The 57,671-nt window shown below is 60.7% G+C and carries 49 protein-coding genes (1 of these 49 running past the window's edge); 24 read left to right on the forward strand and 25 right to left on the reverse strand.

The window, feature by feature from the left end; translation table 11 throughout:
* The first annotated feature begins 15 nt into the window (after nt 1-15).
* The 3 genes from ACFFWD_RS23085 to ACFFWD_RS23095 all read left to right on the forward strand — a co-directional run bounded on the left by ACFFWD_RS23085 (nt 16) and on the right by ACFFWD_RS23095 (nt 2,007).
* The gene (locus ACFFWD_RS23085; protein ID WP_376968847.1) at nt 16-168 is read left to right on the forward strand and encodes a hypothetical protein; all 153 of its coding nucleotides are present in this window, start codon (nt 16-18) and stop codon (nt 166-168) included.
* Between the two features lie 125 nt (nt 169-293).
* Nucleotides 294-593: a hypothetical protein gene (locus ACFFWD_RS23090; protein ID WP_376968848.1), complete on the forward strand. Its 300-nt coding sequence runs from the start codon at nt 294-296 to the stop codon at nt 591-593.
* A 1,075-nt stretch (nt 594-1,668) separates the two neighbouring features.
* Nucleotides 1,669-2,007 carry a hypothetical protein gene (locus ACFFWD_RS23095; protein ID WP_376968850.1) on the forward strand — a complete coding sequence of 113 codons (339 nt, stop codon included), beginning with the start codon at nt 1,669-1,671 and terminating at the stop codon, nt 2,005-2,007.
* Nucleotides 2,008-2,133: 126 nt separating this feature from the next.
* On the opposite strand, the gene ACFFWD_RS23100 is transcribed toward ACFFWD_RS23095, so the two are convergent.
* Both ACFFWD_RS23100 and ACFFWD_RS23105 read right to left on the reverse strand, forming a co-directional pair.
* Complete coding sequence (locus ACFFWD_RS23100; RefSeq protein ID WP_376968852.1) at nt 2,134-3,153, reverse strand: glycoside hydrolase 5 family protein; 1,020 nt, start codon at nt 3,151-3,153, stop codon at nt 2,134-2,136.
* Nucleotides 3,154-3,461: 308 nt separating this feature from the next.
* Complete coding sequence (locus ACFFWD_RS23105; RefSeq protein WP_376968854.1) at nt 3,462-3,797, reverse strand: hypothetical protein; 336 nt, start codon at nt 3,795-3,797, stop codon at nt 3,462-3,464.
* A 113-nt stretch (nt 3,798-3,910) separates the two neighbouring features.
* Between ACFFWD_RS23105 and ACFFWD_RS23110 the strand changes: the two genes are divergently transcribed.
* Complete coding sequence (locus tag ACFFWD_RS23110) at nt 3,911-4,132, forward strand: ATPase, T2SS/T4P/T4SS family (RefSeq protein ID WP_446680527.1); 222 nt, start codon at nt 3,911-3,913, stop codon at nt 4,130-4,132.
* Between the two features lie 120 nt (nt 4,133-4,252).
* Here ACFFWD_RS23110 and ACFFWD_RS23115 read toward each other — a convergent pair whose 3' ends face one another.
* Nucleotides 4,253-4,675, reverse strand: a complete 423-nt coding sequence (locus ACFFWD_RS23115) for a hypothetical protein (protein WP_376968858.1) — start codon at nt 4,673-4,675, stop codon at nt 4,253-4,255.
* Nucleotides 4,676-4,685: 10 nt separating this feature from the next.
* Nucleotides 4,686-4,907 (reverse strand): hypothetical protein, encoded by a 222-nt coding sequence (locus ACFFWD_RS23120; protein WP_376968860.1) that lies wholly within the window; start codon nt 4,905-4,907, stop codon nt 4,686-4,688.
* Between the two features lie 275 nt (nt 4,908-5,182).
* On the opposite strand from ACFFWD_RS23120, the gene ACFFWD_RS23125 reads away from it, so the two are divergent.
* On the forward strand, nt 5,183-5,533 hold the full coding sequence (locus tag ACFFWD_RS23125) for an alcohol dehydrogenase catalytic domain-containing protein (RefSeq protein WP_376968862.1): 351 nt from the start codon (nt 5,183-5,185) through the stop codon (nt 5,531-5,533).
* Nucleotides 5,534-5,571: 38 nt separating this feature from the next.
* Here the strand turns inward: ACFFWD_RS23125 and ACFFWD_RS23130 are convergent, their stop codons facing one another.
* Nucleotides 5,572-5,820 carry a hypothetical protein gene (locus ACFFWD_RS23130; protein ID WP_376968937.1) on the reverse strand — a complete coding sequence of 83 codons (249 nt, stop codon included), beginning with the start codon at nt 5,818-5,820 and terminating at the stop codon, nt 5,572-5,574.
* Between ACFFWD_RS23130 and ACFFWD_RS23135 the strand changes: the two genes are divergently transcribed.
* Nucleotides 5,737-5,922, forward strand: a complete 186-nt coding sequence (locus tag ACFFWD_RS23135) for a LexA family protein (RefSeq protein ID WP_376968933.1) — start codon at nt 5,737-5,739, stop codon at nt 5,920-5,922. The genes ACFFWD_RS23130 and ACFFWD_RS23135 overlap by 84 nt on opposite strands.
* Here the strand turns inward: ACFFWD_RS23135 and ACFFWD_RS23140 are convergent.
* The 4 genes from ACFFWD_RS23140 to ACFFWD_RS23155 all read right to left on the reverse strand — a co-directional run bounded on the left by ACFFWD_RS23140 (nt 5,919) and on the right by ACFFWD_RS23155 (nt 11,039).
* A complete protein-coding gene (locus tag ACFFWD_RS23140) occupies nt 5,919-8,186 on the reverse strand; it encodes a CHASE2 domain-containing protein (protein WP_376968864.1) in 2,268 nt (755 codons plus the stop codon). The two genes, ACFFWD_RS23135 and ACFFWD_RS23140, sit on opposite strands and share 4 nt — an antisense overlap.
* Nucleotides 8,183-9,037 (reverse strand): FecR family protein, encoded by an 855-nt coding sequence (locus ACFFWD_RS23145; RefSeq protein ID WP_376968866.1) that lies wholly within the window; start codon nt 9,035-9,037, stop codon nt 8,183-8,185. Before ACFFWD_RS23145 ends, ACFFWD_RS23140 begins: the two co-directional genes overlap by 4 nt.
* Before the next feature lie 10 nt (nt 9,038-9,047).
* On the reverse strand, nt 9,048-10,391 hold the full coding sequence (locus ACFFWD_RS23150; RefSeq protein WP_376968868.1) for a tetratricopeptide repeat protein: 1,344 nt from the start codon (nt 10,389-10,391) through the stop codon (nt 9,048-9,050).
* 312 nt (nt 10,392-10,703) lie between these two features.
* Nucleotides 10,704-11,039, reverse strand: coding sequence for a hypothetical protein (locus tag ACFFWD_RS23155; RefSeq protein WP_376968870.1), 336 nt, complete (start codon nt 11,037-11,039; stop codon nt 10,704-10,706).
* Here ACFFWD_RS23155 and ACFFWD_RS23160 point away from each other — a divergent pair.
* A complete protein-coding gene (locus ACFFWD_RS23160) occupies nt 11,038-11,487 on the forward strand; it encodes a 3-keto-alpha-glucoside-1,2-lyase-like domain-containing protein (RefSeq protein WP_376968872.1) in 450 nt (149 codons plus the stop codon). The two genes, ACFFWD_RS23155 and ACFFWD_RS23160, sit on opposite strands and share 2 nt — an antisense overlap.
* Before the next feature lie 299 nt (nt 11,488-11,786).
* On the opposite strand, the gene ACFFWD_RS23165 is transcribed toward ACFFWD_RS23160, so the two are convergent.
* Nucleotides 11,787-13,061: an aminotransferase class I/II-fold pyridoxal phosphate-dependent enzyme gene (locus tag ACFFWD_RS23165; protein WP_376968874.1), complete on the reverse strand. Its 1,275-nt coding sequence runs from the start codon at nt 13,059-13,061 to the stop codon at nt 11,787-11,789.
* Nucleotides 13,062-13,881: 820 nt separating this feature from the next.
* Here ACFFWD_RS23165 and ACFFWD_RS23170 point away from each other — a divergent pair.
* Nucleotides 13,882-14,760 carry a GGDEF domain-containing protein gene (locus ACFFWD_RS23170; protein ID WP_376968876.1) on the forward strand — a complete coding sequence of 293 codons (879 nt, stop codon included), beginning with the start codon at nt 13,882-13,884 and terminating at the stop codon, nt 14,758-14,760.
* A 42-nt stretch (nt 14,761-14,802) separates the two neighbouring features.
* On the opposite strand, the gene ACFFWD_RS23175 is transcribed toward ACFFWD_RS23170, so the two are convergent.
* Entirely contained in the window at nt 14,803-15,084 is a 282-nt protein-coding gene (locus tag ACFFWD_RS23175) for a helix-turn-helix domain-containing protein (protein ID WP_376968878.1), read from the reverse strand.
* A gap of 179 nt (nt 15,085-15,263) precedes the next feature.
* Between ACFFWD_RS23175 and ACFFWD_RS23180 the strand changes: the two genes are divergently transcribed.
* The 3 genes from ACFFWD_RS23180 (at nt 15,264) to ACFFWD_RS23190 (ending at nt 17,305) form a co-directional block, all read left to right on the forward strand.
* The gene (locus tag ACFFWD_RS23180) at nt 15,264-15,509 is read left to right on the forward strand and encodes a hypothetical protein (RefSeq protein WP_376968880.1); all 246 of its coding nucleotides are present in this window, start codon (nt 15,264-15,266) and stop codon (nt 15,507-15,509) included.
* 488 nt (nt 15,510-15,997) lie between these two features.
* Nucleotides 15,998-16,327: a hypothetical protein gene (locus tag ACFFWD_RS23185; RefSeq protein WP_376968882.1), complete on the forward strand. Its 330-nt coding sequence runs from the start codon at nt 15,998-16,000 to the stop codon at nt 16,325-16,327.
* A 672-nt stretch (nt 16,328-16,999) separates the two neighbouring features.
* Nucleotides 17,000-17,305, forward strand: coding sequence for a hypothetical protein (locus ACFFWD_RS23190; protein ID WP_376968884.1), 306 nt, complete (start codon nt 17,000-17,002; stop codon nt 17,303-17,305).
* A gap of 76 nt (nt 17,306-17,381) precedes the next feature.
* Here ACFFWD_RS23190 and ACFFWD_RS23195 read toward each other — a convergent pair whose 3' ends face one another.
* Complete coding sequence (locus ACFFWD_RS23195; protein ID WP_376968886.1) at nt 17,382-17,549, reverse strand: hypothetical protein; 168 nt, start codon at nt 17,547-17,549, stop codon at nt 17,382-17,384.
* A gap of 208 nt (nt 17,550-17,757) precedes the next feature.
* On the opposite strand from ACFFWD_RS23195, the gene ACFFWD_RS23200 reads away from it, so the two are divergent.
* Nucleotides 17,758-19,374, forward strand: coding sequence for a B12-binding domain-containing radical SAM protein (locus tag ACFFWD_RS23200; protein ID WP_376968888.1), 1,617 nt, complete (start codon nt 17,758-17,760; stop codon nt 19,372-19,374).
* Here ACFFWD_RS23200 and ACFFWD_RS23205 read toward each other — a convergent pair.
* Nucleotides 19,336-19,815, reverse strand: a complete 480-nt coding sequence (locus ACFFWD_RS23205; protein ID WP_376968890.1) for a hypothetical protein — start codon at nt 19,813-19,815, stop codon at nt 19,336-19,338. The genes ACFFWD_RS23200 and ACFFWD_RS23205 overlap by 39 nt on opposite strands.
* Nucleotides 19,816-20,922: 1,107 nt before the next feature.
* Here ACFFWD_RS23205 and ACFFWD_RS23210 point away from each other — a divergent pair.
* The 6 genes from ACFFWD_RS23210 to ACFFWD_RS23235 all read left to right on the forward strand — a co-directional run bounded on the left by ACFFWD_RS23210 (nt 20,923) and on the right by ACFFWD_RS23235 (nt 35,977).
* A complete protein-coding gene (locus tag ACFFWD_RS23210) occupies nt 20,923-24,066 on the forward strand; it encodes an efflux RND transporter permease subunit (RefSeq protein WP_376968892.1) in 3,144 nt (1,047 codons plus the stop codon).
* A gap of 28 nt (nt 24,067-24,094) precedes the next feature.
* Nucleotides 24,095-27,325, forward strand: coding sequence for an efflux RND transporter permease subunit (locus ACFFWD_RS23215; RefSeq protein WP_376968894.1), 3,231 nt, complete (start codon nt 24,095-24,097; stop codon nt 27,323-27,325).
* A complete protein-coding gene (locus ACFFWD_RS23220; RefSeq protein ID WP_376968896.1) occupies nt 27,322-28,407 on the forward strand; it encodes an efflux RND transporter periplasmic adaptor subunit in 1,086 nt (361 codons plus the stop codon). The genes ACFFWD_RS23215 and ACFFWD_RS23220 overlap by 4 nt, the downstream gene beginning before the upstream one ends.
* 106 nt (nt 28,408-28,513) lie before the next feature.
* On the forward strand, nt 28,514-29,743 hold the full coding sequence (locus tag ACFFWD_RS23225; protein ID WP_376968897.1) for an efflux RND transporter periplasmic adaptor subunit: 1,230 nt from the start codon (nt 28,514-28,516) through the stop codon (nt 29,741-29,743).
* Nucleotides 29,740-32,841, forward strand: coding sequence for an efflux RND transporter permease subunit (locus tag ACFFWD_RS23230; protein WP_376968899.1), 3,102 nt, complete (start codon nt 29,740-29,742; stop codon nt 32,839-32,841). Before ACFFWD_RS23225 ends, ACFFWD_RS23230 begins: the two co-directional genes overlap by 4 nt.
* Nucleotides 32,842-32,854: 13 nt before the next feature.
* Nucleotides 32,855-35,977 (forward strand): efflux RND transporter permease subunit, encoded by a 3,123-nt coding sequence (locus tag ACFFWD_RS23235; RefSeq protein WP_376968901.1) that lies wholly within the window; start codon nt 32,855-32,857, stop codon nt 35,975-35,977.
* 1,453 nt (nt 35,978-37,430) lie between these two features.
* Here ACFFWD_RS23235 and ACFFWD_RS23240 read toward each other — a convergent pair.
* From ACFFWD_RS23240 to ACFFWD_RS23290, 11 genes are all read right to left on the reverse strand, one after another.
* Nucleotides 37,431-37,637: a hypothetical protein gene (locus tag ACFFWD_RS23240; protein ID WP_376968903.1), complete on the reverse strand. Its 207-nt coding sequence runs from the start codon at nt 37,635-37,637 to the stop codon at nt 37,431-37,433.
* A complete protein-coding gene (locus ACFFWD_RS23245) occupies nt 37,634-38,635 on the reverse strand; it encodes an ABC transporter ATP-binding protein (protein ID WP_376968905.1) in 1,002 nt (333 codons plus the stop codon). The genes ACFFWD_RS23240 and ACFFWD_RS23245 overlap by 4 nt, the downstream gene beginning before the upstream one ends.
* Before the next feature lie 179 nt (nt 38,636-38,814).
* Nucleotides 38,815-41,535, reverse strand: a complete 2,721-nt coding sequence (locus ACFFWD_RS23250) for a hypothetical protein (protein WP_376968907.1) — start codon at nt 41,533-41,535, stop codon at nt 38,815-38,817.
* Nucleotides 41,510-41,890 carry a hypothetical protein gene (locus ACFFWD_RS23255; RefSeq protein WP_376968909.1) on the reverse strand — a complete coding sequence of 127 codons (381 nt, stop codon included), beginning with the start codon at nt 41,888-41,890 and terminating at the stop codon, nt 41,510-41,512. Before ACFFWD_RS23255 ends, ACFFWD_RS23250 begins: the two co-directional genes overlap by 26 nt.
* Before the next feature lie 12 nt (nt 41,891-41,902).
* Nucleotides 41,903-43,042: a hypothetical protein gene (locus tag ACFFWD_RS23260; RefSeq protein ID WP_376968911.1), complete on the reverse strand. Its 1,140-nt coding sequence runs from the start codon at nt 43,040-43,042 to the stop codon at nt 41,903-41,905.
* 54 nt (nt 43,043-43,096) lie between these two features.
* Complete coding sequence (locus ACFFWD_RS23265; RefSeq protein WP_376968913.1) at nt 43,097-43,816, reverse strand: ABC transporter ATP-binding protein; 720 nt, start codon at nt 43,814-43,816, stop codon at nt 43,097-43,099.
* 2 nt (nt 43,817-43,818) lie between these two features.
* The gene (locus tag ACFFWD_RS23270; protein WP_376968915.1) at nt 43,819-44,592 is read right to left on the reverse strand and encodes an ABC transporter ATP-binding protein; all 774 of its coding nucleotides are present in this window, start codon (nt 44,590-44,592) and stop codon (nt 43,819-43,821) included.
* Nucleotides 44,589-45,593, reverse strand: a complete 1,005-nt coding sequence (locus ACFFWD_RS23275; RefSeq protein ID WP_376968917.1) for a branched-chain amino acid ABC transporter permease — start codon at nt 45,591-45,593, stop codon at nt 44,589-44,591. The genes ACFFWD_RS23270 and ACFFWD_RS23275 overlap by 4 nt, the downstream gene beginning before the upstream one ends.
* 2 nt (nt 45,594-45,595) lie before the next feature.
* Nucleotides 45,596-46,486 (reverse strand): branched-chain amino acid ABC transporter permease, encoded by an 891-nt coding sequence (locus ACFFWD_RS23280; protein ID WP_376968919.1) that lies wholly within the window; start codon nt 46,484-46,486, stop codon nt 45,596-45,598.
* A complete protein-coding gene (locus tag ACFFWD_RS23285) occupies nt 46,483-48,894 on the reverse strand; it encodes a hypothetical protein (protein WP_376968921.1) in 2,412 nt (803 codons plus the stop codon). The genes ACFFWD_RS23280 and ACFFWD_RS23285 overlap by 4 nt, the downstream gene beginning before the upstream one ends.
* A gap of 86 nt (nt 48,895-48,980) precedes the next feature.
* The gene (locus ACFFWD_RS23290; RefSeq protein ID WP_376968923.1) at nt 48,981-50,363 is read right to left on the reverse strand and encodes an ABC transporter substrate-binding protein; all 1,383 of its coding nucleotides are present in this window, start codon (nt 50,361-50,363) and stop codon (nt 48,981-48,983) included.
* A gap of 1,187 nt (nt 50,364-51,550) precedes the next feature.
* On the opposite strand from ACFFWD_RS23290, the gene ACFFWD_RS23295 reads away from it, so the two are divergent.
* Together ACFFWD_RS23295 and ACFFWD_RS23300 are read left to right on the forward strand one after the other, a co-directional pair.
* Nucleotides 51,551-52,498, forward strand: coding sequence for a glutamate cyclase domain-containing protein (locus ACFFWD_RS23295; RefSeq protein WP_376968925.1), 948 nt, complete (start codon nt 51,551-51,553; stop codon nt 52,496-52,498).
* A gap of 94 nt (nt 52,499-52,592) precedes the next feature.
* Complete coding sequence (locus ACFFWD_RS23300) at nt 52,593-53,669, forward strand: hypothetical protein (protein WP_376968927.1); 1,077 nt, start codon at nt 52,593-52,595, stop codon at nt 53,667-53,669.
* Nucleotides 53,670-53,727: 58 nt separating this feature from the next.
* Here ACFFWD_RS23300 and ACFFWD_RS23305 read toward each other — a convergent pair whose 3' ends face one another.
* Nucleotides 53,728-54,081: a recombinase family protein gene (locus ACFFWD_RS23305; RefSeq protein ID WP_376968929.1), complete on the reverse strand. Its 354-nt coding sequence runs from the start codon at nt 54,079-54,081 to the stop codon at nt 53,728-53,730.
* A 77-nt stretch (nt 54,082-54,158) separates the two neighbouring features.
* Here ACFFWD_RS23305 and ACFFWD_RS23310 point away from each other — a divergent pair, with 77 nt between their 5' ends.
* From ACFFWD_RS23310 to ACFFWD_RS23325, 4 genes are all read left to right on the forward strand, one after another.
* Complete coding sequence (locus tag ACFFWD_RS23310) at nt 54,159-54,437, forward strand: reverse transcriptase domain-containing protein (RefSeq protein ID WP_446680528.1); 279 nt, start codon at nt 54,159-54,161, stop codon at nt 54,435-54,437.
* Between the two features lie 518 nt (nt 54,438-54,955).
* Nucleotides 54,956-56,206, forward strand: coding sequence for a group II intron reverse transcriptase/maturase (gene ltrA, locus ACFFWD_RS23315; RefSeq protein WP_209945882.1), 1,251 nt, complete (start codon nt 54,956-54,958; stop codon nt 56,204-56,206).
* Nucleotides 56,207-56,449: 243 nt separating this feature from the next.
* Complete coding sequence (locus ACFFWD_RS23320) at nt 56,450-57,007, forward strand: reverse transcriptase domain-containing protein (protein ID WP_376968931.1); 558 nt, start codon at nt 56,450-56,452, stop codon at nt 57,005-57,007.
* 5 nt (nt 57,008-57,012) lie between these two features.
* Nucleotides 57,013-57,671: the 5' portion of a reverse transcriptase domain-containing protein gene (locus ACFFWD_RS23325; RefSeq protein WP_446680526.1), read on the forward strand. Its footprint extends 109 nt past the window's final position; only the first 659 of its 768 coding nucleotides appear in the window; its start codon is at nt 57,013-57,015; the stop codon falls past the right edge of the window.

Here is a 57,671-nt window from a genome sequence, read left to right on the forward strand (position 1 = left end):
CAGCTTTGAACTGTGATGGGCAAGGTGACGAAGCAGCGTAGCGGCCCGGATCGGCCGAAACTGCGAGAGCGCCGCGGCAAGCTGGCGGCGAGCGGTAACGCGCGGCTTCCAGAGCAGATCCGCAAGATTCTCCGCAAGCATTATGCAAGCAAATATCGAGTGCGGTGAGTACCTTTGGCGGCGCTTCGAGCGGCGGCGGCAGCAGCCTCGGCGCTTTCGCTGCGCGGAATGATGCGCCATAGTCATCAAGCCTGTCGCGGCAGGATGGATTTGTTGCTTGGAGGCGTAGGCCCATGCCTGAGCGAACCCACAGTCGAGAGAGCGAGATCGATGTCACCAAAGCAAGCGCACGTCTCCCCGGGCTCGATATCGACATCACTCACCAACAATCGCCCGGCGGCGAGTGGGAGCAGGTGTCAATAAACGTACGTGCAACGCCGTCCTTCGAAGCGCTCGGGCGCTCATTCGAGGCAGTCGATCCTTTCCTGCTTTGGGTGCAGGCCGTACGATTGATGTGGATGCCGTGGCTGCTAACGGCGCAGACGATGATGTTGCCAGGAGGCTGGCCGCGAAGGCTGCCGAACGCCGAGTGAGGATGGCACTATTGCTTCGCCGCGGCGCCTGACCAGACCGTCGTATCCTTTGCCAACACCGTGACAGGCGCATCCGGACCCAAGATACGCGCGCGACAGCGCTAACAGGAAGTGGCGCGCCACGGCCGATGAAGATGGGCACTTATATGAGGCTTCGCGAGTCAAGAGGTTGTTGCGAGAGCTTCACTTTCTTGCTTCCAAGAGGCCTGTGGCTGCATTCATGGCGTGATGGTCCCCGTTGCTTGGCCGTGCTTTCGCAGTCAAACCCCAACGCCCGCAAGGGTTGCGCCGTTGGGCGCAAGGGCTTGACGGCGAAAGCACGCGCCGAGCGATAATGGTCTGGGCCATGTCAGGCGCTCGCGGGTTTCGCAGCGAACGAGTTAATCTCTCCCTTTTGTCGTCCAGTGTTCTCCGATCGGTTGAAGGTACGTCTCTATTTGGTTCATCCAAGGCGGAGCCCTTATTGAAGGTATGCGGCGCTCGCCGCATCAACTTATATGCGGTCGGGATCGCGCCCGAACCAAGGTCCCTCATGCATCGTTGCGAGGGCAAAGGGGCTCCAAGGAGGATGGGACCCATCTATTAAGACGGCGTCTTGCAGCCATGTGCCCAAGCGGTCACACATCCACCTTGGATCGGCATGTTCCTCTTATCGGTTATCGGTCTTCAGGATTCCATCACCTCCCGTCCGTCGCGCCTGCATAGGATCTATGATGTTGCGGCGCGAGACTTGGTTTGATTCCCACTGTGTGCCGGGGGCGGCAGGTGGTTTGGGACGTTGGTTCCAGAGTTAACCTTTGCAGCGGCATCAAGCTTGATCGACGAGTCAGCTACGGACTCAATGGCGGCACGGTATCAACTTCATTCAAGCGCGGGCGGCGTCCTACCCCTTCTGATGGATGCCGATGGTCACATGAGCATTGGCGCGATGTGTGCTGACTATGGGACGTCCGGGGAATTGCGGGACCCGGAGACCAAACCAGCGCCGCGTGCGATTATATTCCGCATAGCGGCGCTGTGCGTTTTCGAGCGCGACAAGGCCAGCGCGAGGCAGCGGGATTGGCCGGATCATTGAGTGTCCCGCTTCGACACAGAAAACCCTGGCACGACGAATGCTGTCCAACAGGGCATCCGGGGGATTGTGTCCCGGGCAGCGACACGGAACCTCATGCCAGCCTTTGTGGTGGCCTTCCGCAACAAGGCCGATCAGAGCATCGTCCAGGTGCAGGTGACCGCCGATTCCATGGCGGAGGCGGCGCGCATCGCTCGCCAGAAATTGCCAGATTATGCTTTGGTGTTCATCACCCCCAGCCGCGACGCAGATAAACCCCGCGCGACCGGGGCTGACGACGGTCGGGCCCAACCAAAACGAGGTCGACGGCGGCAGCGCGACGAGGCCGGCGTCGACGAGTAGCGCGACGGCACCCGGCGGGCGCGGGAGCGATGGCGGACGGCGAGCAGAAGCCGACCGCCGGTCGGAAAAATTTGAGATACAGGCGTGTCTGTAGTATGGTGTGAAGGCCGGAAATATCCAACCATTTCAATGATTGGCTGCAGCCACGGTGGCCAGCATTGGCTTGGCCGAGCCCAGGTTAAACATCAGGCCGAACCGGTTCTCCGGCGTCGGCATCTCGCTCTGGTCGAGCAGTTCATAGATGTCGATCCATTTGATCATCTCCTGCCGGCCGAAGGTAGCGAGCATCGTCTGCAGGTTGGCGTTGCAGGCCGTCATTGATGGAGATCCGGCCGTATTGACGAACGTGGCGTCGTAGATCTCGCCGCAGTTCATCTCGTTGACGGCCACCGGCACGCCGTAGCTTACCAGCTTGGCGAAGAGATTGAAGTTCGGCTGGGTGCCGCCCCAGTAGTTGGTCGGATCCACACCCTGGTGCTCGTAATAGTGATAGCCGACCACGTTGACCTTGACGCCGCGCAAGATCATGAAGTCGATGTAGCCGAACATCGTCGAGGTGGTGCCGACGATCCGGCGCAGATGAAGGCTCTTGCTGAAGTTGATCTGGTCGATGGCATCCGACATGCCGCGCAACAAGTTGGCGAAGTCCGTCATCGACGGAAAGGCGGCGAACTCGGCGGCGGTCCAGCCCTTGCCGAACAGCGGAGCCCCGGAGGCATCGTGCACCGTGAGGTTGATCTCATTGCCGAGCTCCCAGTCACCGACCCGCGTGGCAAACTGGCTGACGAAGTTGAGCGTCCGGTTGTAGCCCTGCGCATAGATCGCGGCTGCATCACCTGCGGGATACTTCCCCCCATCGGTCTTGTCGCCCCACATCAGCGGCAGCGCGAGCACCGGCTGGAGCGTGACGCCGTACTTCTGGGCGACCGCCAGTACAGTGGCAAAGCGCGCGGCGACCCACGGATCGGTGTCGACCGTGGTCCGGTAGCGCTTCAGCCCCCAGGCGGCGAGCGTCCTGAACTCGTCATCGTCGCTGATGGTCCGGTAAGTGCCGGAGGCCCACATGGCGCCGCCGTTGACGCCGATCTGGGCGGCGTTGGCGAAGGTGGCCGAGAGCAGCAGCAGCGCCGAGAGAAAGAGCCTCATAGTGACTTAACTCCACGAAGGCGCGGCTCATCCCGGAGTCCAGTCTGGGGTGAGCCGCTACCACCGCCTTAAGCAATAACCGTATCCGTACCATCGAGTCGGGACAAGTTGTCCTAAGCGACGGTTCGCATGCTTTGGGACATTTGTCCCGGTGTCCCGGATGTCCCGTGACCGCGGCGAAGCGCATCAAGCGCGTAGCCGCTGAAGGTCACGGCCGAGGTATTTCAGCGGACGGGCCGGGACCTACGGCGTTGCGCGCGGCCTTATGGCCGTGCTCACGCGGTCCCGGGTCTGGAATCCTAACACCATCAGTGGCCCTGCGCGTCCCACGCACGCACGCCATCAGTTCCGCGCAGCACGCGGATCGCGGTAATGTCGAACAGCTTGAAGTCGATGCTGTCGAGATCAAGCGTGCCGGCGCGGAATATCGCGATCGGCATCTGGATCGGACGCGGCGTCCGTGAGACCGGCGCTGTAATGCTAAAATCCAAGCCGTGACGACGCCCGGCCGAACAGTGGCGCGGTCGATCGACGGGCCGTGAAAAAATCCCGGCGCGGGTTTGCGCGAGGTGGGCCTGCCCTCTAGCTGAGGCCAGATTTCTTACGAAATACATGATAATATTTTTGCAGCGTGTTGACTGCATCCTTCATTGCATCCCCGGTCGGCTTCTCTTTGAAGTGATGAATGAGACCGCTAGGAATATTTAGGAGACCGTCACCTCCCCACCGCTGAAATCCGATCTATCTGCCTTGGCGCCTGTCCGACTACGTCAAGGCGCAGATTGCCTCACCGCTGATGGCGAAGATGCTGACCGCCGTAGTCACTGACGCACGCAGCATCCTGATCGCCGGCGGCACCGGTTCGGGCAAGACGACGCTTGCAAATGCGCTTCTTGCGGAGACCGCTGGCCTCGAAGAGCGGGTGGTCATCATCGAAAACATCCGTGAGTTGTGCGGCCCGAATTTGCTGAGGCGCTAGTCCCTCACGGAAACAGCTGGTCGGAGTGCCATGCGGAGTTCTGCGTGCGACGCGAAGGGCCGCTCGTCCTCTGGTCGCCGCGGCGCCTCAGGGAAGTTCTCACGAACCGGTTTTCCGGAGTCAACCTAAAGGTCGAGTCTGCCTGAAATGGAAGCCGTTCGGAGTGAAGCTTCGCGCCACGGAGCGCACCTCGCCCTCGCATGTCTCCAGCGCGATCTTCTGGGCGAGCATGACGTCTCCGATCGGGAGAGCGCCGATCGGCATGAAACACAACCCGTCTCGCAGGCGGCCTCTTTGGTCGATCTCGCATACGTTCACCGAGGCCCCGGCGTGGATCCTGTACCGCTTTCCGCTGTCACTCCCGACGACCTCGAAGTAGCCCTTCCTGGCGAACTGCTCGCGCTGCGCCGGTGATAGCCATTCCCGCAATAGCCGCAGCGAACGGCCCTCCGGTGCGTTCTCGGCGCCGTGGCTGATGAAGAGGGCTCTCACCGCTTTCATGCGGGTGCGGCTGCTTGGGGGCGACGATCGAAAGCCGAACATGGCCGGCCGGTTACCCGCCGACCATCCTGGGGAAGAACAAGGTTTCCTCCGCAGTAGGGTCGAACGATCGCAGGTGCGAGGTCTGGCCGGGACCCGTCCGGACAGCCGCGGTGAAGCCGGCATTGGTGAGCTCGTAAAACCGCTGCTCCGCCTTCGCCAGTTCTTGTGCGTCATTCGGATTGAAAGGGTGCCGGCTGTCGCCGGTGCGGTCCATCACGATCTGAATCGCCATGATCGTCCTCCTCGGATTGCTGGTGGCCAAGGAACCCAGTCCAGTATCCAACTGACCTCACGGACTTTCAAGAGAAGAACATTCGAGCGGAAGACGCCGCTCGCGTACCGACCGCGCGGCCTCGCAGTCAGTCCGGTGGGCATTCGGGGCAAGTTCCCCGATGGATTCCTACCTGTCCCGCATCTCGCAGCATTAGCAGATCCGCTGGCACGAAAAATGCCTAAGGCGCCTCGGCTACCGCGAGCGCAAGGTTCGCAGGGCAGACGGAGGACAACATGAGAGCCCAAGTATTGAGAGCGTATGATGAGAAGCTGTTCAATGACCAGTGGGTCACCGAAGAAAAAGTACCTGATCTCAGGCTCACGAAATCGACGGACGTCATCGTCCGCAGCGGTGGTGCGGGCGTATGCAGGACCGATCTCCACATCATCGAAGGCGTCTGGAAGCCGCATATGGATCCGTCCGGCGACAAACTCCTACCCATCATCATGGGACACGAAAATGCTGGTTGGATCGAAGAGGTTGGCAAGGAAGTCGAGGGGCTGAAGAAGCGGGATCCCGTCATCGTTCATCGCCCTTCCCGTGGAGCACGCAGGCCCAGGTCTTCATGGTCAATCCTCGTCTGATTGTTGTTTGGCCGGCGTCATCTTCCGGCGCGCCAGCCCTATGCCGGCGTGAAAAAGTCGGGGTGTTGTGCTTCGATCGATGACAGGTCGTCCATGATCAGCCGCAAATGTTTGCGCATCTTTCGCTCGGCCTCGTCGGGCGAAGCCTTCTCAATCGCGTCGACGAAACGCGCGTGCATCGCCGCCCGCCCGCCGAATGGGAGATGCAACGCCACTTTGGCGTGACCCCGCCTTCGGTCCACCAAATGATCCTGACCCTCGAACGCGCAGGCTTCATTCGCCGCCAAGCGGGCGTGCCGCGCAGCATCGAGGTGCTCGTTCCTCCAGAGGACCTACCCGTCTTGCAAGCGCAAATCCACCCCGTCAAAACCCCTGCGACGAGGTACTAGTTGTCACCTGAAAAGTCGAAGGTGTTGTCAACCACCCGCCCGGCGAAATAATCATAAAGTCCTTGCAGCTCGTATCCACCGAGCGCGCGGCACGCCGCCAGAGCGGCTGTACTTTCTTTGACGTTGCGACTTGCAATTGAGGTCAGCAGCGACTGATGCAGCCGCGTTAATTCAATGAACTCAACTGTGGCGGCGAATTTTTCATCGCCGGCGATCGCATAAAGCTTGGTGGGCTTCGATTTGCCTTTCAGGAGAATTTCACCGGCCTCGAGCAACGCAATTCCATTTACTGCCTGAACCAACTCTTCCGATACCAGGAGGTCTGTACCAAAATTCTTGGTCGTTGATTCGATCCGGGCTGCGATGTTGACGACATCGCCCATCGCCGAATAGTTAAATCGCTTTTGCGAACCCATGTTGCCGACACAGGCGAAGCCGGTGTTGATGCCTACGCCGATCCTGACCAGCGGATCGGCAAACCCACGTGCACCAAATCCGAATGCATCGGCCTCGTTGAGCGCCTTCACGACAGCGCGCATTTTCAAGGCGGCGCGGCAGGCTCGCGCCGGATGATCGGCGACATCCACCGGGGCATTCCAAAACGCCATAATGGAATCGCCGATATATTTGTCGATGGTCCCGAGTTCATCCTGGATTGCATCCGAAAGTGGCGCGAGCAGCGTATTGATAAATTCGACAAGCTCGGTCGCTGACAAAGCTTCTGAAATCGGGGTAAAGCCACGGACGTCCATGAACATCACCGTGACGTCGCGTGACTCGCCACCAAGTCGCATTGCTCCCGGTGAATCCTCCAGGCGGGCGAGCAATTCCGGCGCAAGATATTGCCCGAAGGCCTGGCGTACGAACTTCTTTTCCTGGTCCGAGACAACATAGAGAATGCCTTCAACCGTGACAAAAGTGGTAAGCGCAGCAAGCGACGGGTAGATTGGATCGATCAAAAGCCGAAAATGCGAGAATCCAAACCACGATCCCGCGACGGCGATCGCAAACACGACGACCCCTGCATAAGAGGAAAACTGCGCGCCAAATAGCAGCACCAGCCCGGCGACAAGCGCGCCGAGCGCAAGGGTAAGGACAATTTCGAGGCCGTTCGCCCAATCGGGTCGTTCGATAAAGCCCTGCGAAATTATCTGCTCGATCAGCTGGGCGTGGATGGCGACGCCAGGGATCTGCTCGCCCAGCGGGGTAGGGCGCGCCTCCCGCAAGCCAGCCGCTGACGTTCCGACCAGGACAATGGCTCCATCGACGCGCGGGCGGACCTCAGCAGTCTTTGCGGGATCGAGAACGTCTTTTACCGAGATATAGCGCTCGGGCCGATCGTGGTCGAAATAAACCCACGCTTCACCGTCATCGGTAAGCGGCATCCTGAAATCGCCGACCCGCATATCGATCAGCGCGGCGCGCCCGGTATCGGTGTTTCCGCTCGATCCGGTCCCGCGGACAACGATGCCTTTTTGGTTTTGCGCAACGCGCAGGGCTTCGACCGCAAGTCCGGGATAAACACGGGAGCCGTCCGAGAACAGCATCGGCACGCGGCGGATGATCCCGGATCGGTCGCGTGCGCTCAGATTGATTCCACCGATTCCGGCCGCTGCGTCGCTGAGCATCGGGAGGCTGGACACGCTTCCGCGAAACGGCGCGAGGACGCCAATCGGATTGACTCCGATAAAGGCGAGCCCCGCTTTAACTGGAGGCCTCTTGTCATTGGCAGCAGCGCTGGCCGCAAACCCCAGTACGACCGGGGTCTTCTCGATTGCTTCCGCGAACAGCCGGTCATGATCCGGCAGGCTCGCCAGCAGCTTCATGGTCACGGCGCGATCGGGCAGATCGCTATTCCCGAGGTCAGCGGAGAGCTGACTCGGCGTGGTGCGGTCGGACTCGGAAAAGATCACGTCGAAAGCAACAACTCCGGCACCGAGCTCGCCGAGCCGGCGGGTCAGCGCTGCCAGCCGCGTCCGCGGCCAGGGCCACTGACCGTATGCGGCAATCGAAGCCTCATCGATATCCACGATTCGCACCGGCAATTCGGTATACGGCCGTGGCTGCAGCCGCTGGTAGGTATCGAACGTGCGCTCTTTCAATTCATTGATGATCCATGGATCGTATGCGCGCAGCAACGTCAGGAATACCAGCATCGCGGCGGCCGCGCCGACCGCGCGTCCGTTCTTGCTGCGCACCAGGCGACAAAGCCGCGCCGCTATCCCAAACGTCGGGCACCGCGCGGCCTGAGGAAGGCGCTTCATTTCCTCCCAACCACAGCGGCAGTTTGCGAAGAGGTGTGCAGGGATTGAACGATGCTATGGACAATCGAGCTATGATGGCTTGTGGAAGACCACGCGTGGGCGGTTCGCGTGGAGGTCTTGGCGTGCATGGTGCGGACTGCATGCTCGTGAGCAACCGCAACGGCAGTCCGTTTCGACGATCCTGTTGCTCTCGCCTCGGCGGCCGCGACCCGTGCTGGCGAGGCTAAGCCACGCGTCGTTCCGCCGGTTTGTTTGCCCGAACTCTGGAATTTTTGAACTAGTGCTGCGACGAAGCCAGCCGGTGGCCGTCCGGGTGGGGTCGGGGGATTTGCGCCGCCCTCTGTCTCCGTGAATTCTCCCGTCCTCAACGCTACGCGTGTTCCCCCGGAATTGACCGTTGCGAGTCCGTAGCCCGTATAAACGTGCTCTGGACTTATGAAGGCCGTGCCGCCGCGAATACCTATTACTGCGTTCGCCGTCCTAATCTCCGCATCGCCATTATGACTGATTTGGCCGCCGACGAAGCGCAATGCGCCCTTGCCGAGGGTCGCGGCTATTTTCCCGGTGTTGCCTGTCGGGTCAAAGACGTATTCGTCGATCGTAAGGTCGCTATTCGGACCAATGGTCATGGTTGTCTTGTCGAGGAACAGCAGCTGAACAGAGCCTCCGGTTGCCGTCTGAATGCGCTCCTTGTGCGCAATCGACGATCCGATTGCGATAGTTCGCAAGTTGGCGGTCGCTGCAGGATTCACGGCCGCCGCTTTTCCGACTTCTTGCGCCGATGCGGTCCCGCATAGCACCAACAACGCCAACGTCCCCCCGATGATTCGATGTTCCGTCATGGAATTCATTGCCAGCTCCTCAGAACCGAACAGTCGGCCCAAGCGCAACGGAGAAATTACTGGTGGTGTAGTTTGGTAAGGTCGAGTCGATCTTGAAATATTGAACCTCAGTCCGCACGCCGATATTGTCGACGATCTGCGCATCGAAAATGCAGCCGTAACGTTGTTCGTTGTCGTGACGAACAATCTTTCGATCAAGCAGCGGGTGGGGCGCGGCGTAGTCAGCCCTGCTGTAGCCCGCGGTCGGCGCGAACACGAATTGGTGCGGGGTCCCGAATAGCTGAAGCTCAAATGCGAAAGGAATTGCAACGTCGATCGAGTAGCGCTTGTAGCTGTTGTAGGCGAAAATCGCCCGGCTTTCGTCATACCCGACGCGCGTTGCCCAATGCAGCGGCCCAAACGCCAGATCGGATGTGATTGCCGCCGTTATGAGATCGCTCGTTTGCTGGCTCGCAATCGGGTAATTCAAAGAGTTGAAGAAGGTCCGATGACGATCCTCAATATAGGCTTCCACAATGCCGAGGCTGCCGATTGTGGTGCGGGCTGAAAGGCCACCACCGATCGCGTTGAAGTAGTTCGCGCCACCAAGCCAGACCTGGTCGCCGATACCATAATACTTGAACGACGCGTCCTGCCCTATCGCCACACGTTGGCCCACGGTAACCTCGATCAAGCCAAGATTGAATTGGTCAAGCTTGACTTGAGTGGAATTGAGTCCCTGGAAAGTCACCTCTATCGCGTCGCCGCGTAAATTCATCTTATAGGCATAATACGCTGAAACGGTCTGAAAATAATTCCAGTCCGGATGCTTACCGAATTGCTTGCCGAGAATGGCATCCTGACCAAACGCGCGGACCAACAACCCATTCGGACCGAGATTTGCGTTGGTCTGGTAGCCGATCCCGCCCTGAAGAAAGACGCTATATTCATAGCGCGAAAGCCGACGGTCGATTTCGGCAAGATAGGCTCTGACCTGCGCACGAATGTCGTCAGCAATGTCAGCGCCCTTGACTGCCTCCTGCAGATAACTGCGGGCCAATTCAAAAGAACCGAGATTGAAATACAATACGCCAAGCTCGAGCTTTACCCGTGGCAGATTGGGGTTGAAAAACAGCATCCGCTCGAGCGCGCCAATAGCCGCCTCGTAGTCGCCTCGCACGACAGCCTGTTCGACGAATTTGAAGCTGGCGTCCAGATTGGCGGGGCTTTTGTACATTCGCTGGAAAAGCGTCTCATAATCCAACTGTACAATGGAAGCTGCGCTAGGCAGCGAGACGTCAATCTGCTGCGCCGCCGCTCCAGAGCAAAGAGCGACGCTCGCTGCGATGCAAAATACGGACTTCCCCGCCGAACTGAACTTCACGCACAAGCCCCCGAATTGCCGCCGCGGCGGGCTCACCGTTCGGTCGAAGATTCGCTCAAGAGAAATGAGAATTCGATAACGATCTCAATCGAGTGCGAAACACGTCCGTGCCGGAACGGACATCAAGATATCATATAGTCTTTGATGATTCGCTAGCAGTCTGCTGAAAAACCCTGAAATGGAGAGTTTTCGTATTCTCGCCGGTCGTTGTTGGGACGGCGCGGCAGAAATGGGTGTAATTTTCTAGGCAGATGCTGGCTGGCCCCTGATGCGGGGGGCTAAGTGGCAAGCAGTTTGGGAATGCGGATCAGGTTATAGGCGATCAGATTGAGCAGGAAGTTGGCGGCGACGCGAGCGATGCCACGATGTTTGGTCTTGCGAATAGTCCCGTGCTGCTTGCCCCATCCGAAAATGCAACTCGACTATCGCCCGGCGTGATCGCGACATGCCATAGCCCTGATGCCGGGTCGTTCGTTCATCGATGGCACTGGTGCGGGTCTTGCCGGTTTTGGTGACGGCCTGGTTCTGTGTCACATGCGGCGTCACACCGATGGCGCGAAGATTGGCGAGGTGATCGGCCGTATCGTACGCCTTGTCCTCACCGGCCGTGATGCGGTGGCCTGCGGCTTTGCGTCTCGCCTTCAGCATGGCCTCCGAAGCCCGGCGTTCGGCGGTGCCATTGGCATGCGTGACCGACGGAACAGCGTTCTCCAATCCTGCATGGTCAGCCGTTTATACGGGGTTCGAGATCCAGATCGACAACGCAGGTGCCGGTCAGCCGGCACCCGGCATGCCGATCCACAGGACCGGTGCCGTCTACGCCGTCGGCTATCCGGCTAATCCGACCGAAATCTTCCCTGCAGCAACGCCTGGCGATTTCATTAGTCCGCAAGATGCGATCGTGCTCGGCTGGAACCAGTACCGCATCGAGGTAAAGAATAACGTCATCAAGGTAGCACTCAACGGCACCAACACCGCTCTACACCATACCGGATCCCGCAACGGTGCACTTCCCGCCGCCATGGGACCAGCGTCGCGGCCGCCATCCGGCAAGCGAGTCGACTTTCGTCGGTCTGCAGTCCTATTCGAACTATAGTTACACGACCGCATTCCGGAATATACGGGCGACGGTGCTTTGATCGCTACTCTCAAGATTAACATCGGCGATTCATCGTTTTTCAGGCGAGCAGAATCAGTGACAAACCGAGGGCAAGCAATCAGTGAAACTTCGCGGCAACCGCTCCGACGTCTCCTTTGGAGCCGGCGTCTTCGATAAGTGGGTTGACTGCTCACGTCGATAAGGCGACATGCGTGATGTTTCCTTCCGGTCCACCCTCGACGAGGGTTGCCACAGAAGGCTCCTCAGCCACGACGATCAAGCGATCCGATTTGCTGTCAGAGTGTGGCGTTTCCTATTCCTACAGATTCCTCGCGCTGGAAATTTATCATCCGTTTCATTGAAGTAAGGTCAGCTCCAGCTCTGTGGTGATGCGCCCGCAATGCATCGATGAGTCGATCAATATCCTGACGGGTATGCCCCGCATTAAGCTGAATCCGAAGGCGCGCCTTCCGCAGTGGCACCGCCGGGAAACGAACGGAATCGACGTGAATGTGCCCTTCGCCAAGCGACAGTGCGAGCGCGTCGGCGGCATCCTCATCTCCGACGAGAATCGGGACGATTGGCGATTCCGTCGAAACCAGCGGATACGGCAGTTCTGACATCCTTGCGACGAAGTAACGCTGATTATCCCACAACTGGCCGCGACGTTCGGGTTCGTCCACGACCATGTCCACGGCTTCACTGAGGGCGACCGCTTGATCCGGCGGTAATGTCGACGAGAATCCATACGCGGAGCAAGCCAAACGAACAATTTCGGCGATATGCGCTTCAGTTGCAATGAAGCCGCCAATTCCGCCATAGGCTTTGCTGAGCGTACCCATGTAGATCATGCGTTCGCTTGTCACGCCGAAATGCTCGGCGATCCCGCCGCCGTGTTCGCCAAAAACGCCGGTCCCATGAGCGTCGTCGACGTAAAGTGTCGCGTCATAGCGTTCAGCCAGCTGCAGCAGGTCAGGCAACTGCGCAATGTCGCCGTCCTGGCTGAAGACTCCATCGGTGACGATGATTTTGGTTGTCGCGGTTGATCTCTTGAGGAGCCCTTCAAGGTGGTTGAGATCGAGATGTCGATATGTCGCCCGCGCGGCTCCGGACATCCGAATGCCCTCGCGCAGGCTAACATGATTAAGTTCGTCGCTGAAATAAGCGTAGGTATATTCACGCGTGCCCGTAAATCCGTAAATACGCGCGTATTTCGATGTTTGCGGGAGCGTCGACAAAACGCCCAGGTTCGCCATGTATCCGGTTGCGAACAGGACAGCCGCATCCTTCTTTTTGCAGGCTGAGAGCTTGTGCTCAAGTTCGCTGTAGACCGCGAGGTTTCCGCCGAGCAGCCGCGACTCACAGTTTCCCACGCCGTAGGTCTCGAGACCTCGCTTGGCTGCGCTGATCAGACGGGCACTGGTCGCGATAGATAGGTAGTTGTTGGTGCTGAAGGAAACGAATTTTTGGCCGTTGGCCTGAAAAGTCGGATTAGGTAGGGAGTCGACGCGATCACCGCCGTGTACATTTTGGTGAAGTAGCCATTCGGCCATTTCCGTGAATTCCTGCACGCGAGCTCCTGCTCTTTACCGTCCCCCAGGACAAAGCCGCTTATTGACCATGGTTAGCAGTTAATTGACAAGAGCCGGCGCCGTGGCTTCGGTTATGCGGACGCCCCGGTCGGCTGTCCTGTGGGCAGCAACTTCGCGAACTGGTTAGAGGCATAGCCGAACAGGGCCCCGATCGCCATCGAGACGATGAGCAAGACCCGCGGGTTGGCGAAGGAGGGCGAGACCAGGTTCTGCAATGGGGCCGGTAGCCGGCGCGGCGGGTAACCGGACCACCCCGCGAAATCGGGAAGACTGCCGCCCATAAGGCGTAGCGCAAGATCGCAAGCCGTCGCAGATTATGGGGTCGAAACGCTTGTTCGGATACGGCATCATAGCGCCACCGCGAAGGAATAGTGCTTATCTTCATCGGCCGTGGCGCGCCAATAGATTCAATAAGTTGCGCAAATCTTCGAAATCGCGCGAAATCAGAACCGCAAACTCACCAGCGAAGTGGACTACATGAGCGTGCGGCGGCTGTGCCGGCTATGCTCCGTGAGTGCATTGAGACCGACGCCGGCTGAGCGCGCCTCAATGCCCGATTCGCCGGTGATGAGATGTGCCGCAGCGATAGCTGCGCGAGCACCCGCCGACCCGAAAGCCCGCATCAGCGAACAGCAAACTCCCAGGCTGGTTCACACCTGCTCATTGCTGAACAAGTTTGGACATTATGCGGCGCTGGCAGACGGATCGCGCAACTAATGGATGAGGTCGAGTTTGTTGCCTACAATTTTAAGGAGTGCCGAAACGGGCATATTAAGCGCGCCTGTCCTACGCGTTCTGCATGAACAAGTTGCGCCCATTCTTTCATTTGAAGTCCAGCCGCCACGTCTTGGTGATGCTGGCACTCATTACATCTCTTTCTGTCGCGGCTCCCGTCCTGTCGATTGCGACGGCGCTCACCTTCATGCCCAAGTTGCCGGGTCAGTTATACTGGGGAGTCATCTCGCTGTCGGCAATCATTCCACTGTTGATCGCACCGCCGATCGCGCTCGGAGGTCTGAGCATCCTCCGGCTCCTCACGATCACAATTGATCGACTCGACAACTATGTCCGTTACGATGCGCTAACCGGCGTGCTGTCGCGTGTCTACCTGCTCGGCCAAATGCGGGAGATACTCGCAAAGGGCGGCTCATTTCTGATGATCGATGCCGACCACTTCAAGTCGATCAATGATACATACGGACATGATGTCGGTGACGAGGCCCTCAAGTGCCTTTCTGAGGTTCTAAAAACGTTCGCCCCCAATCACGCCCTCGTAGGGCGACTCGGCGGCGAGGAGTTCGGCGTGTTCCTACCTGAGATGACGAGCCTTGAGGCGGGTCGCGTCGCAGACAATCTTTGCGCGGCGATGCGACGGTCGGGTGAGGTCATCGCCGGGCACAGAATCAGCCTCACAATCAGCATCGGCGTCGCCCAGCACCGACCCGACTCCACGCTGGAGCAAACCCTGAAGCTGGCCGATGAGGCGCTCTACCACGCCAAACGGACCGGTCGTGATCGCTATCATGTCGCCACGGCAAGCGCCGCACTCCAGGCCGCAAAAACCGGTTCAATCCACGGCGGTCAGGACCGCCGCAGCCGACACCCCGCCACGCAGCTAGCGCAAGTTGGCATGAGCGCGCGATCGATTCCTCACGCAACGTCCAGACTGAACGCGTAGCGCGGCAAAATGCTATGATCGCGCCGATCCTTCTTCGTTGCGTTACGGCTTTCCGCGGATCAGTTCGGTTGGCAGGATGCCGTAGGCCGCTCTGACGTATCTGCTGAATCGTCCGGCATTCGTGAAGCCCCAGCGCAGGCAATGTCCTCCACCGAAGCGGCCGGATCGCGCAAGAGATCTGCGCGCGCCTGCTCCAAGCGAATTTTGCCGCTGATAGGCCGCGATAGAGACACCGACGAACCGTCGAAAGCCAGCCTGGAGCGAGCGAAGGCTGATGCCCGACAAGGCGGCGAGCTCCGTCCCCGCTCGGAAGCGCTTTCGCATGCTCGTGGATGAAATCAACCGCGAGCTTCACGTGACGCGGCGAAATCATTTGCGGCGGCCGGTGCAGCACTCCCGAATAGCTGTTCGGCCACGTCTCGAGCACCGGGTCGACGAGTGTCTCGCGCACCCGCTCGGCAGTCAGCGTTGCTCGGTTGAGCTGCGCACCGAATTCCGGGCTCGTGATGCACATCACAAGAGCCTTTAGCGCGGCCGCGCCGCCCGATGCCATGTCGATCAACTGCTGGAAGATGGGCTTCTCGACGACCGGACGGCCGAGCAGAACTGACAGCCGTTCGGCCAGAACAGGCCGCTTGATCACCACGCCGCAAAATTCATGGTTAGCCAAGAAGTCCATCGATCGGCAGGCCATCCCCTCTGCCGCCACGGCTTTCGAAGCCGAGCTGGCGAAGCTTTCTCGGCTCTGATGGAAGACCAGGCTGCCTGCCGTCGGGAAGAAAAAGAACACGCCGTCGCGCTGTCCGGCGAGGGGCGCGAGCATTTGCCGCACGCGCCAAGGATGCTCGAACCCGCCCCGCTCTTGAAGGCTAACCACCCCGGCCTTTCATCGAAGGACAGATTCAGCAACGCATAGACAGTGCGCGCAGCAATATCTTGAAGCAGCGGCCGACCAATCAGCCCAATTAAATCCGCGTTAAGCTGCCGAGTAGTGGGATTATCGCGTGACTTCGACCGCGTCTTGCGAGGTCCGGTTCGCCTCTGCGTATTCAACAACCGGTCACGCCTTCCGAAAGAGGTTCGCAATGTCAACGCTCAACGCCTCCCGTCAAATCCGCATCTTCGGCCCCGGCGACCACGACCGCTCGGTCCTGTGCGGTCTGCGATTCGAATCAATGCAGGTGCATCCCCTGCAGATGAAAGCTCGGAGATTGCTCCAAGACGTGAGGGCCGCATAATGAGCGGGCATGCGGATCTCCTCGTGATGCCCCAGGCGATAATCGAGGTAGCGCTCAGACGGTTCCAAAGCAGGAACGCCGACTTCTCGCGACTCGCATCCGATCGCGACGCGCTGCTCGCATCGATACGCCGGAACGCGGATGAAGCGGAGCAGGCCATTGACGCCATCAGGTCGGAGTATCCAAGCGACGCGTCATGGCATCTCCTTGCTGACAGTCTCCGGGTCTGCCTGCGTAGCTGGAAGGAAGCGGCGGAGGTGATTCATCAGGCCGCCGGAACGATGAGCGAGACATCGTCAGGGGTTAGCGATCGCCGCAACCGCGCTTGACTTATCCGCCGCTTCAGCCTCAGTGCCACAAAGAGGCGATCCCTTCGCCGAGCCACCGATACATCTCGGCACGATATCTTTCAGCTTTGCCGGCCAAGACAGCCGCGCTTCGGCTTGCAACGGCAAGCAAGAGAGGCCGGCCAACCTTGCTACTTGGCGATTAGCTTTGCTGCTGGCGGCGGAGGTGGATTGAAGATCGCAAGGTTCCCCACGTGTTCCACCCCTTGACATGATTCTCGGCGTCGAACTCAACAACCCTTTGCTTTAAAAGAACACCCTGCCCAAGTGACGCTATCAAGGCTGCCCAGGGCTGCCGTAAGCAGGTGCAAGCGCAGCATGTCCGAAACGTTAGGCGCACTGACAATGGCTACTACAGTCGCCTGATTCTGAGCGACCTGATCCAGACGGATACGCGCCACGTCGATTGCCGCATGGGCTATAAATACCTCCTCAACCGCGTTTTTCGGCCTCCGACATGACGGTCGCGCCCGAACGCCGCGAAACCGCTCGGCGCGATAGATCAGCCCCACGCACGTCGCATCTTAGCGAAGGCAATCTTTGCTGGCGGGTGACGTCGGGCACGCTCCATGATTCCGTAGATTTCCTTCCGGCCTTGAAACCGGCACGATTGCTATGCGTTATCGATCGCCCATTCTCACAAGGAGTTTTGTCATGAAGGCATGGATCGGCGCTGTTCTGGTCGCTGGCGCTTTCGCGGTTGCGGGATCGGCATCGGCGGGGACTGCTGCGGCGATGCCGCAAGCGGCCGCGCAACAGGCGCAGTCGGGCAAGGCCACCGATTTCAGCGCGCGCCGGCGCTACCGGCGCCACTACCGCTATGGCTATCGGCGTTACTATCGGCCCTATTATCCCAGCTACTACGCGCGGCCTTACTATGACGAGCCGGGCTCCTACTACTACCGGCCCTATTACGGTCCGTCGGTCACGTTCGGCTTTGGGTTTGGACCGTCCTGGTAGTGGGCCACAGCGCATTCGAGCGAAGTTCGCCTCGTACATGATGCGGGGCAGTCGCGTGGCGAAGGCATCGACGCCGTCAATGCCAAGTTCTTCCGCGCTCCATTTTCGTCGCAATTTGCGCCGAAATTCGATCCGTGATCTTAACCCACTCGGCGATTTGCTCGTCACTTTCCAGCTTGGTCAAATCAGCGCGATGCAGGTTCTCGGTGGCTTTGTCCGGCGACGAGGAGATGACTTTCGACACCTTCCACGCTGCGACGCATAGAGCGACAGTGACACACTCAGGGGGGCCCCCCGATCCAAGAAGGGCCAATAAGCGACGCAGGAGGCTCTATACGAAAGATCCTTCCACCATTTCAGCACTTAACGCCTGTAACGACGAGTGAATCGAACCCTTGAGCCCCGACGCACTGCGTGGCATTTGTGACCCTCAAGGTCGGGGCCGGAGCAACATGACGATCCCTTGCCGCGTCTTAATGATCTATCCGAAGTTCGTTCCGAACTCGTTCTGGAACTATACGGAAGCCTGCGAACTCGTCGGCGCGAGGTATCCGGCAGCGCCACTCGGCCTGATTACTGTCGCCGCCATGCTGCCGAAGCATTGGGACGTCCGTCTCGTCAACCGTAACACCGAGCCTTTGACGGACGCGGATCTCCACTGGGCCGATCTGATAATGATCGGCGGCATGCTCAATCAGCAGCCTGATTTCATCTACCTGATCGATCTCGCTCACCTGCACGGCAAGCCAGTATGTGTCGGTGGTCCTGACGTCTCCTCCAGCCCGCATCTTTACGCGGGCGCGGACTTCCAGGTGATCGGCGAGGCCGAGCAAATCATCGAGCACTTCATCGCTGCCTGGGAACGCGGCGAGCGCAAGGGCGTGTTCATCGCCGAGAAATTCAAGATCGACGTCACGCTTAGCCCGATGCCCCGCTACGATCTGATCAAGTTCGATCACTATCTCTTCATTGGCGTGCAATATTCGCGGGGCTGCCCGTTCACCTGCGAGTTCTGCGATATTATCGAGCTGTATGGTCGCGTGCCGCGCACCAAGACCAACGATCAGATTCTAGCTGAGCTGCAAGCGCTCTACGACCACGGTTATCGCGGGCACGTCGATTTCGTTGACGACAATTTTATCGGCAACAAGAAAAACCTCCGCACCTTATTGCCGCGGCTCAAGACCTGGCTGGAAGAGCGCGACTATCCATTCGAGTTCTCGACCGAAGCCTCGATCAATATCGCGGACGACAGCGAGCTGTTGCAGGCAATGAAGGACGCGAACTTCTTCGGGATTTTCGTCGGCATTGAGAGCCCGGATCCGGAAACCCTCGTGCAGATGAAGAAAAAGCAGAACACCAGGCGCAACATCGCCGAATGCATTCATAGAATCTACGGCTACGGCATGTTCGTCACCGCGGGCTTCATCGTCGGGTTCGATACCGAGAAAGTTTCGATGGGACAGGCGATGATCGACTTCATCGAGGAGGCGAACATTCCAGTCTGCATGATTGGGCTGCTCTATGCGCTGCCTGGCACACAGCTGACGCGGCGGCTAGCCAAGGAAGGCCGCCTGCACAAAGGCCATGATCTCATGAAGGTCGAGCAGGCGGGCGACCAATGCACGCTCGGCTGCAATTTCGACACCAAGCGTCCGCTTCGTGACATCCTTGTGGATTACAAGGCCGTGCTCGAGCACGTGTTCAGCCCGACGGCATATGCAGGACGGCTGTCGCGGCTCGCCGTCATGCTTGACCGGTCCGATCGGCGCCGCGACCTGCCGGATGGCGACATACGCAAGAGGCTTGGCGGCATCGACAGCGTACACAAGATCATGCGGGCACTGCCGGAGGTTCGCGAGCCGTTCTGGAAGGCCTTCGTCGAGGTCGCCAAGACCAATCCAGGCGCGCTGCGTTACATCGTGATGCTGATGGCGCTGTACATGCACCTCGGGCCGTTCTCGAAGCGCGTGATCAGCGAGATTGACTGCCGCATTGCCGAGCTGGATCGTATGCCTCCGGTGAGGCTTTCAATTACCCATAATTGTTGCCCCGATGGTAGCGCCTAATTCGATATCGGTGAGACGCGACAGCCCGCGCCAGATGACGGTGTTTCCGGGCGGAGGATCGCTGGTGCGAGCGAGATAGGCACCAAGCCGGGCGATTTTGGTCAAGTAGTGGGATAGTATTTTTCGCGGAAGAGGCTTTTGTTCTCTTTCACCGAGGAGTCGATCAAGCAGAACAATTTCGGCTTCGGTGAGCGCGAAATCCGGCGGCGCATCTGGAGCGGAAGGGTTGAGCATGGTCATCCAGAAGACCCGCCAACGCAAAAGACGGAAAGCAAATTGGCAAGGCGTTGAGCGGTCCTGAGCTTCGAGTCCCTCAGCTCTGCACCCCGACTTGAGGATTTTGTGGAACACTTCGATTTTCCGCCGCAAAGCATACCATTCGAGCTTCTCGATTGCGTCCTTGCTGATCGCGAGTGGCGGCAGCGCTATTCGCGCAGCCATGCTTCCACCTCCATCAGACGCGACGCGCTCTGCTTGTTGCGAATGCGGAGCCTCACCGACTGCCTGGCGAGTATGCGCAATGCCGAGACGAACAGCGACAGCACTGGGATCGGCTTGCCCGATCTCAAGAGATAGAGCCGGCTGATTGAATATACCTGAAGCCGGGCTTTTCCTGCGCATTTGGTCCGGGCCGTGCGCCCGCGCCGTAACCGGCGACGCTGCCGCGCGGCCTCGAGGCCGACGAACTCACGTTGCCTCACTCGATCACCTCATCGGCGAGGCGAGAAGCATTACAGCGAGTGCGGTCGGGGTTCCCCAGATAGTAATTATCAACTTTAAGTTTAATTGACTCGACAGCAATCTCCGCAAACCGTTCTGTCTCTCCGCCAGCCCAACGGTACTCGATCTCAACGATTCGGATTTCGATCCATCCATGTTCGCGGAGCCGCTGCACAAAAGCCACGACATTTTGGTCGGGAACCGACCGCGAGGTTGGAATTGAAAATCCTATTGTAGCGTGCGCACGTCGGTGCTGAGCACTCGTCGGGGGTGGCCACATGGCTAGGCCGCTGAGAGCTGCGATGAACTCACGCAGCTTCATTCGATCAAAGAGCTGGAGATCGCGAACCCTCGCCACCGTCGAGCGTTGTCGGATCAGACGCTGGACAATCTGATGCTGGCAGAGGCCGCAAAGGGAACCTTCTTCTCTTCGGGGTGCATGATGCAAGTTACTTTTCATACATCCATAGCGTCAGAGATCTTCCTGCGAGCCTCTTGCTTCTCGCCTAGGTCGGCTTCAACGCGATTTCGACAAAGACGCCTACAAAGCGCGCCCCTCAGCGAGAATTTCTTCTGCAATCTCAAGTAATACCGCGCCATCGCCACCTGCTACGATAAAACCGCCGCAACTTCCTCGCCGCAATCCACCTCGTGGCTGCTATCATCTGGCTTAATTGAGGACAGGCCCCTGGTAGCTTGCAAAAATAATCCGTACGGCGCCTAGCTCAAGTCGGACTTGCGTCGAATCGAATCTTCAAATTGAATCATCAGCTTCATCACAAGGTTTTCAGCCTCGCACCATAGTTTAACCTCTGAGGGGAGAGGTTTATGAACCTGGCCGGGCCATCGCTGCGCCGACCTCTGACCGTTGTAGTCGCGATACTAGCGGTTGCGCTGGCCTCAACTCTGGGGCTGCAGCGGATGCCCAGAGACGTGCTTCCGAACCTGAACGTCCCGACAATCTACGTTGCGCAGGCCTACGGAGGCATGGACCCGGCTCAGATGGAGGGCTACCTCGCGTTCTATTTCGAATATCATTTCCTCTATATAACCGGAATCCAGCACGTCGAGTCGAAGTCTATCCAGGGCGCGGCTCTGCTGAAACTGCAGTTCCATCCCGGCACGGATATGTCGCAGGCGATGGCGGAGACTGTCGCCTATGTGAACCGCGCACGGGCGTTCATGCCGCCCGGCACCTTGCCGCCGTTCATCACGCGCTTCGACCCGGGCAGCGTTCCGGTGGGACATCTGGTGTTCTCCAGCGAGACCCGCTCGATCGAGGTGTTGCAGGACGCTGCGTTGAACCTCGTGCGACCGCTGTTCGCGACCCTGCCGGGCGTATCTGCTCCGCCTCCGTTCGGCGGCAACGCGCGCAGCGTCGTGGTCAACTTGAAGCCGGAGCGGCTGCGCTCCTATCATATGAGTCCTGAAGACGTCGTTGCCGCAATCAGTGCTACCAACGTCGTGAGCCCGTCGGGGAACGCGATGATCGGCGGCAGCTATCCGCTGGTGCCCGTCAATTCAGTCGCGGGCGACGTCAAAGCCCTCGAAGCCGTACCCATCAAGAACGGCAAACTCCCCGCCGTATTCGTCCGCGACGTGGCGGAGGTCGTCGACAGTTCGGACATCGTGACGAGTTACGCGCTCGTCGATGGCAAGCGGGCCGTCTACGTGCCCGTGACGAAGCGGGCAGACGCCTCGTCGCTCGATGTCGCAACACTTGTCAAGGACAGTCTGCCGCGTTTCCAGGGCGTCCTTCCGTCTGGCGTGACGGTCAGCTACGAGCTCGACCAATCGCCCTATGTCACCCGCGCCCTGGCTGGGCTGCCCATCGAGGGCGTGATCGGGGCTTTGTTGGCCGGGCTCATGGTGTTCCTGTTCCTGCGCAGCGCGCGCAGCGCCTTGATCGTGATCCTCACCGTGCCTCTCGCGCTGCTCGCCGCCATTCTCGCGCTTTGGCTCACCGGCCAGACCCTCAACATCATGACGCTGGGCGGCTTGGCCCTGGCCGTCGGCATCCTCGTCGACCAGGGGACCGTCTGTGTGGAAAACATCCACGTCCACAGAGCGACAGGCAAGGGCATCGCCCGGGCCGTCTACGACGCGACGCTCGAAACTGCCGGGCCGCAACTGCTCTCCATGCTTTGCGTCGTCGCGATGTTCACTCCGGCCCTGTTGATGACAGGGGCCGTCCGGGCGATGTTCCTACCGCTGGCGATTGCCGTCGCATTTGCCATGGCGGCCTCTTATCTTCTGTCGACCAGCCTGGTGCCGGTGCTCGCGGTCTGGCTGCTGCGGAGCTGCACCGCCCACGTCGATGGCAGCCCGTTCGCCAGGCTTCGAACCCGCTATGCCGAAACGCTGCAGCGATTGGTCCCGCGACGCGGGCCACTTGTCCTGGCCTATTCGGCGATAACCCTCGCTGTCGTCGTTCTCGTCGGCGGTCGGCTCGGAACGGAAATTTTTCCGCGCGTGGATGCCGGGCAGATGCACGTACGCCTGCGTGCGCCTGCCGGCACCGACATCGACGGCACCGAAGCTCTGGCGCGCCGCGCGCTGGAAGTGATCCGGAACGAGGTCGGGACCGATAATGTCGGGACCTCACTCGGATTAGTCGGCGTGCACGGCTCTGCCTATCCGATCAACCTGCTTTATTTATGGAACGGTGGTACCGAAGATGCGGTGCTGCAGGTGCAGTTGAGGCCGGGCACGACGCTGACCGGAGCGCTTGAGGAACGCCTGCGCAGGGAATTTGCTTCCCAGATTCCGAACGCCGGTTTTTCGTTCGAACCCGCCGATCTGATCTCCCGGGTGATGAGTCTCGGCGCGTCCGCGCCGATCGAGGTCTCGATCGGCGGGCCGGTGCTCGCCAGCAACCGGGCCTTCGCCGAGACGGTCCGGGCGCGGCTGGCGGAAATCCCGCAACTGCGCGACGTCCGCTTCGGCGCGCCGCTCGACTACCCGACTGTGAACGTTGCGATCGACCGCGAACGGGCCGGAATCCTGGGCGTCGACATGCGGCAGGCCTCGCGCGCGCTGGTGCCGGCCACATCGTCGAGCCGGTTCGTCGTGCCCAACTACTGGGCCGACCCGGAAACCGGCATCACCTATCAGGTGCAGGTTCAGATCCCGCAGCAACTCATGACCTCGCTCGACGAGGTCGGCAATCTCACAATTAAGCAAGAGAACGGCGAATCGGTCTTGTTGCGCAACGTCGCGCGGATCAGTGAAGGGACCGCGCCCCGGGAATATGACCGCTACAACGGCCAGCGTTTCATCATGGTCCAGGCCGGCCTTGCGCCCGGCGAGGACATCGGCTCAGCCTCGCGGTTGGTGTCGCGTGCCCTCGCTGGTCTCGGCCCGCCGCCGGCGAAGGTTTCGGTGACTGTGCGCGGCGCGGTGGTGCCGATGGGCGAGATGCTGGAGGCCTTTGGGCGCGGCATGGCGCTGGCGGTGATCGCGATCTTGCTTTTGCTCACCGCTTATTTCCAGTCGATCAGGCTCGCGCTGATCACGTTGTCGACCGTTCCGGCGGTTCTCGCCGGAGTAGCGCTGGCGTTGGCATTGACCGGCACGACGCTGAACGTCCAGTCAGTCATCGGCGCGATCATGGCGGTCGGGGTCGGCGAGGCGAACGCCATCCTGCTGGTCAGCTTCGCCGAGACATCGCGCCGAACAGGTGCGACCGCTATCGAGGCGGCGCTCGAGGGAGCGAGGGGCCGGCTGCGGCCGATCCTGATGACCAGTATTGCGATGATCGCCGGCATGCTGCCGGTTGCTTTTGGCTGGGGTGAGGGCAGTGGCGAAATGGCGCCGCTGGCACGCGCAGTGGTCGGCGGGCTCGCCTTCGCAACGCTGGCGACACTCATTGTGCTGCCCTTCGTATTTGCGCTGGTCCAAGGCCGAGCCCATCGCCGTTCGGCATCGCTTTATCTTCAAGGAGGCGGCGGCGTAGCTCCGAAATCCGTATGAACCGAACCCCTTCGCCAATGGTGCGTCGATGAACCTCGTGGCATTCGCCCTGATCAGACCATTCACCATCGTCGTGACGGTGGTTGCGGTGGCATTGCTGTCGCTGCTGGCCTGGCAACAAATGCCGAAGGACGTGTTTCCGACGCTGAACGTTCCGACGATCTATGTCGCGCAACCGTTCGGCGGCATGGATCCGGCGCAGATGGAAGGCTATCTGACGTATTATTACGAGTACCACTTCCTTTACATGGCGGGCATCGAGCACGTCGAATCGAAGTCCATCCAGGGCGCAGCGATCATCAAGCTGCAGTTTCATCCCGGCACCAACATGTCGCAGGCGATGGCGGAGACGGTCGCCTACGTGAACGCCGCCAAGGCCTTCATGCCCAACGGCACCTTGCCGCCGTTCATCATGCGCTTCGATGCCGGCAGCGTTCCCGTCGGCAACCTGGTCTTTTCCAGCGAGACGAGGTCCGTCAACGAGATCCAGGACGCGGCGTTGAACCTGGTTCGCCCGCTGTTCGCGACGCTGCCAGGGGTCTCCGCTCCGCCACCGTTCGGCGGCAGCGCCAGGACCATCGTCGTCAAGCTGAAGCCCGAACGGCTCAAGTCCTATCAGATGTCGCCCGACGACGTCGTCGACGCGATCACCAAAGCCAACCTGGTCAGTCCGTCGGGCAACATGATGCTGGCCGGCATGTACCCAATGGTCCCGCTCAACGCCGTCGCGGCGAACGTCAAGGACCTCAACGCGGTGCCGATACATCCCGGCGCCTTGCCGACGGTCTTCGTGCGCGACGTGGCGGACGTGCAGGACGGCGCCGACATCGTGACGAGCTACGCGCTCGTCGATGGACGGCGCACCGTCTACATCCCCGTCACCAAACGCGCCGACGCCTCGACGTTGTTCGTGGTCGACGAGGTCAAGCGCAACATCGCCAAATTCCAGACCGTGCTTCCGAGCGACGTGAGGGTCAGCTACGAATTCGACCAATCCCCCTATGTCAGCCACGCGCTCTCCGCCTTGACGCTGGAAGGTATCCTTGGCGCGGCGCTGACCGGCTTGATGATCCTGCTGTTCCTGCGCGACGCGCGCAGCGCCTTAATCGTGGTCGTCAATATCCCGCTTTCGCTGATGGCCGGCATCTTCGCACTCTGGCTCAGCGGCCAGACGGTCAACATCATGACGCTCGGCGGTCTGGCGTTGGCGGTCGGCATCCTGGTCGATGAGGCCACCGTCGGCCTGGAGAACATTCACGTGCATCTCACGCGCGGCAAGGGTCTTGCCCAGGCGGCCTATGACGCCACCGTGGAAACGGTGGGGCCGCGGCTCTTGGCGATGCTGTGCATCGTGGCGATGTTCACCCCCGCGCTGTTCATGGTCGGAGCCGCCCGCGCGATGTTCACGCCGCTTGCGCTGGCCGTCGGCTTCGCCATGATCGGCTCGTACCTGCTGTCAAGCACGCTGGTCCCGATCCTTGCGGTCTGGCTGCTGCGCGGTCACGAGAACCCCACTCCCGGCACCGAGCGCTTCAGGGGTCTTCAGGAAGCCTACGCGCGACGCTTGAATTCGCTGGCGCCGGCCAAGTTGCTGATCGCGGGTTACCTGGTCGCGTCGGTGGTCGTGATTGTCCTGGTCGGCAGCCGTCTCGGCACCGAGATCTTCCCGCGGGTCGATGCGGGGCAGATGCAGGTACGGTTGCGCGCGACCGCCGGCACCCACATCGACGGCACCGAAAAGGTCGCGCTGCATGCCCTCGACATCATCAAGCGAGACGCCGGAGCGGACAACGTCCTGATCTCCCTCGGCCTGCTCGGGGTCCACGGATCGAACTTCCCGACCAATTTCGTGCATCTGTGGAACGGCGGCCCCGAAGAGGGCGTCCTCCAGGTCCAGCTGCGAAAAGGCGCCGGCGTGCGCATGCGGGACCTGGAGGAGCGTCTCCGCAAGGATTTTGCCGCCGAGATCCCGACGGCGAGCTTTTCATTTGAACCGGGCGACATCGTGAGCCGGGTCATGAGCCTCGGGGCCTCGACGCCGATCGAAGTGGCGGTCAGCGGCTCGGACCTCGCCGAGATCCGCGGCTTTGCGGAGAAGGTGAAGGATCGACTGAGCTTGATCGGCCAACTGCGCGACGTTCAGTTCGGTCAGTCGCTGGACTATCCAACGGTCGACGTTGCGGTGGATCGCGAGCGCGCCGGGATCCTGGGCGTGGATATCCACCAGGTGTCCCGCGCGCTCATCCCGGCGACATGGTCCAGCCGTTTCGTCGTCCCCAATTACTGGGCCGATCCCAACAGCGGCGTCGCCTATCAGGTGCAGGTGGAGATCCCGCAACAGCTGATGACCTCGCTCGACGACGTCGGCAACCTGTCGGTTCTCGAACACAAGCAAAAGGAAATGGACAAGGCCGAAAAGGACAAGAAGGCCCCCAAGCTGAAGAAGATGCACCCGGAGGAGAAGGACGTTCTGCTCCGCAACGTCGCCCAAATTAGCGAAGGCACCGCGATGTCCGAATACGATCGCTACAACATGCAGCGGCTGATTACGGTCAAAGCCAATCTTGGCACCGGCGATCTCGGCTCGGCCTCACGGCTGGTCTCGAATGCGCTGGCCGGTCTTGGCCCTCCGCCGCCGAAGGTCTCGGTGGCTGTGCGCGGCGAGGCGGTGCCGATGCAGGAAATGATGCAGGGGCTGGGACGCGGCATGGTGCTTGCCGTGGTTGCGATCTTCCTGCTGCTGACCGCCTATTACCAGTCGGTGAGGCTCGCATTGATCACCGTGTCGACGGTTCCCGCGGTGCTGGCCGGGGTCATCGTGGCGCTCTGGCTCACCGGGTCCACGCTCAATATCCAGTCGTTCATCGGCGCCATCATGGCGATCGGCATCGGCGAGGCGAACGCCATCCTGCTTGTGACCTTTGCCGAGAATGCGCGCCGCGCCGGCGCCAGCGCGGCCGAGGCCGCGTTGGAAGGCGCGCGAAGCCGGCTGCGTCCGATCCTGATGACCAGCGTGGCGATGATAGCCGGCATGACGCCGATGGCGCTCGGCCTGGGCGAGGGGGGCGGCCAAATGGCGCCGCTCGGCCGCGCGGTGGTCGGCGGGCTCATCTTCGCCACGCTCGCGACCCTCGTTGTGCTGCCGTTCATTTTCGCGCTTTCACAGCAGCGGGCCCATCGTCGGTCCGGATCGCTTCATCCCCTCGACGATCGCAGCCCGTATTACGAACCAGCCATCTCAAGCCGTGAGGTCATATGAAGGAATTGTCCCCCGTGCCGCTCGCGGCTATTCTGTGCATGTCGACGTTCCTGTCCGGTTGCGAACAATCGGTGTCAGGGCCCGCCGCCGCGAACCCCACACCGGCGCCGCGCCAGGTGAAGATCGTCCACCCTCACAGGGGAGAGGCGCATCGCTACCTGACGCTGCCGGCCGAGGTCCATCCGTTGTATCAAGTGACCCTGTTTACCAAGGTCGCCGGATATCTGGATACGCTCACCGTCGATAAGGGCGATGCAGTCAAGAAAGGCGACTTGATCGCCAATATCGACGTTCCGGAGTTGCAGGTCGAGAAGGTCAAATACGCCGCCGAACTCGATCTGGCGGCGGCTACGCTGCTGCAGATTGAAGCTGCCGCGTCGAAGGCGGGCCAGAGCGGTGATAATACCGACAAAAATCTCGCGGTGGCCCGCGCCAAACTGAATGTCGCCAAGGCCAACGTCAAGAATACCGAGACGATGCTGAATTACGCGCGCATCAGCGCGCCGTTCGATGGTGTCGTGACCAAGCGCTACGTCGATCCGGGCGCGTTCATCCCGGCGCCGAACGCCGCCGACACGCCCGAGGCGGCGGCGATCGTGAACCTTACCGATTTTGCGACGCTGCGCATCCAGATCCCGGTTCCCGAGACCGAAGTGCCACACATCACCATCGGGCAAAACGTAATAATGACGACCGACGACCTGCCGGGCAAGCGCTTCGAGGGCACGGTGACCCGTTTTTATCAGGCGTTGGACCGGCACACCAAAACCATGCTGACTGAAGTTCAGATGCCCAATCCAAAGCTGGAGCTGCGTCCCGGTATGCTGATGAGCGCGCGGATCGACATCGAGCAGAGGCACGACGCGCTTCTGCTGTCGGCATCCGCCCTGGTGAAGGAGAAGACCAGCACATTCGTGTTCATCGCAGTCAACGCCAAGGCCAAGAAGGTGCCGGTGAAAGTCGGCTTCAGCGACGGACCCGAGATTGAGATCGTGAGTGGCGTGGTGCAGGGCGACGCGGTGCTTGCGGGTCAGCAGGGGTTGCAGGACGGGGATGCCGTCATGACCGACGGTGCGAGCTAGATAGATAATCGGTTCTCCGATGGCAAAATGGATCTGGGTTACGCTTGTCCTTCTCCTCTTCGGCGCGGCCGGTTGGTGGTATTTCGATTCCCAATCGGGGGCAACGATGACGGCTTCCGAAGAGGCGCGTGGCTCGGGGACCGGCCGCGGCGGCGGAGGTGGCGGTCGACGAGGCCGGCACCGGCTGGGCGGGCCCGTCGTGGTGACCACGGCATCGGTGAGCCGTCAGGACGTTCCGATTCATGTGGACGGTATCGGAACTGTTCAGGCCTACAATACCGTCACCGTTCGCGCCCGGGTCGAGGGGCAGCTCGACAAGGTGATCTTCAAGGAAGGACAGGACGTCAAGGCCGGTGACGCGCTGGCGCAGATCGATCCGCGTCCCTACCAGGCGCGGCTGAGCCAGGCGCAGGGGATGAAGGCCAAGGACGAAGCGCATCTCGCCAACGTCAGGCTGGATCTGGAACGCTACGTCAAGCTCGGCGAATTCGCCACACAGCAAAGCGTCGACACCCAAAAGGCGCTGGTCCGGCAACTGGAGGCGTCCTTGGAGACCGATCAGGCCAGTGTCGACTCGGCCGCGCTCGAGCTTGACTACACGACGATCAGGGCCCCGATCACCGGCCGCGTCGGTGTCCGGCTGGTCGACGAGGGCAATATGGTCCGCGCGGCGGAGGCGACCGGCATCGTGGTGATAGCTCAGCTTCAGCCGATTTCCGTGGCGTTTTCACTGCCTCAGCAGAACCTCACCGCAATCAATGACGCGCTGGCGAAGAGCAAGGTCCGGGTGACGGCCGTCGACGCCGACGGCAAGACGGTTCTCGAAGAGGGCGATCTCGCGGTCGTCGATAACCGCATCGATGCGCAGACCGGAACGATCCGCCTGAAAGCGACCTTCGCCAACCCGAACCGCCGGCTCTGGCCCGGTCAATTCGTCAACGCCCAAGTCCAGCTCGATACCAGGCGCGATGGCACGGTGATCCCGACCACCGCAGTCCAGCGCAATGACGGCGGGACCTTTGCTTATATCGTCGGTCCGGACGACAAGGCTGAGCTTCGCCCGATCCGGGTCGGACAGGTGGCGGGCCCGACCGCACTGGTGGAATCCGGTTTGGAGGTGGGCGAGAAGGTCGTGATCAACAGTCAGGAGCAGCTTCGGCCGGGTGCGACCGTCATTCCAACCGAGGAGACCGGCGGAGGGAAGTTGGAGGCGCCGGTCAGCGTTGGGTTAGGCGAGTCCAGCAGGGCCGCTCCGGCGGTGCCCTCGCGCAGTGAAACATCAGACGATGCCGCGAAGGGAGACGAGTCCGGCAACCGCCGTGGAAATCGGAGATGAGCGTCTCGGCACCATTCATTGCCCGACCGATAGCGACATCGCTGCTCAGTATCGCCGTCCTCTTGGTCGGCTGGCTAGGTTTTCGCCTGCTCCCGGTCTCGTCGCTGCCCGAGGTCGATTTTCCAACCATCCAGGTCGTCACGCAGCTGCCCGGAGCCGGGCCGGACACCATGGCCCCGCTGGTCACGACGCCGTTGGAGCAGCAGCTTGGGCAGATCGCCGGGCTGACGCTGATGACCTCGACGAGTTCGTTCGGGATCAGCGTAATCACGATGCAGTTCAGCCTGGAGCGGGACATCGATTCGGTTGGCCAGGATGTACAGGCCTCGATCAATGCCGCAGGGGCTTTTCTGCCCGCCAATCTGCCCTACCCGCCGATCTACAAGAAGGTCAACCCGGCCGATCAACCGATCCTCATCCTGGCGCTCACCTCGGACTCGCTGCCGATCACCAAGGTGAACGACGTCGCGGATACCGTGCTGGCGCAGAAGCTCAGCGAGGTGAGCGGCGTCGGCGCCGTCACGCTGCAGGGCGGCCAGAGGCCGGCCATCCGTGTCCAGGTCAACCCCGTCCAGCTCGCGGCCTACCGGCTCAGCCTGGAAGAGGTGCGTGCGGCGCTGGCGCGGGCCAACGTCGCGCAGCCGAAGGGCAGCTTCGACGGACCGCACCAGGCGTTCATGATTGGAGCGAACGACCAGATCCTGGCGCCTGAGGCTTATGCCAACGTGATCCTGGCCTACCGCGATGGCGCCCCGGTCAGGGTTCGCGACGTTGGAACCGCTGTCTCGGGACCCGAGAACACCAAGGTGGGAGCCTGGTTCAACGGGCGCCCGGCCGTGCTTCTCGACATTCAGCGCCAGCCTGGTGCGAACATCATCCAGACCGTCGACCGCGTTCGCGAACTGCTGCCGAGGCTGCGCGCGGGGCTGCCGCCCGATGTCCGGCTCGCCATATTGTCCGACCGCACCGAAATGATCCGGGCGAGCATCGCCGAAGTCGAGCTCACGCTGGTTCTCACCATCGCGCTCGTCGTCCTTGTCATCTTCCTTTTCCTTCGACGATTCTGGGCGACGGTAATTCCGAGTATCGCCATGCCGTTGTCGATCGTCGGCACTTTTGGCGTCATGCATCTTGCCAAGTTCAGCCTCGACAATCTCTCTCTGATGGCGTTGACCGTCGCAACCGGATTCCTGGTCGACGACGCCATCGTCATGATCGAAAACATCGTGCGCCACATTGAAGACGGCGAAACACCACTCCAGGCCGCCTACAAGGGCGCGCGCCAGATTGGGTTCACGATTGTCTCTCTCACCGCATCGATGATCGCGGTCTTCATACCGTTCCTGTTCATGCGTGGCATCGTCGGGCGGCTGTTCCGAGAATTCTCGCTGACGTTGTCTGCCGCCGTTGTGGTGTCGGCGATCGTCTCTCTGACCCTCACACCGATGATGTGCGCCCGCCTGCTGACGCCTGAGGCGGAGGCGACCGCCAGCGCCTGGCTTGCCGGACCCGAGCGGGCATTCTTGGCGGCGCTACGATTTTATCACCGCAGCCTCGCCTGGGTGATGCGCCACGAGACCGCGACCCTTGCGGTCACTATCGCGACCCTTGTTTTGACTGTCGTGCTCTATGCGACGATCCCGAAAGGCTTCTTGCCGGCGCAGGACACCGGCGTGATCGTTGCGACCACCGATGCGGGACCGGAAATTCCGTTCAGCAAGATGGCGGCGCTGCAAGCGAAGGCGGCCGAGATCGCCTTGAACGACCCCAGCGTCACCGGCGTCGATTCCTTCGTCGGCGTCGGGGTCGTGAACTCGACACCCAATACGGGCCGCATGACCATCGTCCTCAAGCGACGCGGCGATCGGACCGAAACCGTTAACGAGATCGTTCGCCGGCTCCGCACCGCCCTGGCGCAGGTCGCGGGACTTTCGGTGTATCTGCAGCCGGCGCCGGAGATCCAGATCGGCACCCGGGCGACCCGCACGCAGTATCAATACATCCTGGTCGATGCCAATCCGGCGGAGCTCGCGCTTGCGGCACCGCTTTTGCTTGAGCGCCTGAAGGCAAGCCCAGCGCTCCGCAACGTCGCCAGTGACCAGCAAACCGGTGGGCTTGTTGCCGACGCGGTCGTCGACCGCGACCAGGCCGGGCGGCTCGGCGTTCTCCCGCAAACTATTGACGACACGCTCTATGATGCGTTTGGACAGCGTCAGGTTTCGACGATTTACACGCAGCAGAATCAATACCACGTGGTGCTCGAGGTCGCGCCCGAGTTCCAGCTCGATCCCGCCGATCTGAAGCGCCTTTACGTCCCCTCGAGTGCGGGCGTTCAGGTGCCGCTGGAAAGCTTTGCCACCATTCGCCTCGGAAACGCCCCGCTCGCGATTCAGCATCAAGGTCTTTTCCCCTCGGTCACTATATCCTTCGATGCAGCGCCCGGCGTCTCGCTGGGGGAGGCGGTAAAGGCGATCCGGGCAGCCGAGCGCGCCATCGACATCCCGGAATCCGTTGGTGGATCCTTTGCAGGCGAGGCGGCCGAATTCCAGGAATCCCTTTCCGGCCAGGTGTGGCTGATCCTGGCGGCAATGGTCGCCGTCTACATCGTGCTGGGTGTGCTCTACGAGAGCACGATCCACCCGATCACGATCATGTCGACGCTGCCCTCGGCGGGCATTGGCGCATTGATCGCGCTGATGCTCGGCGGCTACGACCTGTCGCTGATGGGCGTGATCGCCATCATTCTGCTGATCGGGATCGTGAAGAAGAATGCGATCATGATGATCGACTTTGCTCTCGCCGCCGAAAGGACCGCGGGCCTGGCGCCGGCGGACGCCATCTTCGATGCCTGCCTGAAGCGATTCCGCCCGATCATGATGACCACGATGGCCGCGCTGTTGGGAGCGCTGCCGCTGGCGCTTGGCTCAGGACCGGGTTCGGAGCTGCGTCGACCGCTTGGCATTGCCATCATCGGCGGCCTGCTGCTGAGCCAGTTCCTGACCCTTTACACCACGCCGGTGATCTATGTGGCGCTCGATCGCGTGCGGCGGGCGATCAGGAGCACCGCGTGGCGGCCGGCACCGAAGCCGGCGGGGTGAGGAGAAACCGGACGTGGGATTTTTCGACCTCTGCCTGAGACGACCGGTCGGCGTCGGCCTGCTCATGCTCGCCCTGCTGATAAGCGGTGCGCTGGCATTCCGCTTCCTGCCTCTGGCGTCGCTGCCTCGCGTCGATTATCCGACGATCGTGGTGAGCGCGGCACTTCCAGGGGCCGATCCAAAGACGATGGCGGCGACCGTCGCCGCGCCCCTCGAACGGCGGCTCGGGCAGATCGCCGGCGTGAGCGAACTCACCAGCACCAGCCTGCCCGGCCTGAGCACGATTGTCGTCCAGTTCGACCTCAGCCGCTCGATCGACGCCGCCGCGCGCGACGTGCAGGCGGCAATCAACGCCGCCTCCAGCAGTCTGCCGTCCGGCATGTCGCATCCGCCGACCTGGCGCAAGAACAACCCATCCGCTTCTCCTGTGCTGATCCTGGCGCTCACCTCCGACGCGTTGCCGTCCGGGGCGGTGTATGAAGCCGCGGATACGATACTGGCGCAGCAACTGTCGCAGATCAAAGGCGTCGGCCAGGTGACCGTCAACGGATCCGAGAAGCCGGCGGTTCGCGTGCAGGTCAATCCGGGCGCGCTTGCGTCCATGGGCCTCGGGCTTGAGGACGTGAGAACCGCGCTGAACGCCGCCAACGCCGCCGGGCCGAGGGGGCGCGTCGAGAGCCCGGCCGGGTCCTTCGTGCTGCGCGTCAACGACCAGTTGCGCAAGGCCGAGGAGTACAAATCCGTCATCGTCGCTACGCGCGCGGGGACGCCGGTTCGCCTGGATACGGTCGCCTCGGTGATCGACAGCGTCGAGAACGTCCGTACCTCTGGCTGGTACAACGGCAAAGCCGCCGTGCTGGTCTTTGTGTTCACGGAAGCCAACGCCAACGTCATCGAGACCGTCGACCGCGTCCGCGCGCTGATGCCGACGCTGCAAGCGTGGCTGCCTCGCGCCGTCGACGTCGCGGTGATGATCGACCGCACCGAGACGATCCGGGCCAGCGTCCGCGAAGTCGAGCTTTCGCTTCTGATCAGTATCGGGCTGATCGTCGCGATGGTGTTCCTCTTCCTGAGAAGGCTGTGGGCGACCATGGCCGCGGCCGTCACGATCCCGCTGTCTATCGCCGGCACCTTCGCGGCGATGTATCTGATCGGCTACAGCGTCGACAATCTGTCGCTGATGGCGCTGACCATCGCGACCGGTTTCATCGTCGACGACGCCATCGTGGTGGTCGAGGCGATCAGCAAACAGCGGGAGGCGGGCGAGGCGCCACTCGCAGCGGTCCGCAAGGCCGCCGGCCAGATCGGCTTCACGGTCCTCACGATCAGCGTCTCGCTGATCGTGGCATTCACGCCGCTGCTTTTCATGAGCGGAATGATGGGCCGCCTGCTCCGCGAGTTCTCGGTGACCCTGGCAATCGCCATCGCGATCTCCGCGCTGGTAGCGCTGACCCTGATCCCGGTCATGGGCGCCTACCTCGCCAATGTCGAGCGGCAGGCTGCAACGCAGGTCGGCGAAGGACGCCTGTCAGGCTGGCTCGTCGCCTTGTATGAGCGGGCCCTCACGGTGACGCTTCGTCACCGCGCGCTGGCGCTGGCGAGCCTCGGCGTAACCGTGCTCGGCACGGTGGCGCTGTGGATGGTCATGCCCAAGGGTTTCTTTCCCCAGCAGGACATCGGCACCATCGTCGCCATCGCCGAGGCGCCTGCCTCCATTTCATTCCGGGCCATGACCGATCGCCTGCAGGCGGTGATGCGCATGACCATGGATGATCCGGCGGTCGCCAGGGTAGGCAGCTATACCGGTCAATCAGGTGCAGCTCCCAATCAGGCGCGCCTGTTCGTCGCCTTAAAGCCGCTGGCGGAACGCAAGGTTGGCACCATCCAAGTCATCAACCGCCTGCGCCGCCAGGCCCGCGAACTGCAGGGGGTCACGCTCTTCATGATGCCGGACCAGGAACTGCGCATTGGCGGACGGGTCTCTAAGGCGCTGTATCAGTTCACCCTGACCGGCCCCGATGTGGCCGAGCTGGAGACCTGGGTCGGCCGCCTGGTTGAAAACCTGAAGCAGTCGCGGGAGCTGCGGGACGTCACCACGGATCTCGAAGGCGGCGCGCTGCAAACCAATCTGGTCATCGACCGCGACGCCGCCTCGCGTCTCGGATTGGCGGCGCAGGACATCGACCAGGCGCTCTACGACGCGTTCGGTCAGCGGCTGGTTTCGGCGATTTACGACACGCATTACACCTACCACGTGGTGCTTGAGGCCGATCCGCGGCTGCAGGACGATCCGTCCTCGCTGGCGAAGATATTCGTCGCGGGACCTGGCGGGCAGCTGATTCCCATGACCGGCATCACGCGCATCGAGACCGGCGTCCAGGTCAATTCCATAGCGCACCAGGGACAGTCTCCCGCCGCGACGCTGACCTTCTCGATGGCTCCGGGACTGCCGATGGAGCGCGGCACTGAGATCGTCGAACAAGGCATGCGTGATCTCGGCGCGCCGGACCACATCCGCGGCAGCTTCCAGGGCACCGCACGCGCCTTCGCCGATACCGTCGGTGACCAGCCGGTGTTGATCGCAGCCGCACTGATCGCCGTCTACATCATCCTGGGCGTGCTCTACGAGAGCACGCTCCACCCTCTGACAATTCTGTCGACGCTCCCCTCCGCCGGGATCGGGGCGATCCTCTCGCTTTGGGCGGCGGGACGTCCGCTCGACCTGATCGGGATCCTGGCAGTGATCCTGTTGATCGGCATCGTCAAGAAAAACGCCATCATGATAATCGACCATGCGCTTGCAGCGCAGCGCGAGCGTCGACTATCGGTCCAGGATGCGATCGTCGAGGCTTGCCTTGTCAGGTTCCGCCCCATTCTCATGACGACATTGACCGCCATGCTCGGCGCTGTCCCGCTGGCCCTCGGTAGCGGGGTCGGCGGGGAATTGCGCCAACCGCTCGGCATCGCCATCATCGGAGGGCTCGCCGCAAGCCAGCTCCTGACGCTCTTCACTACCCCGGTCGTTTACCTAGCGCTGGAGGGGTTTCGTTCAAGAGCAGTGGGGAGCTCGGTGCGGCGTCAAGTCGGCGATTGCGATCACGATGCAGCGCGACTGCGAAGCTCAGGCGATGCATGAGGACGCGCTCCGATGGGTGGAACAGTTTGTCATTCTCCTCTGCTAAACTCTTCGACTGTTGGATGCTCAGGTGTGCCTTAGTGCCTGACATATCAGACATCAATACGGCCTTTAAAGCGTACGGCTTAGCGGCTTGGAAACAGTTGGCCTTCACTATCGCAAAACTATTGAGAGTCTAAGAAAACGGAAGAGTTGCGAAATGCATGGTGATCCGAGGTATCAAAAAATGACACGGATGGTACTCATATTTGCTGCCGCCTTAACGAGCTGTCTCGCAGGATGCAACGAAAGCTCTTCGAACGAAGACCAAGCGGGTTCAGGAAGGGGCGGAGGAGGAGGCGGACGATTACGCTCTGCGTGCCAACTCGACATAGAAAAGTTGTGTGCTAACGAGGAGCATCCGAAGCAATGCTTAACCGGCCACGAGAACGTATTATCTAGTTCGTGCAAGGCTGCGCTCGATGAACGGGGGAGCCGGAAGTAGGAGCGAGAAGAAATTGCGATCCAAAGACAAAGAGCGCCGTTTCAGCTCCAGATCGAATTATCCCAAATCGTCGTGCATGAAGCTGACGAGCTAAATCCACTCCTCGGTTAGCTTAATCCCGCCGAACCGAGGTTCAAGCGTGTCAATGGCTGGTGCATGCACTGCCTCGATGAGGGGCTGCAATGACGATTTTCGAAGGAATTATGGGCTTGTGTGTACCGAAAACCTTATCCGAGTTGATGACGTGATGGAGTCGCCTAAGCTGGCGGAATGATCGGGCTGTTCTGTTTCGTTCTGGCCGTCCTGGCCTCGCCATTCAAGTCGAAGTTGCGGCTTGAAGCTGAGAACGCGGCGCTTCGACATCAATTGATTGTCTTGAAGCGTAAGCTGTATGGTCGCGTCCGGCTCAGGAACAATGATCGCTGTTTCCTTATCCAGCTGTATCGCTGGTTTCCATCCATCCCTGCAGGTTCTTACGATCATCCGGCCCGAGACGCTCGTGCGTTGGCATAGGGCCGGTTTTCGTTGCTACTGGCGTTGGAAGTCGCGCCCACAGGGAGGGTGCCCGCAGATCGACACCGAGCTGCGCGGATTGATCCGGCGGATAAGTGTCGAAAATCCGCTTTGGGGCGCGCCACGCATTCACGGCGAGCTGCTCAAGCTCGGATTTGAGGTCGCGCAGTCGAGCGTCGCCAAGTACTTGGTCAGGCGACGCGGGTCGCCCAGCAAGGGCTGGCGAACCTTCTTGCGTAACCACGCGCGGGACATTGCCGCCATGGACTTGTTCGTCGTTCCAACTATCGGTTTCGACCTGCTCTATGCCTTCGTCATCGTCCGGCTAGACCGTAGAGACCTCATCTGGATCAACGTCACTGCAAATCCCACGGCCGAATGGGTTGCACGTCAAGTAACGGAGGCATTTCCTTGGGATGAGGCTCCGCACTACCTCATCCGCGATCGCGACCGGATCTATGGCAGCGTCGTCACGCGCCGATTGCGCGCCATGGGCATCCGGGACAAACCTACCTCCCCCCGGCGAAGCGTGAAGTCGACGCCGTCGACCGCCCGAACCTCGCCGACCGCGCGACGCGCGAGGACGCCCTCGGTGACCGGGAAGAGCTTCTGCAGGCCCTTCACCTCGAGGAGGGTCGGAGCGTGGGTTGCGGGCGTCCTCATGCCACCGCTCCGGCCGCGGCGACGATCTCCTCGCCGCGCAGACAGGCCGCAAGGTGGCCGGCTGGCCCTGCCGGCTCGAGCGGCGGCCGCACCTGAGCGCAGGTATCCACCGCGAAGCGACAACGCGGGCGGAAAGCGCAGCCTTGGTCGAGGCGCGTGAGGTCTGGGGGCTGCCCGTTCACCGGGTCGAGACGCGCCTGGCGCGGGCGATCGAGCCGAGGCACCGACCGCAGCAATGCCATCGTGTAAGGATGGCGCGGGTCGTGGTAGATCGCCGCTGCCGGGCCGCTCTCGACGATGCGCCCGGCATACATGACGTTGACCCGCTTGGCATAGCGCGCCACTACGCCGAGATTGTGCGTGATAATGATGAGCGCCACATTGAGCCGGCGCGTCAGGCCGTTCATCAGCTCGAGTATCTGCGCCTGGATGGTCACGTCGAGCGCAGTCGTCGGCTCGTCCGCGATAATAAGCTTGGGATCACAGGCGATCGCGATCGCGATCATGACGCGCTGGCGCATGCCACCCGAGAGCTGGTGCGGATACTGCTTGAGGCGGCGGGCCGGATCGGCGATGCCGACCAGACCGAGGAGTTCGATGGCGCGCTTGTGCGCCGCAGCGGGATCGGCCCGGCGATGCTGCTCAAGCGTCTCGGTGATCTGCCGGCCGATGCTGAGGACGGGATTCAATGATGTCATCGGCTCCTGGAAGATCATGCCGATGTCGCCGCCCCGCACTTCTCGCATTTGCGCGTCCGAGAGCTGCATGAGGTCGCGGCCGGCAAAAAGAATCTCGCCGCGCGTGATCCGCCCGGGCGGATCCGGGATCAGGCGCAGAATTGACAGCGCCCCGACGGACTTGCCCGACCCGCTCTCGCCGACGATCGCGACCGTCTCGCCCTGCTCGACGGCATAAGAAATCCCCTCGACAGCGCGCACAACTCCCGCGCCAGTCCGGAACTCAGTATGCAAATCCTTGATTTGCAGGAGCGGCGCCAAGACACCCTCCCGAGTTTCCTCTATGAGGTATTCTAGCAGCCGCCCCAAGGACTTGCCATATTGGTAGTGTCGCAGGCCCTTTGCGTGCAATGCCGTAAACAGACTGAATCGTCATCCTGACGCCCTGCCGCAGCGCTTTCGAGCGCGGAGCTCCGAGCGCCGAAGGGCAATACCATCGCTTAAGGTGCGCCCGTTGTGCTCACTTGGGACCCTTGACCCTCTGGACCGGTCGAAACGACGATCGGTATCTGGCGAATATCGGCGTTCATGACATTGCTGCTGAGTGTAACGGCCGCGAATATCGTGTAACGGCCGACCGGCAACCGGTTCTTGAAATCGAATAGGAACGAGGAGCTTTCGCCAAGAGGGGCAGCGCCGGCGAGCACCACACGCTTTTGATCGTCGACGACCACGAACCGGCATTCCGGGGGCGTCCGTTTCAGCACGTCCGGCGGTATGGATGAGAGCGGTACACGCTTAAGGCGATACCTGCGCTGGAACTTGTCGATCATTTCGACGTCGCCCGACAATCGGACCCCATCGCCGGTCGAGTCCACGGCAGTGATAAATCCGCGACGCGGGATCGCGTAAGAGTCATAGGAGCCCACGCCCAGCGGGTAGCTCCAATCCCTGAACGCAGAGAGCACGACGCTGTCTTGCGACCAGCTCTTGAGCTGATAAGGCCCGTTGGTCACCAGAAAATGGCCATTGGCCTTGTAGAACGCCGAGAGCGCCGCCCACCGCCGACGCGCCTGATCGACGCTGACGAGCAGGCGCAACGCCTCGGGCCGGTAGCCTTCACGCTCGAAGCTCTCGGTCAAGGCCGACAGCCGCGCGTTCAGCGCCTGCGAGCGGACGAGGTCCAGCCATTCGACACCGCGACGAACCGCTTCCGTCTGCGAAAATGCCGCCCAGTTCCGGTCAACCGCTTCTTCCATCAGAACGAGGAGATGCCAGGGCAGCGTGCTCCAAGGCGGAGCCGGGACCGCCTCTCGCTCCGGGCTCGTCGGTGCGCTGGTCGTATAGACCTCGATCGCGAACACTTCACGGAGGAAATCAACGTCGCCGACCCTGATGGATTTAGATGCGGTTTCGCTGCCCACGATCCGTAGTCCTGCAAGCTGGCGACGTATCGGCGCAGTCCCAGTATCGATTGATGGATCGTAATGCCGCTCGCGGCCGTCGCCGCGAATGCCCCAGCGATATGCAAAGATGTAGGGGTACAGCAGATCGGCAGCCGTCATCTTCGTCCCGTCGTGGAACGCGGAGCCGAGCAGACGATAGATCAGTTTCGTCCTAGCGAATTTGCCAGGGCCGATGACTTGGAGGCGGCCGCTATCCAGATCGGGCAATACCGCGTCTGCGGGGATCGCAATCATATTCTCCACCACGGCCGACGGTTGTGCAGATGGTGTGCTGCGTTCGACGATCGGCTCGGCCAGGATTGACAGACTGACGAAGGTGTAGACCACCATCAGCGCGGTCAGCGGGATCTGCGAGGTCAATGCGAGCTTGTGCGCGGCAAACGTCTGCATCGCTTGCACATGTGCGAGATAAACGGCCGCGATGTGCCCGAGAAGAACGGCCGCTACCGCCGTGTACCAGGCGAAGCGGGCGCCCACGATTGCAATGTTGGGGCGGTAACTCGCGGTCCCGAACAGGTTCCAGCCGTAGCCGAAGGGATCGGATAGCAGCGGAACGATGTATTGCCCCTGGACCAGGAAGAATACGAGGTAATGCGCAAGGTGATAGCCAAGCGCGATCGGGACCAGCGTCAGGGCGAAGCTCTGGGCGATCTGCCGCGGCGACAATTGCCACTCCGTAACCGCGGCCATGATGGCGCTCACCACCCAGTAGGCTGACAGGAACAGGAGCCAAAACCCGACCAGTGCTATGCTTCGCAGCGCAATTGGGCCGAGCTCGGCAACATAGGATAAGCGCGTAATGATCGCAGATTCCGCTACCGACCATTCGGGAGTCGCAATCAGGCCGTCGTAAAGAACGCTCGACAGGAGCAGCAGCACGAGTGCCACCATCGATGGAGAAACCCGCTCGCGATTGATCAAGCCCGCTCCAAATCCTCGCAGCAGAAATTGGGGCTTCGGCTGGGCGGTGCCTATGTACGTTGGCGAAAAGTGGGCGAAAGTGCCGAATACAACGGTGAAGAGTTCGCCGTGCCGCAGCCAGGTATCGCCGCCGAACACGAACATGCCGCTCCAGGTCAATACGGAGTAACCAAGTGCGAAGGAGGCCAGGTGTGACGGCACTGCAGGCGTCGGATAGACGAGCTCGGTCCAGGAGAAGGCCAGCAGCAGGAGCACGGCGGGCCAGACACCGAGGGCCTGGGGATAAGGTTTGTCGAGCGCAAGATTGCGGCCACTAATGGGCCTGTACGTCGCCTGCACTCCGTCGAAGACGGTCCGCCATGGATTGATGAGCGGCCAGATATTTCCGATGGAAGCCGAAATATAGGCGAGGCCGACCCAGGCGATGATCCAGACCAGCGTGGGCGCAAGATTGCGGTAAGGATTTTGATCACCGAAGAAGCCCGCCACCAGCATCGCGACGAACAGGACAAGAGAAACCAGCTTGAGCGGCGTGCCCAACGCCGCGACGACCGTTCCGAGCGGATTGTCGAACAGATCGACGCGCGAATAGGCGCGTATCGGCGGCGCGTGGCGTACGAACAGGCCGACCACCACGAAGGAGAACACGACCGCAGCCGCGCCGCCGAAGAGGTACAGAGACAAGGGCAGGGGGAGATCGTAACGTTGGCCGAAACCATGCGCGCCGGCCGGTGTGACACCCATGAGCATGGCCACAGCCGCGAACAACCAGCATCGGGTCGTTATGGCGCGCTGCCGATACATATTTTTACGGGTAGACTTCGATACGAACAAGCGGAGCTTCCCCGTGAGAGTGGCCGCCGGGCCCGGGCGATCCATGGACTTCCACCGGAAACCGCCCGCTGGCGTACGCGACGAATTCCATCAGACCGACGGTGCCGGGCTCGACCTTCTTTTCAATGTCATAACCGTGCAGATGCAGGATGATCGATCGATCCGTGTGCCATCGCAGCTTGACGGCATCGCCCTGCTTTATCCGGATGACTTGCGTGCTCTCCGTCACCTGCCCGCGCTCGATGTGAAAGTCGAATGTGAGCTCCGCCGCACTCGCCCCGGTGCTCGTCGCTCGGATTGCCCAGACGAGCACGGTGCCGAAGAGACCTGCGCGAAAAAGTGCGTTGCTGGGCATCGCTGCAATTCCTCATCGCGGTGGGGCAGCCTGGATCTCTGAGATCCGATTGGCCATCCAGGCCTGGTCATAGGGCGACGGCAATAGAGCCGGGTCTGCGACAGCGGACCACATCAGTTGTCCGAATCGGTCGGAGAAGCCGGTGATCGGATTCCAGGCCGACGCCGGTTGCGCATCTATTCCGAGACGGAGCCAGCCGTTCCAGGGAAAGTCCTTCAGCTTGACCGTACGGAGGAAGATCGCCGCGTTGAGGCCTGTAATGGAATCGAAAGCGATGTTCTCGATCCCGGCGGAGAACTCGATATTGAAATATTCGCGCTTGAGCGTGTAGCCGACGACGACATGGCGGCAGTCGCCGATGAGGGCTGTCACGAGCGCCCGTTCGAGATTGATGCGATCGACCGGGTCGGTGAAATCGCCTGACTGAATCCGTTGCAGGTCAGCTTCCACGCGCTCTTTTGTGCCGGCATCGATTGCGTCGTGCAGAACGAGATAGGCCTGGTACCATCCGCTCCTCGCCACCGGCGGTACCAGCCATCCGTTTATCACCGTCATTGCCGAGGCAACGAGTTCGGGTAAGCTGATTTCCCCGATTTCAGCGTCCCAGTCCGATTCCGGCGCCGCCTTTTCGGTGCCGAGCAGGCGTTTCGCGGCAGCGTCGGCTGCCTTCAGCTTCAGATCCCGGATTGTTGGAAAAGCCTCCGTGTCGGAGAGCAGGCGTCGCTTCGCCGTTTCGGCGAGATCGGCATGGTACAGGTAATCGCCGTGCAACGGTGTGATCGGATAGGGGTGCAGGATCACATCCGGATTGTTCGAGCTGATCTTTCGCGCAACGGCATGCGCGGCTGCGCAGGTGGTTGCATCCGTTGCATATGGCGATTTTGGGTTGATGCGCACCGTCACCAGAGAGCCGAGCGATTCTACGGCACCGATCAGATCCGGCGTAGAGCCCGACAAGCGGAGCTCGCTTCCGAGATAAGCGTGGATCTTGGATTGCTGCAGCTGGCTCTCAGCGGCGTCGGAAGCAATGGTCCTGATCTCGATCTCATGCGGATAATAGGACGGATAGACCGGCAATTCGTGACCGGCTCGCACGGCTCCAGTCACAGTCAAGGCTGACAACAGGAATCCAAACGTTACGCGGCGTTTCATAATGCAATCCCAGCGGCACCTTGCATAGCGCGGGCTCGTGCGACGACGCGCAATTCATCCGCGCAAAGCTTTCATCACCCTTTCATTGGTACGCGCTTCTTTTGGCGAACCATGGAAAATGATCTCGCCTCGATCGATCACATAGAGCCGGTCGCCGATACGGGACGCGGCGGCGAGATGCGATTCCGCCATCAGGATGGATACACCCATCGCCTTGATCTTCATGACGGCATCCGTGAACCGATTGACCACGACCGGCGCCAACCCCTCGAATGCCTCGTCGAGCAGGAGAAGGGACGGCGACAACATCATCGCGCGTGCGATCGCGACCATCTTGCGTTGACCGCCGCTCAGATGCATGCCTTGGCGCTGCAGCAGATCCTGAACTTCGGGAAAGACCCCGAAAGCCTCCGTCTGCGGGTCTGGACGTATAGCCCCGTCCCGTCGGCGTGACACATCATCCCCGAGCCAGCGGCTGATCATCAAATTGTCGTCGACGGACAGCTCCGGGAAAATGCCGCAGTCCTCCGGCGAATAGCCGATTCCGCGCCTGGCGCGTTCATGCGGAGCAAGGCTGCTCAAGTCCTCATCGTCAAATATGATCTGGCCTGCGTGCAGCGGCAGGAAGCCCATGATGCTCTCGATCGTCGTGGTCTTGCCGGCGCCGTTGCGGCCGACCAAGCACACGACCTCTTGCCTGTCCACACGCAGCGTAACGCCGTTGAGGATGTGCGCGGGGCCGCGGTAGGTGTGGATCGTCTTGACATCGAGCACGATCATTCCTTTCGTGAAAATGCATCCGGCCCTGAGGAGCCGAGCAGGATCATCGCAACGTCGTCATTGTTTCTGATGGCGTCCGGCGTGCCCTGGGCGAGGATCGCCCCCTGGTGCATCACGACAATTCGATTGGAATACTTGAAGACGACGTCCATATCGTGCTCGATGATCGCGGCTGTGATGCCTTCGCCACGCACGACCGAGGCGATGATGTCCATGATTTTGTCCTTCTCGCGAGTGCTCACCCCGCTCGTCGGCTCATCGAGAAACAACAGCTTCGGCCGCAGCGCGTAAGCGAGCGCCACGTCCAGCAATTTACGTTCACCTTGCGCGAGACCTCGCGCGGGCTCGTTGCGCTTGCTCGCGAGTCCGAACTGATCGAGGATCGTGTCAGCTTCGATAGCCACTTCGCGGTCGCGGTCGGCGAGCGCCGCCATGTTCCGGATCTTGCCATCGCGCGAAAAGATGGCCAGGGCGACGTTGTCGAAGGCTGTCAGATCGTCGAACAGGTTAACCAGCTGGAAGCTGCGCGCGATGCCAGCTTTCACTCGCTCGATCACAGACGAATGAGTCACGTCGCTACCCTTGAAGATGATTTTTCCGGAATCGGGAGTGAGATGGGCGCTGATGACGTTGCAAAGCGAAGTCTTTCCGGCTCCGTTGGGGCCGACCACGGAAATGAACTCGCCTTCCGCAATGGTCAAATTCACATCGTCGACGGCGTGGGTGTCGCCGAAATATTTCTTCAGGTTGACTGTCTCCAGGAGGATCATTTCCTCAAACTCCCGAGCTTTGCAGCGATCCGTGCGGTCGTCCCGACGATGCCGGCGGGCAGCGCCATGACCAGAATGACAAGCACCACGCCAAGCAGAAGCTGCCAATATTCGGTGCTGGCGATCGCGTAGGTCTTCAGGTAGTTGAACGCCATCGCGCCGACGATCGGGCCGGTGAAGGAGCGGAATCCGCCCAGCACGGTCATGAACACGATCTCGCCGGAGAATGGCCAATAGAGAATGTCGGGCGTGGTCAGACCGTTGAGCGGAACCCACAGAATGCCGGCAAGTCCCGTAAATATCCCGGAAATCATGAAGGCGATCCAGCGATAGCGCCGCACCGCGATCCCGACGAACCGCGCGCGTGTTTCATTATCGCGGATCGCCTGCAGCGCCATGCCGAACGGTGAATGCGCGATCACCCATATGACGATCGTGGAGACCGCAAACAGCGCGAGCACATAGTAATAATAGGCATAGATGAAACGCTGGAACGAGCCCGCGCCCTTGAAATCGACCAGGCCGCCGAGCAACGAGAGATTGGCATAGGGTACACGAATGCCGTCGGTGCCGCCCGTCACCCAGAAGAACTTGAAGGCAAGGCTCCAGAGAACTTGCGACAACGCAAGCGTGAGGATGCCGAAGAAAATGCGAGTGTGCCGCACGCAGACGAATCCGAAAATCGCAGCAATGATCAGCGTGCCGAGCATCCCGCCGGCGATGCACAGCTCCATGGAGTGCGCGCCGAGATCTCGCGTGATGAAGGCCACCAGATAGGCACCGGCGCCGAAATAGGCGGAATGGCCGAATGACAAGAGGCCGGTGTAGCCGAGCAGCAGATTGAAACCGAGGGCGGCAATGGCCATGATCAGACCGTAGGTCAGCAGCACCGTTTGATAGGGATCGACGAGCTGCGGCAGGATCGCAAGGATCACGAGAACGATCGCAGAGCCGATGGTGGTCCGCCAGATTGAGGTGCCAGTGGCTCCTGCGATCGTCATCGTTATGCCCTTCCAAACAGACCGGTGGGACGGACGAGCAGGACCGCGGCCGCAATCAGGTAGAGAACCGCGAGCTCAATCTCGGGAAAGAACTGAATGCCGGCGGTGCGCACGAAGCTGACGATCAACGCGCCGACGAGCGCTCCTTGCAAGCTCCCGAGCCCGCCGATCACGACGACCACGAAGGCCAGAATAAGCACCTCGATACCCAGGCCAAGGACGGCCGCCTGAGCCGGTACTACCACCGCGCCGCCAAGGCCGGCCATGAAGCAGCCGATGGCGAAGGCCTGGACATAGACGCGGCTCACATTGATACCGAGAGCTGCAGCCATGCGCCGGTCCTGCGAGGTGGCGCGCAGGATGAGGCCAAACTTGGTGCGGTAGATAAACGCCCACAACCCGATCGCGGCAGCAATCCCGACTGCGACGACGAACAGGTTGTAGGTGGGATACATCAGGCGCCCAACGGGAATACTACCCATCCGATCCATGATCTCGCCAGCCGATAGGGGCGTGCGGCCGAACAGGAGTTTCATGGCGTCTTCGAGGATCATGAGCAGGCCGAACGTGACCAGCAGGTGATATTCTTCCGATCGTCGATAAAGCGGGCGCAGCAGAGTAGGCTCGATCAGCGCGCCGACGGCTGCGATGGCAACGGCGCCGATCGGGAGGAGGAGCAGCATTCCGGCGAGACCGAGATTTCCTTCCAGCGCGTGACCGACCGCACTGCCGACAATCCAGGCGGAGATATAGGCGCCGAGCGCGTAGAGCGCCCCATGCGCCAGGTTGACGATGCGCATGACGCCGTAGATGAGACTCAAACCCGCAGCAATAAGAAAGAGGACCGCCGCGTAGAAGAATGAGTTGAGAATCTGGATGACGAAGATCGTCACGGCTTTCTCTCCTCGTCCTTCGAGTCCCCGGCTCGTCCGGCCCTGCCAATTGTCCCGCCACTCCGAAGTTCGATGCGTCCGATTGCCGGGTTGATCGTATTTCCGTCGAGAAAGATCGCCGCGAACAACGTATAGACGCCGGACTGAAGGGTGGCCGGCCGCGATGCCGCAAAGCGATTATCCGGTTGTCGCACCAGGTTTCCGACGGCGGCTACCCGGCCGTCCTGGCCAATGACGACGTACTGCGAGTCCGGCCGAATAGGTTGCAGCGTGCCGCGCAGCGTATCGGGCTTCAGTGGAGCGCGGACGAGGCGGTGGTCGCGTTGCTGCTTGACGGCGAATTCGGCGTCGGCGCTGACCAGAACGAGATCGCCCGCGCGCTCAATTTCGTTGATGAGTGCGCGTGCCGGATAGGCAAAGCCGTTGAATGTACCGAGCCCGACGGGATAGGTGAATTCTCGTACAACCTCGAAAACGAACGTGTTGGGCGACCAGGCCTTCAGCCGATAGGGTCCGTTGGTCACCAGCAAGTGACCGTTGGCTTCAACGAACTGGTCGAGGAGCTGCCAACGGGCCCTCGCCGTCTCAAGGCCAACCAGCAATTCGAGCGCTGCCGGCCGGTAGCCGGTTTGTGCAAATTCCTTGATCAGCGCGCGCAATGTCTTCAGTTGCGCTGGATCGCGGACAAGGTCGAGCCACGGCAGGTGACGCCGCTCAGCTTCGCCGCGCGAGAAGGCCGCGATGCCGCGCTCGACCGCCGCCTCCATCAATGCAAGCACGTGCCAAGGCACCGAACTCCAGGGCGGAGCGATGACGGCATTCTCCTGTTCGTCGAAAGCGAGGTTATCGAGATAAACCTCGATAATTGGGCTGCGATAGGTGAAGGTCTGATCGGCTATCGACCGCGAGGATTCTTCCTCGCGGACGAGCTTCACGCCGCGCAGCCGCTCGCGTATCAGCCGCGTCGCAGCGGCGATCTCTGGATCGTGGGTTGCCGCATGCTGCCCGCCGGCGCCCCAGCGGAACGCCAGCGCGTACGGATAAAGTAAATCGGCAGTCTCCATCACCGAACCGTCGCTGAAATTCGAGGCCGACAGGCGGTACAGCACTTTGGCCATCGCACCACGGCCCGGCCCGACCGGGCCAAATTTGCCGGTCATGGATTGCGGCATCAGCGCATCATCGGGAATGCGAACCGACCACTTGATGCCGGATTCGTCCGTGGTGAGGATTTCGGCGCGGTTCTGGACCCATCGGCTATTATAAGGAATAGGCAGGAAGGCGTTGTCGCCAACGATCGACCACACCAGACGACCGGCCGCACCGGTGAAGCCAGCAATCGGATTCCAGGCTGCGGTCGAGCGCGGATCGATGCCGATTCGCAGCGACCCATTCCAGAGGAAATCCTTGAGCTTGACCGTCCTGACAAACACCGCAGAATTCAAACCGGACTGCGAATCCACGGAGATATTTTCGATGCCGTCGGAAAAGTCGTCAGTATAGAATTCGCGCCGCAGCCGATAACCGACTACGGCGCGTTCGCAACTGCCGAGCAATGCTGCCAGTAACTCGCGCTCGAGGTTGAGCTGTTCGGTGCGATCCCTGAACTCGTTATGGGTGATGCGCTCAAAGAGGTCGTCGGCCTGTTCTCGATCGCTCGCCTGGGTGAGGGCCGGGCGAAGCAGCCGGTAGGCCTGGAACCATCCTTCTTTGGTCCAGGGTGGCGCTGGCCAATCGTTAAAGCCGATGCCTGCGTCGATCAGCAATGCACTCACCGAAGTCTCATCGAGGCTCACATCCCAGTCGGTCGCCTGGAGGGGGGCCGGCGGCGAGGGCAGGGACATATGGGCGCCGGCGCGAAATGTCGGCCCGACCGCATCTGTTGGCTCGCGCGTGGCCTTGCCCGGGGGCAGCCGATCCGAATGGCCGAGATAGTCGGCGTGATAGGGCGTGATCGGATACGGATGCATAACGACGTCAGGTGGCGCGTGCAGCGCCGCAGCGGCCTGTTCGATGGCGTGGCAGCGCGCCTCGCGGCTCTTGAGCCGCGATGACTGCGGATTGATACTCACGGTGATCAGCGACTTCAGTGACTCAACCGATTTGAGGTGCTCGGGAATCTGGCCGGAAAAGTGCGGTGCGGCGCCCACATAAGCGTGCAGCGGATCGCTCTTGTTGACGAACTCGCGAGCCGCTCCTTCCGGATCAAGCAACTCGATGCGGATTTCATGCGGGTAGAACGAGGGAAAGTAAGATACTGCGTGGTCGGCTCGCGCCGATGGCGGCGCAATCGCGACCGCACATGTCAGCCCCACCACCAAGCCGCCTAGTCGCGCTCGAGGCGAAGCTGCGCGCAGAGACATGTTCCACTCCACCGCCGGCAGGATATCGCTGCGGTCGAACAACACGGATGTGGAGTTGCGGCCGTCCCATCAAGACCACATCCCGAAGACGGCCATACCTTCAACAAAAGGCATGGCCGTCTCGATTGCGTTCAAGCGACCTGCGGCCAGGTTTCCTTGATCCAATTATATGTGGCCGTCGGATCGTTGTGACCACTACCCGGCTTCGGCCAGCGCGGAGGCGCTGTGATATTGCGGATCGGAATGGTGATCATCCGAGCCGGATCCAGGATTTGGAACGGGTATTCAGCCACGTTCTTGCTGAAGCCCGTCACCGCGTCCTTGTAGCCCTGGTGATTGTCCGGACGGATATACAGATCACCGGCCGCCGTCTCGAAATACATGCCTTCAAGCTGGTTGATGATCGCATCTTCCTCCGGCCAGCCACCTGTAAGCTTGTTCGCCTTTTCGACTGCCGTCTTGTACATGTAGAGCGTGTGATACGCACCATCCGATTGGAAGTTCGGATACTCGTTCCAACGCTTATAGTACTTCTCGACGAACCTTTGGTTAGCGGGCCAACGATTTCCCGGCGGGAAGGTGAAGTAATAGTTCGCGTGCACACCCGCGATTACGCCTTCCGGGTGATCCTTGCCGATTGCATGCGGCGCAACGCCAAAAGCGATCGTGCTCGCAAACTTCGCGCTGTTGAACATGCCATAACGCAAGGCCTGCTTGTACATTGCCACGTAGTCGCCGCCCCAGACCGACGAAACGATCAGGTCGGGATTCGACGACATCGCCTTGGTGATGTGAGCGGTGAAGTCGGTGGTGCCGAGCTTCGGCCAGCCTTCCGAGACAACTTGGGTGCCGGGCACAAGCTTGCCGAACGCGATGTTGAAATGGTCGAAGGCATTGCGGCCATAGCTGTAGTCCGGGTGAATGTGCGCGATCCGCTTTGCCTCAGGCCAGGTCTGCGCTGCCGCCACTGCGCAAGTGACGCCGTCCGCTGACTGGATGTTGGTAATGCGGAACGCGAATTTCGGATTCGGCACCGCCTTGTCCCACAGAAAATCGGTACAGCCGTCGACAAAAATCGTCAGCGCGCCAAGCTCCTCGGCGACCGGGCCGAGCGCCGGCGTGTTGCCGCTCGATATGACGCCGGTAAACAGGTCGATCTTTTCGGATAGCTTCATCCGGCGAAGCTCTTTCACGTTGGCGTCTGTGCCGGCTGCCTCGTCGGCTGTGATCGTCTCGATCTTGCGCTTGCCGAGAATGCCGCCCTGGGCGTTGATTTCCTCAGCGGCCAGGAGGTGGCCCTTGAGTGAGGGCTCGCCGAGCACTGCTGCGGGGCCAGTCAAGAAGGTCATGTGACCGAACCTGAGAGGCGTATCGGGAATTTTTCCCTTCGACGCCGCCGGAGACTGCGCCGATGCAGGGTTCATGGCAGGTATTGCGGTTGCCGCCGCGGCGCTTCCGACCGTTACGCCGAGTTGATTGAGAAAGCTTCTGCGGTCTACGTTTCTCTGCTCCATGGTTTATCCTCCTTTGTCGAGGACATTGATGATCTCGTCACATTCAAGCTCCAAAATGGGGGGCTCATTGCCACATTCTAGGCCATTGCATTGCGCCAAACCACAGCTCTGTGATGTATCTTGACGTTCAACGCGTCCGGCGTCAGCGACTGTACTTCTCAGCGATCCATCGCCTCCACATGTCAGGCCGGCTGAGGCATGATCCTTTGTCGGCTGCGCTGCGCCGGCACGCGACGCCGCGGTTACGGCGCCTTCCGCCCAACTGAAGTGGCTCGCTGTCACCTTCGAGACCAAATCCTCCATCACAGGCAGATACCCGAGGACGTTGCGCGTTACACGCCTTGACGCCCCGGCCCTACACGGTGCTGCTGAAGCCGATAGATCGGCTCGGAGGAGCGCTGGACCATCGTCCAGACAAGGCTGCTTCCAACCGCTTCACTAACAATCTAGATGCAAATATTATGTAATAATTTCAATAATATAACTGTTTTCGGCTGAGTTCTGAATGGTGCGCCCTTCGGATTCATCCGCGAACCTGGGCGGCTTGATTTGCGCTCCCTCCTCCCATCAGGCCCCGTCAAACAGGCAAGCTTGATCAAGCTTGATTATGTTTTGCGAAGCTTGCGCACCCCAACGCACCGCACTGCAGCATTCTGTTCTCATAAAGCCGATCATCCCAGCCTCGCGCCTTTTGACGATCAGGGCTATCCTTTCTCTCTGATCGTACTTTCGGCGAACCGCCTGAAGTTCTGGCCGGGGTGACGGCTTCCGGATTGAGAAATGAGCCGCACAGCTTTCGTTGGTGATCAGGTGACGCATGGCGGCCAAAAGGGTTTCGGCATGACCAAGCACGGCCGATCAGGGCACGCAACCCGATCGCCGCGTTTCCGTTTCCTGCAGAAGCTCGAAGCACAGAAGAACGATCGCAAGGACCGCTCTCGGATCAAGGACGCGAAACAGTCCGTCGAAGAGCTATTCCATCCCCGGAAGCCAGCAGGGTCCTGACGAACGATCCCTGGATGAGCTCCGGATGGCCTAGTTCCCCTGGAGCGATCTTCCTGCGCAACAGAGCGAGGACGCTGTCGTCCAAACAGGTCTGTTATCATGTAGGGCGACCGGAAAAACCCGGCAGAACCAGCCCGGCACCTTCGAGAAGGCAAGTCGACGTGGATACAGTGAGCGAGTCAGTGGCACGGATCGAGGCGATCATTGGGCGCAAGGTTAAACGCGACATCAGCCAGATGACCGAATGGACAAAAGGCAATCTTGCCCGCGCCGCGGAGGCGATCGTGAACACGCCAAACGCGCACGTCGGCATCGTCACCGGTCTCTATATCCAGCACGCGGAGCCGCCTTCTCCGGAAACGGATGGGCTCGGCGGGATGGCCCATCTGGCCGCGGGCCTCGTAAATGCTGGCATCCCGGTAACGGTCATTACCGATGCACCGTGTGCAAAGGCGGTGTGGGCCGTGGTCGATGCGCTGCCAGCGCCCGTTAATCTTGAGGTCGTGTCGACGACGGAGAGTTCGGTTCTCCGCCTACGGCAGTACCTGGAAACGGGCGATCGGCCGATTACTCACTTGATCGCAATTGAGCGGGTTTCTCCGGGTTCGGATGGAAAGCCTCACCGGGAGCACGGATGGAACATGTTGCGCGAAACAGCACCACTCCATCTTCTCTTTAGCGACCCCGTCGCGAAGCGCCGCTGGTACACGATCGGCATCGGGGACGGCGGCAATGAGATCGGGATGGGATCCCTGCCCAAGGAAATCATCGAAAGCCGAATACCCAATGGCAAGGTGATCGCAGCGACGACCCCAGTCGATTCGCTCATCGTCGCCGGCGTGTCGAACTGGGGAGGTTATGGGCTTCTTGCTGCAATGGCCTGCACGAAGCCGGCGCTGCGGGATGCTCTCCTGCGTTATTTCAATCGCGACATGGATCGCCGGTTTCTTTCGGCGGCGGTGGAAACTGGGCAGGCGGTCGATGACAGCCAGGTCGATAATCCCGGGCGACCGCAGATGAGTGTCGACAGCATACCCTGGGAACAGCACGCAGCTCTTCTTGAAGAGATCTCCGCCGTCGTGGCGCGTCGCAGCCAAGCTGATCACCCTGGATGTTGGGCTGGCGGGTGATCCGACCGCCAACTGGACCGTTCGCCTCGGGTCTGGGAATCCCATTGGCCAGCGCAGCTGCAGCCGCCGAGCCAGGATCTCAAAGGAGCCGATGATGTCGACATACAACATTCTCATCCTAGGCGCTTCATATGGATCGTTGCTCGCATCGAAGATTTTGCTCGGCGGGCATGCGGTGAAACTTGTCTGCCTTCCGGCCGAGGCTGATCTGATCGATTGTGAAGGGTTTCGTGTTCGGATTCCGATCCGCGGCCGGAGCGAACCCATCGAGCTCGATTCACGCAAGCTGCCCGGCCGAGTGTCGGCCGCGGGAACGACGGACGTCGACCCTCGCGAATATGATCTCATCGGCCTTGCGATGCAGGAGCCCCAATATGGTTCGCCCGGAGTGCGCGAGCTTCTGAACGCTGTGGCGAGGTCGCGGGTGCCGTGCATGTCGATCATGAACATGCCACCGCTTCCCTATATGAGGCGCATTCCGGGGGTAGATTCCGAGCTGCTTAAGCCCGCCTATACCGCGCCGGCCGTTTGGGAGGACTTCGACCCGGGCACGATGACGCTCTGCAGTCCCGATCCGCAGGCGATACGGCCGCCTGGCGAAAAGGCCAATGTACTGCAGGTGACGCTGCCCACGAACTTCAAGATCGCCCGCTTTGACGTCGAGAGGGGCAACGAGATCGTCCGGCGGTTGGAGAGGGAGATCGATGCTGCGCGCTTCGATACCCCCGAAGGCAAGATCGAATTGCCGGTGAAGTTACGATTTTACGATTCCATTTACGTACCCTTGGCCAAGTGGGCCATGCTGTTGGCCGGAAACTACCGGTGCATCACCGAGGACGGGATGCGCACCGCCCGGGAGGCCGTTCATTCGGATCTGGCAGCGTCGCGGTCGATTTATGATTTCGTGCTCGATGTGTGTGTCAAGATCGGTGCCTCACGCGATGATTTGGTGCCGTTCGAGAAGTACGCCGCGGCGGCGGAAAGCCTGTCGCGCCCGGCCTCCGCCGCCCGAGCCCTGAACAATGGTGCCCCGAATATTGAGCGCGCGGATAAACTCGTTCAGCTTGCTGCGGAGCAGAAGGGCATGCGCCACCCTGCTCTGGATGAGATCGTCGCTCTGGTCGATCGGAGGCTAGAAGCCAATCGTAAGGTGAAACCCGCGGCGGCATAGCAGTAATCCAGTGTGCCGAAGATATCGCGAAGTACGCTCATTTTCTGTTCGGTTTCGTTCAGTCGGGAGTGGCGACCGCAGTGGCATCAGCGGTCTCGAGCTTCGGCCTTCGCGCGCATGGGGCATTTGGAGTGACCTGGCTTGAGTGATACTTGACCTCGCGGGCTAGCGCTGAGCTACGGCCAATGTGGCCGCGATTCCATTTGACGCCCCGACTGTAGAACAGGCCCCGTTTGTTCAGATCCTCGGCGATAGCAGTGTCGGAGTGGTTCTCTAGGAAGCGCGCGAATATCCATCTCACAATGGCGACTTCGTCAGCGTTCCCCGGACGGATTCGGACATGATCTGTGGTAAGATATTTTCGCTCTCCATTTTTGAGCGGTCCTTTGGATTGAAACCGCTCATCGACCAATTCTCGGGCAAGCGCGTAGCCGACGTTGCCACCAATTTTGAAACCCAGGCGAGTCAGACGAGGCCCACGCGTGGATCATCCGTTTCCTCGAGCACCGTATCGCGGACAAGCGCATCCTGCGCCTGATTGCGAAGTGGCTCAAGGTCGGCATCATTGAGGATGGACGCGTGACGCGCAGTCAGTGCGGCGCTCCGCAAGGGGCGGTGATTTCACCGATCCTGGCCAACGCTTACCTGCACTACGCGTACGATCTGTGGGTCCACCAATGGCGCCAGACCAAGGCGACCGGCGACATGATCGTCGTGCGTTATGCTGACGACAGTGCGCCACGACGGCGCGAAGGAGGTGTGATGTAGAGCACCTTTGAGCAGCCTTGCTGCACAGAAGATGGGGGTTGGCCCCTCGAACTCGGGTTGCAGGATCAGGGTTCAAACCACCGGCTGCTGCTTCGGCCCAATGGTCGAGGTGGTGAGCGAGACCGGAAAAGGCAGAGCAAGACTCTGTCAGGTAAGGATCGAGGAGACGAGCGCAAGCGAACCACCGATGAACTGTCGAAAGCGTAGGGAAGACGTCAAAACCAAGGGGTAGTCGTTATCTTGGGATCAGTCTGAGCGATACCTGTTTGCGGCTCAGGCGGCGTCCGGCAGGCGAGGTGGCGTGACCTCGGTTCAGGCTTCTGTGCGGAACGTGGGAACCTGTATCGCGATGCCAAGGGAATGGTTCAAGTGGAGGCCCCACAAGAGTCTGAGTACCAATGCGCGATGCAGGGACGGAGCCGTGTGTAGTAGTGACGAAGGCACTGTAATGGTGGCGGAGCGAAGGCACGGCACTGTCCCGCTTGATTGGAAGAACAACCGGAAACGGGAGGACTCTTTTGGGTCAAGCAAAGCCGTATGACATCCCCAAGCGCTGGGTTTGGGAGGCGTACAAACGGGTTAAAGCAAATCGGGGCGCAGCCGGTGTGGACGAGCAGTCGATCGAGGTGTTCGAGGCAGACTTGCAGAGCAATCTGTACAAGCTCTGGAATCGAATGTCTTCGGGCAGCTACTTTCCACCGCCGGTCAAGCGTGTGCAGATCGACAAGCGCGACGGCGGGAAGAGGCCGCTAGGAATTCCTACGGTGTCGGATCGCGTTGCTCAGGCGGTCGTCAAAGGATATCTGGAGCCGGATTTGGAGAAACACTTTCATCCAGACTCGTTCGGATATCGACCCGGAAAATCGGCGCTCGATGCCGTTGGGGTTGCTCGCCAGCGATGCTGGCGGCATCCCTTCGTGCTCGATCTCGACATTCGGGCCTATTTTGACTCGATATCGCATGAGCTTTTGCTCAAGGCGATTCGGAAGCACACGGACTGCGCTTGGGTGTTGTTGTACATTGAACGGTGGCTTAAAGCTCCCGTTCAACTGGAAGACGGCACCCCTGAACCCCGAGAGAAGGGCACGCCGCAGGGCTCGGTGGTATCACCGCTGATGGCGAATCTCTTTCTCCACTATGCGTTCGACATGTGGATGCGAAGAAATCATCCGAGCATCCCGTTCGAGCGTTATGCCGATGATATTCTCTGCCATTGCGACAGTGAGCGGCAGGCACAAGAACTGAAGGAGGCGCTTGCGAAGCGCTTTGCCGAATGCGGACTGGAGCTTCATCCGGACAAGACGAAGATAGTCTATTGTAAGGATGACGACCGGCGAGGTGATTATCCTGAACAGAAATTCGACTTTTTGGGCTACACGTTCCGCGCCCGTCGGTCGAAGAACCGTTGGGGAAAGCACTTCGTCAACTTCAGCCCCGGTGTCAGCAATGCCGCGACGAAGGCAATCCGACAGGAAATCCGTGCCTGGCAACTACGCTGCCGGGTGGATAAGAGGATCGACGACCTGGCGAGGATGTTCAACCCGATCATTCGAGGCTGGATGAACTACTATGGTCGGTACTACAAGTCGGCGCTTTACCCGACACTACGCCATCTCGACCGATGTCTCGCGCGATGGGCGATGTCGAAATACAAACGTCTGCGGCGACATCGAAGACGGGCAGAGCACTGGGTACGGGAAATTGCTTGCCGCACCCCCACGCTGTTGGCCCATTGGCCGATGCTGCACAAGACGGCGGCTGGACGGTAAGAGCCGGATGAGCGGAGACGTTCACGTTCGGATCTGTGAGCGCCTGGGGGTGAAACTCCCCCGGGCGACTCGACCGATCGTTGGTTTTGACCGGGTGGAAGTCATACTGACTGATAGTACTCCGAGGACGGGAGAACCGGCCACATGGGGAAGCGGTCAGCGGTAGTTGAATTGTTCTTGGGCGACATGGGCTCCATTCAACGGGAGTTACGGCCTTCTATTCAAAGAGAAGATCAGCTGACCATGGAAACGAAAGTTGAACAGATAGCAGTGAAAGCTCGAAGGGAGCCAAATCTCCGCTTCACCTCGCTGGCCCATCACATCACGCGCGACCGGGTGCTGGAGAATCTATCAAAGATTCCGAAGCGATCCGCCGCCGGGGTGGATGGTCAGACGGTGGAGGCGGCGAAGGAGAGCTTCGAGGGCTGGATAGAGCCTGTGCTCCAATCCATCCACCGCCAGGGATATCGCGCGCCTAACATTCGGCGGGTCTATATCCCCAAGCCTGGCAAGACGGAGAAGCGGCCCCTCGGGGTGCCAACTGTCGCTGACCGGGCGCTCCAACGCACCACGGCTGAGGTGCTGTCCGCCATCTACGAGCAGGACTTCTTGCCCTGCTCGTTCGGCGGCAGGCCGGAGCTCAGCGCCCATCACGCCTTGGCGACCCTCAATGAGGTCATCAGCGGCGGCATGATTGGCTGGGTGCTGGAGGCGGACTTGAAGAACTTCTTCGGGAGTCTCAATCATGATTGGGTCCTCCGGTTTGTCGAACATCGAGTAGGCGATCCGATCCGCGCCTGATCAGCTTGATCCGGCGGTGGTTGAAAGCGGGCGTCTTGGAAGATGGAGCGGTTCATCCGAGTGAGCAGGGAACCCCGCAAGGAGGATCGATTAGCGTGCTGTTGAGCAACGTGTACCTTCATTACGTTCTCGACCTCTGGTTTGAACGCGTGGTGAAGAGCCGGTTGCGGGGCGAAGCCCGACTGGTGCGCTACATCGATGACTTTGTGATCTGTTTCCAATATCGATCGGACGCCATCCGCGTACAGGATGCCTTGCGGCTACGGTTGGGGAAGTTCGGCCTCACTCTGGAGCCGACCAAGACCAAATTGGTCGAGTTTGGTCGGTTCGCGCAGAGACACGCGGGCAAACGCGGCAGGAACCGCCCGGAAACTATCTACTTCCTGGGTCTGACGCTCTATTGCACGCGAAACCGAAAAGGTAACTTCAAGGTTGGGATGCGCACCGAGAAATCTCGCTTGCGGCGCAGCCTTAAGTCTCTGCAAGAGCTCATGCGGCGAATACGACATCTAACGATCGGTGAACAGGTTGACGAAATCAACGCCGTCCTTCGCGGCCACTATGCTTACTACGGCGTCGCCGGAAATCTCCGGAGCCTCGTAAAAGTCTATCGGGCCGTCGAGCGTTACTGGCGCAAGATGTTGTGCAGCCGCAGCTGGGCGGG

This window comes from Bradyrhizobium erythrophlei, assembly GCF_042430365.1.
GTDB lineage: Bacteria > Pseudomonadota > Alphaproteobacteria > Rhizobiales > Xanthobacteraceae > Bradyrhizobium > Bradyrhizobium erythrophlei.

Coding starts and splice junctions, on each gene's coding strand:
- ACFFWD_RS23145 (WP_376968866.1), bottom strand. CDS start 9,037: ATGAATTCCATGACGGAACATCGAATCATCGGGGGGACGTTGGCGTTG.
- ACFFWD_RS23320 (WP_376968931.1), top strand. CDS start 56,450: ATGGAAACGAAAGTTGAACAGATAGCAGTGAAAGCTCGAAGGGAGCCA.
- ACFFWD_RS23120 (WP_376968860.1), bottom strand. CDS start 4,907: ATGGCGATTCAGATCGTGATGGACCGCACCGGCGACAGCCGGCACCCT.
- ACFFWD_RS23160 (WP_376968872.1), top strand. CDS start 11,038: ATGGCCTCCGAAGCCCGGCGTTCGGCGGTGCCATTGGCATGCGTGACC.
- ACFFWD_RS23115 (WP_376968858.1), bottom strand. CDS start 4,675: ATGTTCGGCTTTCGATCGTCGCCCCCAAGCAGCCGCACCCGCATGAAA.
- ACFFWD_RS23220 (WP_376968896.1), top strand. CDS start 27,322: ATGAAGGAATTGTCCCCCGTGCCGCTCGCGGCTATTCTGTGCATGTCG.
- ACFFWD_RS23085 (WP_376968847.1), top strand. CDS start 16: ATGGGCAAGGTGACGAAGCAGCGTAGCGGCCCGGATCGGCCGAAACTG.
- ACFFWD_RS23225 (WP_376968897.1), top strand. CDS start 28,514: ATGACGGCTTCCGAAGAGGCGCGTGGCTCGGGGACCGGCCGCGGCGGC.
- ACFFWD_RS23100 (WP_376968852.1), bottom strand. CDS start 3,153: ATGAGGCTCTTTCTCTCGGCGCTGCTGCTGCTCTCGGCCACCTTCGCC.
- ACFFWD_RS23290 (WP_376968923.1), bottom strand. CDS start 50,363: ATGGAGCAGAGAAACGTAGACCGCAGAAGCTTTCTCAATCAACTCGGC.
- ACFFWD_RS23105 (WP_376968854.1), bottom strand. CDS start 3,797: ATGCAGTCAACACGCTGCAAAAATATTATCATGTATTTCGTAAGAAAT.
- ACFFWD_RS23135 (WP_376968933.1), top strand. CDS start 5,737: ATGCAACGCCACTTTGGCGTGACCCCGCCTTCGGTCCACCAAATGATC.
- ACFFWD_RS23210 (WP_376968892.1), top strand. CDS start 20,923: ATGAACCTGGCCGGGCCATCGCTGCGCCGACCTCTGACCGTTGTAGTC.
- ACFFWD_RS23170 (WP_376968876.1), top strand. CDS start 13,882: ATGAACAAGTTGCGCCCATTCTTTCATTTGAAGTCCAGCCGCCACGTC.
- ACFFWD_RS23205 (WP_376968890.1), bottom strand. CDS start 19,815: ATGGCTGCGCGAATAGCGCTGCCGCCACTCGCGATCAGCAAGGACGCA.
- ACFFWD_RS23270 (WP_376968915.1), bottom strand. CDS start 44,592: ATGATCCTCCTGGAGACAGTCAACCTGAAGAAATATTTCGGCGACACC.
- ACFFWD_RS23155 (WP_376968870.1), bottom strand. CDS start 11,039: ATGCTGAAGGCGAGACGCAAAGCCGCAGGCCACCGCATCACGGCCGGT.
- ACFFWD_RS23215 (WP_376968894.1), top strand. CDS start 24,095: ATGAACCTCGTGGCATTCGCCCTGATCAGACCATTCACCATCGTCGTG.
- ACFFWD_RS23175 (WP_376968878.1), bottom strand. CDS start 15,084: ATGCGAAAGCGCTTCCGAGCGGGGACGGAGCTCGCCGCCTTGTCGGGC.
- ACFFWD_RS23230 (WP_376968899.1), top strand. CDS start 29,740: ATGAGCGTCTCGGCACCATTCATTGCCCGACCGATAGCGACATCGCTG.
- ACFFWD_RS23300 (WP_376968927.1), top strand. CDS start 52,593: ATGTCGACATACAACATTCTCATCCTAGGCGCTTCATATGGATCGTTG.
- ACFFWD_RS23185 (WP_376968882.1), top strand. CDS start 15,998: ATGAGCGGGCATGCGGATCTCCTCGTGATGCCCCAGGCGATAATCGAG.
- ACFFWD_RS23255 (WP_376968909.1), bottom strand. CDS start 41,890: ATGCCCAGCAACGCACTTTTTCGCGCAGGTCTCTTCGGCACCGTGCTC.
- ACFFWD_RS23240 (WP_376968903.1), bottom strand. CDS start 37,637: ATGAGGACGCCCGCAACCCACGCTCCGACCCTCCTCGAGGTGAAGGGC.
- ACFFWD_RS23140 (WP_376968864.1), bottom strand. CDS start 8,186: ATGAAGCGCCTTCCTCAGGCCGCGCGGTGCCCGACGTTTGGGATAGCG.
- ACFFWD_RS23200 (WP_376968888.1), top strand. CDS start 17,758: ATGACGATCCCTTGCCGCGTCTTAATGATCTATCCGAAGTTCGTTCCG.
- ACFFWD_RS23190 (WP_376968884.1), top strand. CDS start 17,000: ATGAAGGCATGGATCGGCGCTGTTCTGGTCGCTGGCGCTTTCGCGGTT.
- ACFFWD_RS23090 (WP_376968848.1), top strand. CDS start 294: ATGCCTGAGCGAACCCACAGTCGAGAGAGCGAGATCGATGTCACCAAA.
- ACFFWD_RS23125 (WP_376968862.1), top strand. CDS start 5,183: ATGAGAGCCCAAGTATTGAGAGCGTATGATGAGAAGCTGTTCAATGAC.
- ACFFWD_RS23260 (WP_376968911.1), bottom strand. CDS start 43,042: ATGAAACGCCGCGTAACGTTTGGATTCCTGTTGTCAGCCTTGACTGTG.
- ACFFWD_RS23275 (WP_376968917.1), bottom strand. CDS start 45,593: ATGACGATCGCAGGAGCCACTGGCACCTCAATCTGGCGGACCACCATC.